The 57,671-nt window shown below is 46.0% G+C and carries 52 protein-coding genes, 1 tRNA gene and 1 riboswitch (2 of these 54 cut by a window edge); of the genes, 21 read left to right on the top strand and 32 right to left on the bottom strand.

The genetic code is table 11. The features are described 5' to 3' along the window. Both phrB and K5X84_RS05700 read right to left on the bottom strand, forming a co-directional pair. Window positions 1–687 carry the 5' end (the start) of a deoxyribodipyrimidine photo-lyase gene (gene phrB / locus K5X84_RS05705; protein ID WP_222236909.1) on the bottom strand. The gene continues 720 nt to the left of window position 1, outside the view, so the window shows 687 of its 1,407 coding nt (coding positions 1–687); its start codon is at window positions 685–687; its stop codon lies off the left edge, out of view. Window positions 688–689: 2 nt separating this feature from the next. Then, window positions 690–1,625, bottom strand: a complete 936-nt coding sequence (locus tag K5X84_RS05700; RefSeq protein WP_222236996.1) for a YbgA family protein — start codon at window positions 1,623–1,625, stop codon at window positions 690–692. Window positions 1,626–1,770: 145 nt separating this feature from the next. Between K5X84_RS05700 and K5X84_RS05695 the strand changes: the two genes are divergently transcribed. The 3 genes from K5X84_RS05695 (at window position 1,771) to K5X84_RS05685 (ending at window position 3,725) form a co-directional block, all read left to right on the top strand. Next, window positions 1,771–2,349, top strand: a complete 579-nt coding sequence (locus K5X84_RS05695; protein WP_054487571.1) for an LON peptidase substrate-binding domain-containing protein — start codon at window positions 1,771–1,773, stop codon at window positions 2,347–2,349. Between the two features lie 88 nt (window positions 2,350–2,437). Next, a complete protein-coding gene (locus K5X84_RS05690) occupies window positions 2,438–3,058 on the top strand; it encodes a sigma-70 family RNA polymerase sigma factor (protein WP_054487569.1) in 621 nt (206 codons plus the stop codon). After that, complete coding sequence (locus K5X84_RS05685; protein WP_222236908.1) at window positions 3,048–3,725, top strand: ChrR family anti-sigma-E factor; 678 nt, start codon at window positions 3,048–3,050, stop codon at window positions 3,723–3,725. The genes K5X84_RS05690 and K5X84_RS05685 overlap by 11 nt, the downstream gene beginning before the upstream one ends. Before the next feature lie 45 nt (window positions 3,726–3,770). On the opposite strand, the gene K5X84_RS05680 is transcribed toward K5X84_RS05685, so the two are convergent. The 7 genes from K5X84_RS05680 to thrS form a co-directional block, all read right to left on the bottom strand. Next, on the bottom strand, window positions 3,771–4,067 hold the full coding sequence (locus tag K5X84_RS05680; protein WP_054487565.1) for an integration host factor subunit alpha: 297 nt from the start codon (window positions 4,065–4,067) through the stop codon (window positions 3,771–3,773). A gap of 3 nt (window positions 4,068–4,070) precedes the next feature. Next, window positions 4,071–6,458 (bottom strand): phenylalanine--tRNA ligase subunit beta, encoded by a 2,388-nt coding sequence (gene pheT, locus K5X84_RS05675; RefSeq protein ID WP_222236907.1) that lies wholly within the window; start codon window positions 6,456–6,458, stop codon window positions 4,071–4,073. A gap of 13 nt (window positions 6,459–6,471) precedes the next feature. After that, a complete protein-coding gene (gene pheS / locus K5X84_RS05670; RefSeq protein WP_011234641.1) occupies window positions 6,472–7,452 on the bottom strand; it encodes a phenylalanine--tRNA ligase subunit alpha in 981 nt (326 codons plus the stop codon). A gap of 123 nt (window positions 7,453–7,575) precedes the next feature. Then, window positions 7,576–7,929 carry a 50S ribosomal protein L20 gene (rplT, locus tag K5X84_RS05665; protein WP_011234642.1) on the bottom strand — a complete coding sequence of 118 codons (354 nt, stop codon included), beginning with the start codon at window positions 7,927–7,929 and terminating at the stop codon, window positions 7,576–7,578. Between the two features lie 13 nt (window positions 7,930–7,942). Next, the gene (rpmI, locus tag K5X84_RS05660) at window positions 7,943–8,140 is read right to left on the bottom strand and encodes a 50S ribosomal protein L35 (protein ID WP_054487561.1); all 198 of its coding nucleotides are present in this window, start codon (window positions 8,138–8,140) and stop codon (window positions 7,943–7,945) included. A 73-nt stretch (window positions 8,141–8,213) separates the two neighbouring features. Beyond that, a complete protein-coding gene (infC, locus tag K5X84_RS05655; protein WP_011234644.1) occupies window positions 8,214–8,759 on the bottom strand; it encodes a translation initiation factor IF-3 in 546 nt (181 codons plus the stop codon). A 19-nt stretch (window positions 8,760–8,778) separates the two neighbouring features. Next, the gene (thrS, locus tag K5X84_RS05650) at window positions 8,779–10,695 is read right to left on the bottom strand and encodes a threonine--tRNA ligase (protein ID WP_054487558.1); all 1,917 of its coding nucleotides are present in this window, start codon (window positions 10,693–10,695) and stop codon (window positions 8,779–8,781) included. Window positions 10,696–10,863: 168 nt separating this feature from the next. On the opposite strand from thrS, the gene K5X84_RS05645 reads away from it, so the two are divergent. Beyond that, entirely contained in the window at window positions 10,864–11,757 is an 894-nt protein-coding gene (locus K5X84_RS05645; protein ID WP_222236906.1) for a DMT family transporter, read from the top strand. Window positions 11,758–11,826: 69 nt separating this feature from the next. Then, entirely contained in the window at window positions 11,827–12,036 is a 210-nt protein-coding gene (locus tag K5X84_RS05640; RefSeq protein ID WP_054487553.1) for a CPXCG motif-containing cysteine-rich protein, read from the top strand. Here K5X84_RS05640 and K5X84_RS05635 read toward each other — a convergent pair. After that, window positions 12,030–12,638, bottom strand: a complete 609-nt coding sequence (locus K5X84_RS05635; RefSeq protein ID WP_054487552.1) for a riboflavin synthase — start codon at window positions 12,636–12,638, stop codon at window positions 12,030–12,032. The two genes, K5X84_RS05640 and K5X84_RS05635, sit on opposite strands and share 7 nt — an antisense overlap. Before the next feature lie 30 nt (window positions 12,639–12,668). On the opposite strand from K5X84_RS05635, the gene K5X84_RS05630 reads away from it, so the two are divergent. Further along, on the top strand, window positions 12,669–13,703 hold the full coding sequence (locus K5X84_RS05630) for a DUF3080 domain-containing protein (RefSeq protein ID WP_222236905.1): 1,035 nt from the start codon (window positions 12,669–12,671) through the stop codon (window positions 13,701–13,703). A gap of 37 nt (window positions 13,704–13,740) precedes the next feature. On the opposite strand, the gene K5X84_RS05625 is transcribed toward K5X84_RS05630, so the two are convergent. Then, entirely contained in the window at window positions 13,741–14,004 is a 264-nt protein-coding gene (locus tag K5X84_RS05625; protein WP_054487548.1) for a hypothetical protein, read from the bottom strand. Between the two features lie 212 nt (window positions 14,005–14,216). Between K5X84_RS05625 and K5X84_RS05620 the strand changes: the two genes are divergently transcribed. The 3 genes from K5X84_RS05620 to dbpA all read left to right on the top strand — a co-directional run bounded on the left by K5X84_RS05620 (window position 14,217) and on the right by dbpA (window position 16,728). Continuing rightward, window positions 14,217–14,293 (top strand) — tRNA-Val (locus tag K5X84_RS05620). 77 nt (window positions 14,294–14,370) lie between these two features. Next, complete coding sequence (locus K5X84_RS05615; RefSeq protein WP_222236904.1) at window positions 14,371–15,252, top strand: DMT family transporter; 882 nt, start codon at window positions 14,371–14,373, stop codon at window positions 15,250–15,252. A gap of 75 nt (window positions 15,253–15,327) precedes the next feature. Next, complete coding sequence (gene dbpA, locus K5X84_RS05610) at window positions 15,328–16,728, top strand: ATP-dependent RNA helicase DbpA (RefSeq protein WP_222236903.1); 1,401 nt, start codon at window positions 15,328–15,330, stop codon at window positions 16,726–16,728. 78 nt (window positions 16,729–16,806) lie between these two features. Here dbpA and katG read toward each other — a convergent pair whose 3' ends face one another. Further along, window positions 16,807–19,062, bottom strand: a complete 2,256-nt coding sequence (gene katG, locus K5X84_RS05605) for a catalase/peroxidase HPI (RefSeq protein WP_222236902.1) — start codon at window positions 19,060–19,062, stop codon at window positions 16,807–16,809. A gap of 292 nt (window positions 19,063–19,354) precedes the next feature. Between katG and K5X84_RS05600 the strand changes: the two genes are divergently transcribed. The 5 genes from K5X84_RS05600 (at window position 19,355) to K5X84_RS05580 (ending at window position 25,798) form a co-directional block, all read left to right on the top strand. Beyond that, window positions 19,355–20,524, top strand: a complete 1,170-nt coding sequence (locus tag K5X84_RS05600) for a M14 family metallopeptidase (RefSeq protein WP_222236901.1) — start codon at window positions 19,355–19,357, stop codon at window positions 20,522–20,524. A 105-nt stretch (window positions 20,525–20,629) separates the two neighbouring features. Further along, window positions 20,630–21,238, top strand: a complete 609-nt coding sequence (locus K5X84_RS05595) for an outer membrane protein (RefSeq protein WP_054487537.1) — start codon at window positions 20,630–20,632, stop codon at window positions 21,236–21,238. Between the two features lie 218 nt (window positions 21,239–21,456). Continuing rightward, window positions 21,457–23,151, top strand: a complete 1,695-nt coding sequence (locus tag K5X84_RS05590; protein ID WP_222236900.1) for a BCCT family transporter — start codon at window positions 21,457–21,459, stop codon at window positions 23,149–23,151. A gap of 50 nt (window positions 23,152–23,201) precedes the next feature. Next, window positions 23,202–25,058, top strand: coding sequence for a DUF294 nucleotidyltransferase-like domain-containing protein (locus tag K5X84_RS05585; protein WP_222236899.1), 1,857 nt, complete (start codon window positions 23,202–23,204; stop codon window positions 25,056–25,058). A gap of 2 nt (window positions 25,059–25,060) precedes the next feature. Next, the gene (locus K5X84_RS05580) at window positions 25,061–25,798 is read left to right on the top strand and encodes a 3'-5' exonuclease (protein ID WP_222236898.1); all 738 of its coding nucleotides are present in this window, start codon (window positions 25,061–25,063) and stop codon (window positions 25,796–25,798) included. Here K5X84_RS05580 and K5X84_RS05575 read toward each other — a convergent pair. Next, complete coding sequence (locus K5X84_RS05575) at window positions 25,795–26,739, bottom strand: sensor domain-containing diguanylate cyclase (protein ID WP_222236897.1); 945 nt, start codon at window positions 26,737–26,739, stop codon at window positions 25,795–25,797. The genes K5X84_RS05580 and K5X84_RS05575 overlap by 4 nt on opposite strands. Before the next feature lie 56 nt (window positions 26,740–26,795). Here K5X84_RS05575 and K5X84_RS05570 point away from each other — a divergent pair, with 56 nt between their 5' ends. Further along, window positions 26,796–27,404, top strand: a complete 609-nt coding sequence (locus tag K5X84_RS05570; RefSeq protein ID WP_222236896.1) for a hypothetical protein — start codon at window positions 26,796–26,798, stop codon at window positions 27,402–27,404. Here the strand turns inward: K5X84_RS05570 and K5X84_RS05565 are convergent. From K5X84_RS05565 to K5X84_RS05540, 6 genes are all read right to left on the bottom strand, one after another. Continuing rightward, window positions 27,401–27,661 carry a hypothetical protein gene (locus K5X84_RS05565; protein ID WP_222236895.1) on the bottom strand — a complete coding sequence of 87 codons (261 nt, stop codon included), beginning with the start codon at window positions 27,659–27,661 and terminating at the stop codon, window positions 27,401–27,403. The genes K5X84_RS05570 and K5X84_RS05565 overlap by 4 nt on opposite strands. After that, window positions 27,662–28,837, bottom strand: coding sequence for a 2-methylaconitate cis-trans isomerase PrpF (prpF, locus tag K5X84_RS05560; RefSeq protein WP_222236894.1), 1,176 nt, complete (start codon window positions 28,835–28,837; stop codon window positions 27,662–27,664). 14 nt (window positions 28,838–28,851) lie between these two features. Beyond that, window positions 28,852–31,446, bottom strand: a complete 2,595-nt coding sequence (gene acnD / locus K5X84_RS05555; RefSeq protein ID WP_222236893.1) for a Fe/S-dependent 2-methylisocitrate dehydratase AcnD — start codon at window positions 31,444–31,446, stop codon at window positions 28,852–28,854. An 81-nt stretch (window positions 31,447–31,527) separates the two neighbouring features. Next, window positions 31,528–32,652 carry a bifunctional 2-methylcitrate synthase/citrate synthase gene (gene prpC / locus K5X84_RS05550; protein ID WP_054487520.1) on the bottom strand — a complete coding sequence of 375 codons (1,125 nt, stop codon included), beginning with the start codon at window positions 32,650–32,652 and terminating at the stop codon, window positions 31,528–31,530. Window positions 32,653–32,730: 78 nt separating this feature from the next. Beyond that, window positions 32,731–33,609 carry a methylisocitrate lyase gene (gene prpB, locus K5X84_RS05545; RefSeq protein ID WP_199494667.1) on the bottom strand — a complete coding sequence of 293 codons (879 nt, stop codon included), beginning with the start codon at window positions 33,607–33,609 and terminating at the stop codon, window positions 32,731–32,733. Further along, entirely contained in the window at window positions 33,606–34,295 is a 690-nt protein-coding gene (locus tag K5X84_RS05540; protein ID WP_199494685.1) for a GntR family transcriptional regulator, read from the bottom strand. Before K5X84_RS05540 ends, prpB begins: the two co-directional genes overlap by 4 nt. 307 nt (window positions 34,296–34,602) lie before the next feature. On the opposite strand from K5X84_RS05540, the gene K5X84_RS05535 reads away from it, so the two are divergent. Beyond that, window positions 34,603–36,156, top strand: a complete 1,554-nt coding sequence (locus tag K5X84_RS05535) for a peptide MFS transporter (RefSeq protein WP_222236892.1) — start codon at window positions 34,603–34,605, stop codon at window positions 36,154–36,156. 67 nt (window positions 36,157–36,223) lie between these two features. Next, window positions 36,224–37,540 (top strand): M24 family metallopeptidase, encoded by a 1,317-nt coding sequence (locus K5X84_RS05530; protein ID WP_222236891.1) that lies wholly within the window; start codon window positions 36,224–36,226, stop codon window positions 37,538–37,540. On the opposite strand, the gene K5X84_RS05525 is transcribed toward K5X84_RS05530, so the two are convergent. From K5X84_RS05525 to K5X84_RS05515, 3 genes are all read right to left on the bottom strand, one after another. Beyond that, window positions 37,530–38,006: a hotdog fold domain-containing protein gene (locus tag K5X84_RS05525; RefSeq protein WP_222236890.1), complete on the bottom strand. Its 477-nt coding sequence runs from the start codon at window positions 38,004–38,006 to the stop codon at window positions 37,530–37,532. The two genes, K5X84_RS05530 and K5X84_RS05525, sit on opposite strands and share 11 nt — an antisense overlap. Window positions 38,007–38,098: 92 nt before the next feature. Beyond that, the gene (locus tag K5X84_RS05520) at window positions 38,099–40,324 is read right to left on the bottom strand and encodes an NADP-dependent isocitrate dehydrogenase (protein ID WP_222236889.1); all 2,226 of its coding nucleotides are present in this window, start codon (window positions 40,322–40,324) and stop codon (window positions 38,099–38,101) included. An 89-nt stretch (window positions 40,325–40,413) separates the two neighbouring features. Continuing rightward, window positions 40,414–40,854 (bottom strand): VOC family protein, encoded by a 441-nt coding sequence (locus tag K5X84_RS05515; RefSeq protein WP_222236888.1) that lies wholly within the window; start codon window positions 40,852–40,854, stop codon window positions 40,414–40,416. A 202-nt stretch (window positions 40,855–41,056) separates the two neighbouring features. On the opposite strand from K5X84_RS05515, the gene K5X84_RS05510 reads away from it, so the two are divergent. Beyond that, window positions 41,057–41,278, top strand: a complete 222-nt coding sequence (locus K5X84_RS05510) for a hypothetical protein (RefSeq protein WP_054487507.1) — start codon at window positions 41,057–41,059, stop codon at window positions 41,276–41,278. Here K5X84_RS05510 and K5X84_RS05505 read toward each other — a convergent pair. From K5X84_RS05505 to K5X84_RS05480, 6 genes are all read right to left on the bottom strand, one after another. Continuing rightward, the gene (locus tag K5X84_RS05505) at window positions 41,271–41,987 is read right to left on the bottom strand and encodes a M48 family metallopeptidase (RefSeq protein ID WP_222236887.1); all 717 of its coding nucleotides are present in this window, start codon (window positions 41,985–41,987) and stop codon (window positions 41,271–41,273) included. The two genes, K5X84_RS05510 and K5X84_RS05505, sit on opposite strands and share 8 nt — an antisense overlap. Beyond that, window positions 41,971–42,798 (bottom strand): ion transporter, encoded by an 828-nt coding sequence (locus tag K5X84_RS05500; RefSeq protein WP_054487503.1) that lies wholly within the window; start codon window positions 42,796–42,798, stop codon window positions 41,971–41,973. Before K5X84_RS05500 ends, K5X84_RS05505 begins: the two co-directional genes overlap by 17 nt. An 11-nt stretch (window positions 42,799–42,809) precedes the next feature. Beyond that, window positions 42,810–43,607 (bottom strand): undecaprenyl-diphosphate phosphatase, encoded by a 798-nt coding sequence (locus K5X84_RS05495; RefSeq protein ID WP_222236886.1) that lies wholly within the window; start codon window positions 43,605–43,607, stop codon window positions 42,810–42,812. Window positions 43,608–43,692: 85 nt separating this feature from the next. Then, on the bottom strand, window positions 43,693–44,073 hold the full coding sequence (locus K5X84_RS05490; protein ID WP_054487499.1) for an HvfA family oxazolone/thioamide-modified RiPP metallophore: 381 nt from the start codon (window positions 44,071–44,073) through the stop codon (window positions 43,693–43,695). An 81-nt stretch (window positions 44,074–44,154) separates the two neighbouring features. Next, window positions 44,155–45,495: a lysine-sensitive aspartokinase 3 gene (gene lysC, locus K5X84_RS05485; RefSeq protein ID WP_222236885.1), complete on the bottom strand. Its 1,341-nt coding sequence runs from the start codon at window positions 45,493–45,495 to the stop codon at window positions 44,155–44,157. A 97-nt stretch (window positions 45,496–45,592) separates the two neighbouring features. Next, a riboswitch (Lysine riboswitch) is annotated at window positions 45,593–45,769 on the bottom strand. A 44-nt stretch (window positions 45,770–45,813) separates the two neighbouring features. Continuing rightward, window positions 45,814–46,863, bottom strand: coding sequence for an NAD(P)-dependent alcohol dehydrogenase (locus tag K5X84_RS05480; protein ID WP_222236884.1), 1,050 nt, complete (start codon window positions 46,861–46,863; stop codon window positions 45,814–45,816). 136 nt (window positions 46,864–46,999) lie between these two features. On the opposite strand from K5X84_RS05480, the gene K5X84_RS05475 reads away from it, so the two are divergent. The 3 genes from K5X84_RS05475 to K5X84_RS05465 are packed head-to-tail and all read left to right on the top strand — an operon-like array spanning window position 47,000 to window position 52,618. After that, window positions 47,000–49,912: a ligand-binding sensor domain-containing diguanylate cyclase gene (locus tag K5X84_RS05475; RefSeq protein WP_222236883.1), complete on the top strand. Its 2,913-nt coding sequence runs from the start codon at window positions 47,000–47,002 to the stop codon at window positions 49,910–49,912. Beyond that, window positions 49,909–50,784, top strand: coding sequence for an MBL fold metallo-hydrolase (locus tag K5X84_RS05470; protein WP_222236882.1), 876 nt, complete (start codon window positions 49,909–49,911; stop codon window positions 50,782–50,784). The genes K5X84_RS05475 and K5X84_RS05470 overlap by 4 nt, the downstream gene beginning before the upstream one ends. A 19-nt stretch (window positions 50,785–50,803) precedes the next feature. Further along, entirely contained in the window at window positions 50,804–52,618 is a 1,815-nt protein-coding gene (locus tag K5X84_RS05465) for a DUF885 domain-containing protein (protein WP_222236881.1), read from the top strand. Window position 52,619: 1 nt separating this feature from the next. Here K5X84_RS05465 and K5X84_RS05460 read toward each other — a convergent pair whose 3' ends face one another. From K5X84_RS05460 to K5X84_RS05445, 4 genes are all read right to left on the bottom strand, one after another. Continuing rightward, window positions 52,620–54,014, bottom strand: a complete 1,395-nt coding sequence (locus tag K5X84_RS05460) for a phospholipase D family protein (RefSeq protein WP_222236880.1) — start codon at window positions 54,012–54,014, stop codon at window positions 52,620–52,622. Then, window positions 54,011–55,180 (bottom strand): vWA domain-containing protein, encoded by a 1,170-nt coding sequence (locus K5X84_RS05455; protein WP_222236879.1) that lies wholly within the window; start codon window positions 55,178–55,180, stop codon window positions 54,011–54,013. Before K5X84_RS05455 ends, K5X84_RS05460 begins: the two co-directional genes overlap by 4 nt. An 8-nt stretch (window positions 55,181–55,188) precedes the next feature. Continuing rightward, complete coding sequence (locus tag K5X84_RS05450) at window positions 55,189–56,025, bottom strand: AAA family ATPase (protein ID WP_222236878.1); 837 nt, start codon at window positions 56,023–56,025, stop codon at window positions 55,189–55,191. Window positions 56,026–56,090: 65 nt separating this feature from the next. Next, on the bottom strand, window positions 56,091–57,671 hold the 3' portion of the coding sequence (locus tag K5X84_RS05445) for a PAS domain-containing hybrid sensor histidine kinase/response regulator (RefSeq protein ID WP_222236877.1). The gene runs 351 nt beyond the window's last position; the window shows 1,581 of its 1,932 coding nt (coding positions 352–1,932); the start codon falls outside the window, past its right edge; the stop codon is at window positions 56,091–56,093.

Genomic DNA, 57,671 nt, shown 5'->3' with positions numbered 1-57,671 from the left:
ACTTTCCGCCGGTATGTCTCTGGCGCTTTTATACTGCGATACACTATGGCCAACAAACTGCCCTAACTTACCCAAAGCTTCTTGCTCTCCTGCACTCCAGTCAGACGAATCCTTACTTTTAAAAGGAAGCTCCGGAAGCCCTTTGGCCTTTACCATGGTGTAGGGGGTAATTTTTGAGGGGTCATTTTGCCCTAGCTCGCTGATAACTTGTCGCCAACGTCGGTTAAAAGGAGTGAACTTCTTATAATAATCACCCTGCTGCGTCCTGACTTGTCCGGGGGCAACCAGTAAGTTTCCATGGTAAGTTATAAGTTCGATATCATCGTTGCTGAGTACAGCTTCTACCGCTGCGTCCCGACGTTTTTCATCGAGCGCATACTCTGCGTTAATATGAACCCGCTTAACTTCATGTTCACGGCAAAACTGCCTAAGCGCCCCCGGAACCTGGCTGAATTTTGGAACCAACCTGACTTCAAGCTCAATTCCGTTATCTGCTAAATCTTGTTGTAGACTCTTCAGGTTACGCCAAAGAAAATCGACTTTTATTGGCGCCCAGTTATGGTTATCCCAGGTTTCATAACAGGCAAAAAATACAGCAACCGGCGCTTCATCACTTTTACAGGCATGAAGTAACGCCGGGTTATCTAACATTCTCAAGTCACTACGGAACCAAATTGCGTCACGCATTTCTATAGCCCATAACGTAATTTTAAATCTTCAGGGTACGGTTTCAGGTACCACTGACCTTCCAGATACTCTTTTGGAAACTCTCTGAGATAATGTCGTATTAGTGTGAGTGGGGACATAAGCGGTAAAATACCGTCATGATACTGAAGAATTATGTCGCTCAGTTCTTCCCTGCGTCGCTGTTCAAGATCGGCTTTAAAATAGCCCTGAATATGTTGAAGTACGTTGGTATGGTTTTTACGCGACGCCGGTTTAGCTAAAGCGTCCATAACGTCGATAATGTATTGTTGAGCAAATACGTCGTCAATAACATCCTGCTCGCCCAGACGTTTGCCCAGTTCACGGTAAGCCTGCTGGTTGTGAGCCAGCAACAGCAACTTGCAACTTTGGTGAAACTGCAAAAGCCGATGTTTTGAAAGGTTATTCCTAACTTCTTTCCACTGATTAAAAACATAGACGCGCATAACGAAGTTTTCGCGCAAGTGAGGGTCATTCAACCGCCCGTCTTCTTCTAAAGGTAAAGCCGGATTATTCTCCTTAAGCCGGGCTGCAAAAATACCCATTCCCGCTTTTTGCGCATGGCCGGTTTCGGGATCATACAACTTAACACGCTCCATACCGCAACTGGGCGACTTAGCACAAAGAATATAGCCACTCAGCTCATCAACTTTAACCTGAACCTTGTCAGCAAAAGTCGCTAAGTCTTTTGTTACATTTTGCCCCGTCTTAGGCACCACCGCTTGAACAGTATCGTGCTGTTCAAGTCTAATGGTTGGTCTGGGCACCGGCATTCCTATTCCAACCTCCGGACAAAAACGTACAAGCTGAATGTGTCGGCTTAGCTCATCGACACAGAAAGAAGATTTTTTATGTCCCCCATCAAACCTGACTTCGTCACCCATCAAACAGGAACTGATACCAACCTTTAGTTTCACAATGTTATCCTTATTCACGTTTCCTGATGATAACCTACGGTATATCGCTAAAAATAGTTTGTCATTTACAAGATAAAAAAGATCCAACAAGACCCGCGCCGACGTAATGTTTGTTAAATGTTCAAAGTCGCTAACCAAATGAGGTTATATGCAGCAGTATCAGCAGTTACCGCTATTCCCGCTCACAGCGCATATAATGCCGGGCGGGCGCATGAAACTAAAAGTGTTCGAGCCTCGCTATACTCGGTTAGTTAAAGAGTGTCTGCAGAACGACAGCGAATTTGTTGTAGCCATGTTCAATAATGAACATGCCGCGACATCTGCTGACTATTTGCTGCCTTATGCAACCACAGTGAAAATCATTGACTTTGAACCGCGAGATGACGGCTTATTAGGTATTACCGTTGAAGGCAAAAACCGGGTTCGAATCGATGAACACTGGTCGGAAAATGACAAGCTCAGGTTCGGCAAAATTGAATACCTTGAGAACTGGCCGGAACTTGCGCTTGATGCAACCTCAAATAAGTTAAAGACCCGGCTTCAAGAAGCTTTTGAAACCTACCCGGAACTTTCTGAACTGCTGCCTGACCTGGGCTACGAAAATCTTGATTGGATCTGTTCTCGTTGGCTTGAAATACTGCCATTGGATGTTTACACCAAACAAGAACTTATTCGATGCGAAAATTGTCTTAAAGCAAAGGAATATCTGCTAGACTTAATTCGTTAATTGAATAAATATTCTGCCATCCGGGTGATCTTTTTTTTTAGCACCCCGTAATAGTTAGAACTAGTGAACAAAAGTAGCAGGTCTAATTATGCAAATGATGTCAGAAAGAACATCGACTCGGGGGTCTATGACTACCACCCAGACAGACGCTGCAGATAGAGCAGCGGAACTGCTGGCAAAGATCGCAGAAAATAGAAGTCGTGCTGCCTTTAGTGAACTTTTCAGGCAATTTGCACCAAAACTGCAATCCTACGCTACAAGACAATTTGGTAATGAACAAACCGCTATGGACTTAGTCCAGGAAACCATGACAAACGTCTGGCATAAAGCGCATTTGTTCAAGCCTGACCGTGGTTCACCTTCTACATGGATATTTACCATAGCGCGTAATATTCGTTTTGACTTACTCCGTAAGAACAAAAAACGTAAAGACGATATTAGTGCCGATGAACTATGGCCTATCCTCTCTGAACAAAACGACAGTCTCGATGACGGTTATGCGTTAGATCATGATGTGTTAATGCAGGAAATTTCGTTTTATTACGCACAACTGCCTGACGCACAACGCGTTGTTATAGAAAAGATTTATATTGAAGGCAAGTCCCAGCAAGAAGTATCCGATGCATTGGGAGTTCCTTTGGGGACAATTAAGTCCCGTACTCGTCTAGCATTAAAAAAATTGAAAGAGTTGATAGTCGATGATAATTAAATCACATCCAGGCGAAGGCCTTTTATACCAGTACGCTGCAGGTGACTTAAGTGCAGCGATGACCCTTGTCGTTGGGACACACATCGATATGTGTAAAGCATGTCGTCAAACAGTGTGTGAAATTGAACAAAAGCTGTGTGAAGAAAACCTGGATACTCTTGTTAGTGTCGCCAGCACTACCATGAGCAAGTCTCAGTGCGATCAAATGCTTGAAGCTATCTTTGCGTCTTCAGCATGTAACAAGCAGACTCGTCAGCCAAATGAGATACTTTCTCTGGAAGGTCGTCGATTCACTCTGCCCCGCACTTTAGCTCACAATAGCCATCGTATTGGTGAATGGTCTAAGCTGGTCGGAAAACTCTGGAGAGCACCTTTGACGTTGGATAACGGTAACCAAACTAACCTTATCTATATGGCGCCCGGTGCAAAAGTGCCTGAGCATACGCACAAAGGTCAGGAAGCGACATTGGTCATTGATGGCGTTTTTAACGATGAGAAAAATGAATACAGAGATGGTGATTTTATTTTGTTGGATCCAAGCAGAACGCATACACCGGAGACACAGGATGAAGATTGCTTAACTCTGGCAACATTAGATGCACCACTGCATTTTACTTCTGGCATCAGTCGTTTATTAAACCCCTTTAGCCAGTTGTTCTTTCGCTAATTCAAGTAATAAAATTTAGTACCTAAATACGAAAAGAGCCTGAAGTTAACCTTCAGGCTCTGCGTTTTCTACACGGCTTTTAAATTTTTGCCCGGGTTTAAAAGTAACCACGCGACGCGCCGAAATTGGAATTTCTTCACCCGTTTTAGGATTACGGCCAGGGCGCTGATTTTTGGTTCGCAGTTCAAAGTTGCCAAAACCTGACAACTTCACTTGCTCCCCTTTTTCCAAAGCAACTCTGATTTCTTCAAAAAAATCTTCAACCAACACTTTGGCATCTTGTTTACTAATACCGTATTTGTCGAACAGTACTTCCGCCAATTCTGCTTTGGTCAGCGCCATAGTTTAATCCCTCAATGTTGCATTAAACTCACTCTTTAATGTCTCAATAAATTTCGTCATAAGCTCAGTGACTTCGGCTTCTTCAAGCGTCTTGTCGCTGTCTTGTAATGTCACAGACAGTGCCAAGCTCTGCTTACCTTCTGGTACACCATCGCCGACATAAACATCAAACAAGTTTAGGTCAACTAACTGTTTTACGCCAACATTTTCCATCGCAGCTATCAGCTCACCCGCCGCAATCTGCTTATCAACGACGACAGCAAGGTCCCTGCGAATGGATGGATAGCGAGAGACGGGCTTTGCCAACGGTAAAGGTCGTTGAGTCACGGCTGATAACGACAACTCGAAAACAAAGGTGCGTTGATTAAGACCGAGAGCCTTATCAAACTTCGGATGTAAAGCACCGATGTCACCAACTTTTTCAGAGCCATGGTAAATAGCCGCCGACTGCCCCGGATGCAAAGCCGGGTTTTGCGACGCAACAAACCGAAATTCAGCTGAATTACCCGTTTGAGCTAACAGGGCTTCGACATCCCCTTTCACGTCATAAAAGTCAACGCTACGATCACCTTCAGACCAATGCTCTGAATGCGCTTTACCAGACCGTATACCGCTGATTACCGCTTCCTGACGAACGCCATTTTCTGCCGACTCATCGGGGATAAAACGTAATCCCGTTTCAACAAAAGCTAAAACAGCCTGTTGACGCTTCTGGTTATGAGCAACCGCGCCGACTAAGCCCGGCCACAAGCTCACACGCATAGAAGACATATCCACTGAAATTGGGTGTGGCAAGGTCAGTGCTGCAGTTTCATCAAACATTAACGCCTGGTGTTTAGGATCAACAAAGCTGTAAGTTATTGCTTCCTGATAACCACGGCAGACCATAGCATCAATCAGTTTGTGAGTACTAAGCTCGCCTTCTTTACGCTCTGTCATGCGCAGTTGAGCTGCAGGAGGCGCTGCCTGAATTGAGTTGTAACCGTAGATACGGGCAACTTCTTCAATCAAGTCTTCTTCTATACTCAAGTCAAAGCGGTATGAAGGAATACCGACTTGCCATTGCTGGCCGTCAAATGAAACATCAAAGCCTAAACGCTCTAAAATTTCGGTAACGCTGTCGTCAGCAATGCTAACGCCTAACACTTTTGCTAAGCGGCTAATTCTTAGTGTGATATCCGAGCGTTGTGGTAAAAACTCTTCTGACACCGCTTCGGTTACCGGCCCCGCTTCACCACCGCAAATTGCCAACAATAATTCTGTGGCTCTCTCCATAGCAGCGCGCTGCAACTGAGGGTCTACGCCGCGCTCGTAACGATGCGAAGCGTCGGTATGCAAACCATAACGGCGGGCTTTTCCTAAAATAGCATCCGGTGCGAAGAACGCACTTTCCAGAAAGATGTTCTGGCTGTTTTCAGTAACACCGCTGTTCTTACCACCGTAAACACCAGCCATTGCTAATGCTTTGTTATCATCGGCAATAACCAAGGTATCCTCATCCAACTCAACTTCTTGATCATCAAGCAAAGTAAGCTGTTCTTTAGGCTGGGCTAAACGAACCGTTATGTCGCCCTCTAACGCATCTAAGTCGAACGCATGCATTGGGTGGCCCAGCTCTAGCAACACGTAGTTAGTGATATCAACGACCGGATCAATGCTGCGAATACCACTACGTCTTAATTTCTCTGTCATCCAGACAGGCGTTGGACGCGTTAAATCCACACCCTTAACAACCCGGCCTAAATAACGCGGACATTGCTCTGCAGCCGACAAAGTAATACTTAGTACGTCATCAATAGTTGCTTTCACTTCGCTGCTTTGTGGTGCTGACACATCCATACGATTCAACACACCCACCTCACGCGCTATACCTCTAATACTCAGGCAGTCACCACGATTAGGTGTTAAGTCAATATCGATGCTGTTGTCATCAAGCTGCAGGTACTTACGATAATCTTCGCCTACCGGAGCATCTGTTGGTAACTCGATAATGCCTTCATGTTCATCAATCAGACCTAACTCTTTAAATGAGCACAGCATTCCGTTTGATGGCTGACCACGCAGTTTTGCTTTTTTGATTTTGAAGTCGCCGGGTAAAACTGCACCGACTTTAGCGACAGCAACTTTAATGCCCTGGCGGCAGTTCGGCGCACCACAAACAATATCAACAGGCTCGCTTTCGCCAACGTTAACTTTGGTAATTTGTAGTTTATCTGCGTCCGGGTGAGGACCACATTCAATCACTTCACCAACGACGACAGTATGGAATTCATCGGCAACCGGCTCAACAGCATCTACTTCAAGACCTGCCATGCTGAGCTGTTCACTCAATTCATGACTGCTGATGTCGGGGTTAACCCATTCCCTTAACCATTGTTCACTGAATTTCATTGCTTACTGCCCGTTAGTTGAATTGTTTGAGGAAACGCAGATCGTTCTCGAAGAACGCACGTAAGTCATTCACGCCGTAGCGCAACATGGTAAGACGCTCAACGCCCATACCAAACGCAAAGCCGGTGTACTTTTCCGAATCAATGCCTACCGCCTTCAATACGTTTGGGTGCACCATGCCGCAACCTAAAACTTCTAGCCATTTACCGTCTTTACCCATTACATCAACTTCTGCTGAAGGTTCGGTAAACGGGAAGTACGAAGGTCTGAAACGCACCGTCAGCGACTCTTCGAAAAAGTGATTCAGGAAGTCTTCTAAAATTCCTTTTAATTGCGTAAAGCTGACATCGGTATCAACCATTAACCCTTCGACCTGGTGAAACATTGGCGTGTGGGTCTGATCGTAATCGTTCCGGTACACACGGCCCGGAGAAATGATACGCAATGGAGGTTTTTCATTCTCCATAGTACGAATTTGCACACCAGAGGTTTGTGTACGCAGCATTGTTGAGGGAGTGAAATAAAACGTATCGTGATCAGCTCGAGCCGGATGATTCGCTGGAATATTCAGCGCATCGAAGTTATGAAAACCGTCTTCTACTTCCGGACCTTCTTTTACGCTAAAACCTAAGTCACCGAAAAACTGTTCAATACGACGAATAGTCTGAGTAACCGGATGCACACCACCTACTGCTGAATGCCGTCCGGGCAGAGTAACGTCTATCCGCTCCGCTTCCAGCTTTTGTGCTAACTCAGCCGCTTTCAATAGTTCTTTACGAGCATTGATACTCGTCTGAACTTGCTGTTTGGCTTCGTTAATTTTCTGTCCGGCTTCCCGACGTTCAGACGGATCCAGCTTACCCAAGCCTTTTAAAAGCTCGGTAAGCTGTCCTTTTTTGCCCATATACTCGACGCGGACTTCGTCTAACGCAGTCGGTGAATCTGCGGCCGCAATGGCCGATTCAGCCTGCTCAACAATTTGCTCTAGCTGCATCGTATCCCTCAACAACACAAGATAAATAATAAAGGCGCTATAATAGCGAATTTTCAATGAAAAAGGGAGCCAATTGGCTCCCTTCTGAATCTGTTTATTCTAACCAATAAAGGTCTTGAATAATTACAGTGCGCCTTTTGCTTTCTCAACCAAAGCGGCAAAACCGTTTTGATCATGAACAGCGATATCGGCTAAGATTTTACGATCGATTTCAATAGATGCTTTTTTCAGACCATTGATAAAGCGGCTGTAAGACAGACCGTTTTGACGAGCCGCAGCATTGATACGAACAATCCATAATTGACGGAATTGACGTTTCTTGTTGCGACGGTCACGGTATGCGTATTGACCTGCTTTAGTTACTGCCTGGACCGCTACGCGATAAACGCGACTACGGGCACCATAATAACCTTTCGCCTGCTTCAGGACTTTTTTGTGACGCGCTCTCGCGATTACACCACGTTTTACTCGTGCCATTTGCTATCTCCCCTTATGCGTACGGTAACATGCGAGCGACTAATTGAACGTCGGCCTCATGGACCATGTTCTTCGCGCGAAGCTGACGCTTACGCTTAGGGCTCTTCTTAGTCAGAATGTGACGCAAGTGAGATTGCTTGCACTTAAAACCACCAGAAGCAGTCTTCTTAAAGCGCTTGGAAGCGCCTTTGTTCGATTTCATTTTTGGCATGAAATTAAACTCCGCATTGTTGATAAAAGTGTGAAAGGGTGAGCCTGACAATCAGACTACTTGTAAACCACGATCACTTCTTGTTGGGTGCCAAGACCATAATCATCTGGCGCCCTTCGGCACGTCTTGGGAACGACTCAACAATTGAGATTTCTTCTAAATCGTTTTTAACGCGATTCAGCAATTCAATGCCCAACTCTTGGTGTGCCATTTCCCGGCCACGGAAACGGATAGTGACTTTGGTTTTGTCACCTCCCTCGAGGAAACGACGCAGGTTGCGCAGTTTTACCTGGTAGTCGCCCTCATCAGTACCAGGTCGGAACTTAACTTCCTTAACCTGAATCTGTTTCTGTTTTTTCTTCTGCTCTTTCTGTTCTTTACTCTTTTCAAAGAGGAACTTGCCGTAATCCATCAGGCGGCAGACTGGTGGTTCTGCGTTAGGGCTCATCTCCACCAAATCAACACCAGCTTCTGCTGCTGCATCAAGAGCCTCGTTAATACTGACGACACCAGCTTGTTCACCATCGGTTCCGATTAAGCGAACTTCATCAACGCCTGTAATTTGTTCGTTGATACGGTTTTTATCTGCAGCTTTCTGAGTTCTTTTTCCGCCTTTAATGGTTTATTCCTCCAAACAATTAATCAATTTTGCGAGTACGGACTTCGTCCTCTACACGAGTAATGAAGTCTTCTAACGGGAATTTGCCCAAGTCTTCACCACCACGTGTACGTACCGCAACCTCACCAGCTTCGACTTCTTTGTCGCCGACAACCAGTAAATATGGAACACGTTTTAATGTGTGTTCACGGATTTTAAAGCCTATCTTCTCATTTCTCAAGTCGGCTGATGCACGAATTCCCTTTTCGTTCAGGGTTTTGACAACTTTTCGCACATAATCGCTTTGATTATCCGTGATATTCATTAATACAACTTGCGTTGGCGACAACCACAACGGGAAGTGCCCTGCGTACTCTTCAATAAGAATACCCATAAAGCGTTCAAGTGAGCCCAAAATAGCGCGGTGAATCATAACTGGCGTATGTCGCTCGTTATCTTCGCCCACGTAAGTAGCGCCTAAACGCCCTGGCAACGCAAAATCGAGCTGTATTGTACCACATTGCCAGGCTCTGCCCAGACAATCGAACAAAGTAAATTCTATTTTCGGACCATAAAAGGCCCCTTCACCCGGTAAATAAGAGAAATCGATGTCATTATTCTTCAGAGCCTGAGCCAATGCTGTTTCAGAACGATCCCAGGTAGCATCGTCGCCTAAGCGTTTTTCAGGGCGCGTTGAAAGCTTCACATCAATGTTCTCGAAACCAAAGGTTTTGTAGGTTTCATAAACCATTCTGATGCAACCCGCGACTTCTTCCTGAACCTGCTCTTCAGTACAGAAAATGTGCGCATCATCTTGTGTAAAACCACGAACACGCATCAGACCGTGCAAAGCACCTGAAGGTTCATTACGGTGACAGCTACCAAACTCAGCCATGCGTAACGGCAAATCACGGTAAGATTTCAAGCCCTGATTAAAGATTTGAACATGGCCCGGGCAGTTCATTGGCTTAACGGCGTATTCGCGGTTTTCCGATGAAGTGGTGAACATCAGTTCTGAGAATTTCTCCCAGTGACCCGATTTTTCCCACAATACCCGGTCCATCATCATAGGACCTTTGACTTCCTGATAGTCATACTCGCGCATCTTCTCGCGAATGTAAGTTTCCAGCTCACGGAAAATTGTCCAGCCGTTGTGGTGCCAGAAAACCATACCCGGCGCTTCTTCCTGCCAGTGGAATAAATCCTGAGCTTTAGCAATTTTACGGTGGTCGCGCTTTTCTGCTTCTTCTAAACGCTGTAAATAGGCTTTTAACTGTTTTTTATCTGCCCAGGCCGTACCGTATATACGCTGCAGCATTTTGTTGTCAGAGTCACCGCGCCAGTATGCGCCGGCCATTTTCATAATTTTAAAATGTTGGCAAAATTTCATGTTTGGCACATGAGGGCCACGACACATGTCGACGTATTCTTCGTGATGATAAAGCCCCGGGTTGGCATCGGTTGGGATGTCTTCGTCCAGGATCTCTATTTTATAAGGTTCATGGCGTTCTACGAAAGTTTCACGGGCTTCTTTCCAACTGACCTTTTTCTTAATAACGGCATATTCCGTCTTAGCCAGTTCTTTCATCCGCTTTTCAAGCTTTTCCAGGTCTTCCTGAGTGAAAGTGTGATCAACGTCGATGTCGTAGTAAAAGCCATTATCGATGACCGGACCAATAGCCATTTTCGCATCTGGCCACAGCTGTTTTACCGCGTGCCCCATTAAGTGAGCACAAGAGTGACGAATAATGTGTACGCCGTCGTCATCTTTTGGTGTCACAATTTCAATGCGAGCGTCGTGCTCGATGACTTCACAGGCATCAACCAGCTCACCGTCAATACGGCCAGCGACCGTTGCTTTAGCAAGGCCAGCGCCAATATCGGCAGCCACTTCCATAATGCTTACGGGTTTATCGAATTCGCGTTGACTTCCGTCAGGGAGAGTAATTACAGGCATGAAACTTCCTTTCCAACCAGTGGTGACACCTACCAAGTGCCACGTGCTCTATTTTTGGTTTTAACTGTTCTATAGAAAAAACCTACGAAATTTTTTGCGTTCGGTACCATCGAACGCGAGACGCTACTATAATCGACCGCTTACATTTGAGCAACCGCCGAGCCTGTTTTGACATCAGACATTGCCGGAGAATTGACCGGGCAACTTGCCGCTTTATTAGCCGCCAGTTTTTGGGCTGTCGCCACGCTGCTGTATCACCGCGCCGGTAGTCATTTCTCGCCCTTACAAATGAATTTGGTTAAAGGCGTTATTGCAACTCCCCTGCTTTTGATTGTGAGCCTGTTACTAGGTAACTCGCTGGAACTCAATTCCGGCCTTTGGTTACTTACCCTAAGCGGTATTATAGGTATTACCATTGGCGACAGTTGTCATTTTGCCGCTCTGCGCCGTTTAGGCCCCTGGCACGCTATGTTACTGGAGTACCTGGCACCGCCACTGGCTGCATTCATGGCCTGGTTATTCTTGAATGACGGTCTATCCACCATTGAAATTACCGGTGCAGTCATAACCTTAAGCGGCGTTCTGTGGGTCGTTACAGAAAAAGCCCCTGACAAACAACCTGCGCTTTCTTTATCTGGTATCTTTTTCGGTTGCGGCGCGGCGCTCTGTCAGGCCACCGGGTTAGTCATGGCTTTTGCGGTACTAATGCAGTCGAATGTTAACGCTATTGATGCGGCATTTGTGCGTCTTGCCGCAGGGTCTTTGTTGCTTGCCATAATTGTCGGGCTTTCAAAGCGAGGCGCGTACAACGCAATCATAAAACAAGTTCGCTCTATCAATCCGTTGCCACTGCTCGGCGCCATTGTATTCGGTACATTTCTGGCTATTTGGTTACAGCAAATTTCAATCGCCAATATCAACCCGGGTCTTACCCAAACCTTGCTATCCACCGCACCACTCTTTTTAATACCGATATCTTTACTGAAAAAACAACGAATTACCCCACGTTCTATAGCCGGAGCCCTAATCTCATTGGGCGGAATCAGTATTTTATTTCTATAGTAAGACGTAGAACCTTATTTCGTTGAGGATGCGAGGATAAACACTGACATCCCGGCAAAGGAGTTACCAATGAACGAAGAAAACTTACAAAGTGTGTCGGTGAAATGCCCGCACTGTGGTCACAATACTTTTTTGGATATTGACGCATCGGAGGGAAATCAGGACTATCAGGAAGAGTGTTCCGCCTGCGGTGACCTCATTCATGTTCAGTTACAGGTTGATGAAGTTAACCAACAGGCGCGCGTTAAAGTAGACGGCAACGACGAACAGTTTTACTGACGTTTAGCCAGCACCCGCTCAACGGTTTCAACAATAGTGATGGTTTGCTGATCAAGTTCAATGTTCAAACTGTCACCCACCTGCGTTGATTCTAAGTTGGTTAAGCGCAACGTTTCAGGAATTAAGTGCAGACTAAAGTAATTTGCGTCTACCTGACCTACCGTCAAACTCGCTCCATTAACTGCAATAAACCCTTTGGCAAACAAATACGGCGTGTATTGCTCCGGGAGTTCTACCCACATAGCGACATTATTGCCGGACGTATCAATTTTAGTCACTTTGCCCTGACAATGAATATGACCGGAAACCGCGTGCCCGCCAATTTCATCACCCACTTTAAGCGACCGCTCCAGGTTCACCGTATCCCCCTCGCTTAACAACCCCAGGTTCGTTAACCGCAAGGTTTCATCAATAACGTCAAAGTGCACCTGGGTATCGTTAAACTCAACCACAGTTAAACAGCAACCATTTATCGCAATACTTGCACCAATGGCCAAGTTTTGTAGAAATTGAGGTTCAGTTTTAATGACCAAGTGTCGAAAAGATCCTTGGTCAGAGACTGAAAATATCGTAGCTTGGGTTTGGACAATACCGGTAAACATCGATAAAACCTTGTTGCAAGGAATAAAATAATGAAGCGAAGTGTACTGATTTTCAGGCCTTTTGGCTATGTGTTAGTGGTCTTAGGATTATCTGCCTGCTCAGATGATCCAGGACTAACAGAGTACGCCGATAAGCTGAATAACCAAGTTCACAGTACACTCAACCTGCCTACTCAAACGATACAGGCGCCTAAGCCTCAACTGCAGTACCCTGCTAAACGCGATTTAACGCTTAATATTGAGCGAACCAGCATGGGGTTACTGGACAGTCTGCAGCTTAATCATTGCCAATTAGGTCAGTTGATTGCCGAAAACAACAGCTCGCTGGGCAGGCTAAAAAATGGATTCAGCCGCTACCATGCTGATCTGGCAATGATTCAGGCACTCAATGAATGCATTGAACACCCTGATTCAACCGGCGTTAAAGACAAATTAAAAGAAGCTCTGGCGCATAAAGAGTCACAGCTTAAGAACAGCCTGGCGAACGCCTTTGCCCGCGACGACGGGCTCAGAAAAGCTTTGTCAGTAGGAAATAATTCGTTACCCAAAATACACGTTACCGAATACAACTACGCGGTAAATGCACTGGAACGTTTCACCCGCATACTGGAACGCTGGAGCTACACAAAAAAAGCGGATGACCCGGCAGAACTCATAAAAATGCTTGGCCGTTTAGAGCGTAGTAATTACCTTCCCGACCTTTACCGCACTATGCTGGACTACTCCTATAAATTGGAGAAAATGACTGAGCTTCTGCCTGAGATTCCTCAATCAGTTTACTGCCAGAATGACCAAGTACCCGATAAAGCTCTGGAGCTGAAAAAAGCTTTTAACGCCATTTATATTGAAGAAATGCAAGGCGACATAGCGGAAATTATCGAACAGCATCAGCGTTTACTGATGACTCTTGAAAGTCTCGAAGGAATAGCACCTCAGCCCGAGTTAAAGACCTACATTGCAGAGTTGGGTACGCTCAGTAAAAAGCTCACCGATGCATCAGTGCATTTTGTTCGCCCGTGGCAGAGGTTTTACAGTGCCTGTGACTTTACGCCGGGCCTGGATTAAACGTAGCTGACTCAATTTACTGGCGCCGACTTTACGCTTACAGATGCCATATTTTAGTCAGACTGGGGTGTGGCTTACCTTGCTCTTTTTCATGAATTTCATTGATAACGTAGCGTAAACCAAGAAATACCCAGAGCCAGAAAGCCGCAAACAGTGTACCAACCATAATAACGATGACCGATGAACGCATCAAAATATCCACATGCAGAATATTAAACCCAAGCTGCGCGATGATACCCGCTATTCCGGCAAGAAAAAGAAGCCCGGCAAACGCCCGTATTACTCGTAAAAAATTTAACATGAAACCTCCTGAGTCTTTGCCGATTTCCCCCTATCCCCTTTTATTGAAGCCGAAAAAGAAAATTTGAGCAAATTCAACGGGACTTAAGCGCAACACCTCTGGCTCTGTATTGAATAGAATTTCGACAAACAAATGGGTTTCATAAAAAATCACTTGCACCTGTTAGCGCAAATCACTAATATACCGCCCGTCTTAACGACACTTCTAAATGTGCGTCCGTAGCTCAGTTGGTTAGAGCGCTGCCTTGACATGGCAGAGGTCGGTAGTTCGAGTCTACTCGGACGCACCATTTGAAAATCCCTCTCAAGTCTTCTAAATTCAATACTTTCAGCACGTTAAACTTTTCACATAGAAGTTGACTCATGCATGACTAATTCGGGCATCATACTGGTAGCGTCAGCGGCGCTTTTCTGGGGTTTGTCGGGCGGAATTGCCGGTATTCTCATTAACAACGACTGGGATGCCCTGTTAATCTCTTTCTACCGCGGCGCAATTGGATTAGTATTTGTGCTTATTTGGCTGGCACTGAGGCCTCGATACAGCGGTCTGGCCAATAGTCGGTTATGGCTATGGGCCGTCATTGCAGGGCTGGGTGTAGCCGGTAACTTCGGTTTTTACTTCTTTAGTATTTCCGAAAGCAACGTTGCGGTTGCTGCAACCCTTATGTATTGCGCGCCAATATTTGTTTACCTCATTTCTTTTGCGCTCAAGCTGGAAAGCCCTACGCTCGCAAAATGGGCAGCAATTGCGTTAGTTATGGTGGGTGTTGTGCTGCTGACCCGTGTTTATCAAATGGAAGGGAACAGCATTACCCTGCTGGGTGTGGCAACGGGGTTACTCTCAGGACTGTCCTTGGCTCTTTTTATCTTCGGCTTTAAATACGCCACTCAGCACGGCAGCCCGCAGGCCATTCTTAGCATTGCTTTTTTAACCCTTGTTGTGGTGCTGGGTGTTCTGATAGATCCGGCAGAAGCAGCTCAGGTGCCAGGTTCGGTCGACTGGCCCCTATTTGCCATTATTGGGGTGCTTGGCGGCGGTGCATCCTTTATTCTGTATCTTATTGGCTTACGAAGAACACCACCGGCCTTAGCCTCTATTGTGGCCACAATAGAGCCCGTCACGGCTTCGCTTTTCGGCGTAATTGTTTTAGGTGAAATACTGGCTTACTCACAAGTATTAGGCATGCTGCTTATTCTTGTCACTGTCACTGCTTTGGGTGTTTATTCCGGTAAAGAGTCTTCTGATTAAACGGATTATCGCACTACCTTTTGTCCAAAGCCTGTTACAATACACCAAGAAACTTAAACCGAAAGTAGCCTCTTAATGCCTGACCAGACTCCAGCAAACACAGCCGAAATTACTCAATTTAATCAGCTAAAATTAGCGCCAGCCTTAATCTCCAGACTGAATGAAATTGGTTATGAACAAATGACACCCGTTCAGTCATTAAGCTTACCAGTTATTCTGGATAATGCGGATGCGGTTGTACGGGCCAATACCGGTTCAGGAAAAACAACGGCTTTTGCGCTGGCTCTGCTGTCCAAGTTAAATACTAAAAGCTTTGCCCCACAAGCGTTAGTGCTTTGCCCTACACGCGAATTAGCTCATCAAGTTGCCGAAGAAGTTCGTAACTTAGCTAAATCTATGACGAACATAAAAGTATTAACCCTATGTGGTGGAGAGCCAAGCCGCATCCAGACCAGTTCCCTTGAGCATGGCGCTCATGTACTGGTTGGGACTCCCGGGCGTGTACTTGACCACCTTGAGCAACGAAATGTTGATTTGTCCGCGCTGAACACCTTTGTTCTGGACGAGGCTGACCGTATGCTCGAGATGGGGTTTCAGGAGAGCCTGAGCGCTATTGTTAAGCACATTCCTAAAGCGCGACAAACCCTGTTATTTAGTGCGACTTATCCAAAGAATATCGCGGCTTTGGCTGAGCAGGTAACAACCAAAGCGACCAATATTAATGCGATTCAGGAAGCAGCAAGACCCAGAATTAAACAACACTTTTATGCAATGAACAACGAAGACAGCGCACAACTGGTTATGAGCGTGTTAACGGAGCACCAGCCAGAAAACTGTCTTGTTTTTTGCAACACAAAGAACGAAGTTAAGGACATACTCAGTACGCTGCAGGCAAACAAATTCAGCGTGTTAGCTTTGCACGGAGAGCTTGAACAAAAAGACCGTGATCAGGCAATTATACAATTCAGTAACGGCAGTGTGCGGGTACTTGTAGCAACCGATGTCGCCTCTCGCGGGTTAGATATTGCTGAGCTCGACTTGGTTGTTAATGTTCATATGGCTCACGATTTAGATACCCATACCCACCGTATAGGCCGTACCGGCCGTGCCGGAAAAGAAGGTATGGCTATAACCTTAGTTTCCGCACAGGACGACTATAAAATGCGACTGCTTGAAGACACTTTCGCCGAGCCCATTCAGGTACAACCTGCACCAAACTTACCTGGCATTAAACCTCTGAAAGCGACTATGACAACGCTGCAAATAAGCGGCGGAAAGAAAGATAAATTAAGACCAGGTGACATTGTCGGAGCACTAACCAGAGACGATGTTCTGAGTGCAGACGATATTGGAAAAATAAAGCTGGAAAATACGTTTGGTTTTGTTGCCGTACATTCTCGTTTGGCAAAACACGCTTTAGGTCTTATTGGTAACAATAAGATAAAGGGTAAGAAGTTTCGCGCAAAACTGCTTTAAATAGTTCAGAGAATAAATAAAAAAAACGGTGGCATTTTACCGCCACCGTTTTCACTTCTAGTTTCCTGAGCTCAGCTTTTATTTCAGATCAAAACGATCTAACTGCATGACTTTCGTCCATGCCTGAACAAAGTCACCGACAAACTTCTGGTCTGCATCGCTCATTGCATAAACTTCAGCAACAGCACGCAATTCAGAGTTCGAACCAAAAATCAGGTCAACCGGCGTTGCTGTATATTTCTGTTCTCCGGTTTTACGGTCGTAACCTTCGTAGATAGCTTCATTGTCCGATGACTGCTTCCATTCGTTATCCATGCTTAGCAGGTTAACGAAAAAGTCATTACTTAATGTACCCGGCTTGTCAGTAAACACACCATGGTCACTGCCATCATAGTTAGCATCTAAAGTACGCAAACCACCGACTAATACAGTCATTTCCGGTACGGTTAAGGTTAACTGGTCAGCTTTATCGACCATGTGCTGAGCTGGCGGCACTCGGTTACCTTCAGCATAATAGTTGCGGAAGGCATCGGCTTTAGGTTCAAGGAAAGAAAACGAATTAACGTCGGTCATTTCCTGAGACGCGTCAGTGCGGCCCGGCTCAAACGGAACGGTCACATCATAGCCAGCGTCTTTCGCTGCTTTTTCAATAGCCGCTGCACCACCAAGAACAATAACGTCAGCTAACGACACTTGCTTGTCGCCTGATAACTCATCATTAAAGTCTTCCTGAACACCCTTCAATGTATTTAGCGCTTTCTTAAGTTCAGTTGGGTTATTCGCTTCCCAACTCACCTGAGGCTCTAATGCAATACGAGCGCCATTAGCACCACCACGCATGTCAGTACCGCGGAAGCTTGATGCCGATGCCCAGGCTGTGCGCACTAACTGAGGGACAGAAAGACCAGACTTCAGAATTACCGCTTTAAGCTGCTCAATTTCACCATCGTTAATCAGCTCAAAGTCCACTTCAGGGATAGGATCTTGCCATAGAAGATCTTCCTGCGGAGCCATATCGCCAAGATAACGCTGCTTAGGACCCATATCACGGTGCGTCAGCTTGAACCAGGCTTTGGCAAAGGCCAATTCAAACTCTTTAGGGTCTTCGTGGAAGCGCTTAGCGATTTTACGATACTCAGGGTCCTCTTTTAGCGAAAGGTCCGTCGTAAACATAATAGGTGCATGACGTTTGCCTTCAACGTGCGCGTCCGGCACCAGTGCTGACGCCTGACCGTCAACAGGGATCCACTGAATAGCGCCTGCAGGACTCTTTGTCTGTTCCCACTCAAAACCAAACAAGTTATCCAGGTACTGAGTTGTCCATGCGGTTGGATTCACTGACCACGCACCTTCTAAACCACTGGTGATGGTGTCTTCAGCATTGCCCTTGCCACATTTGTTTTTCCAGCCCAGCCCCTGCTCTTCTACACCCGCAGCTGCTGGTTCTGCACCTAAGCAGTCTTCTGGCTTGTGCGCGCCGTGCGCCTTACCAAAGGTATGTCCGCCGGCAATTAAGGCGACCGTTTCTTCGTCGTTCATTGCCATACGGCCAAAGGTGTCGCGTATATCTTTTGCTGCCAATAACGGGTCAGGTTTACCGTTTGGTCCTTCAGGGTTAACGTAAATTAAGCCCATCTGAACAGCTGCCAGAGGGTTTTCAAGTTCACGATCACCTGAGTAACGTTCGCCACCGCCTAACCATTCTTTTTCAGGCCCCCAGTAAACAATGTCGGGTTCCCATGCATCTTCGCGTCCACCGGCAAAACCGAAGGTTTCAAAGCCCATCGATTCAAGCGCAACGTTACCGGTTAACACCATTAAATCAGCCCAGGAAATATTCTTTCCATACTTCTGCTTAACCGGCCACAATAGGCGGCGCGCTTTATCCAGACTGACGTTATCCGGCCAGCTGTTCAAAGGTTCAAAACGTTGCTGAGCGCCTGCGGCACCACCACGGCCGTCCTGAACCCGATAAGTTCCGGCTCCGTGCCAGGCCATACGAATAAAGAAAGGACCATAATGCCCATAATCGGCCGGCCACCAGTCCTGATCCGATGTCATTAATTCTTCAATGTCTTTTTTGACTTGCTCTAGATCAAGCTGACTGAAAGCCTCAGCGTAATCAAAATCATCGCCATAAGGGTCTGACTCCGGGCTGTGTTGACGTAGAGGCTCTAAATTGAGCTTATTTGGCCACCAAAACTCGTTCGACTTAGGCTCAGGAGAGTTCATCTCGTAAGATGAGTTTTCCTGGGCATTGGCAACACCTGATCCCACGGAAAGCGATATCGCAATCGCTACAGTAGAAAGTAAAGGTACTGTTTTATTAAACATGATTAATTACCCTTTTTGTTAGACACAGTAAGTGCGCTATTAATATAGACTAAACGCGGTGTTTTGGGGGGCTCAGATAGATTCGAAAAATAGATTGAGCTAATCGGATAGTCAGTATTTATTAAAAATAGAAGAGAAATGTTAGTAATAAAATTTTTTAACTTACCTGCTATACCTGAATACTTTCTCGTCTTAACTGGGATTTACAGAACTAGAGTAAAAAACTCAGAGTCAACTATATTAATGACTCTATTTAAAAAATATTACAACTCAGCCTTAATCTGGAGAATAGATGCTTTCACTGACCAGTGTCGCGTTATTTAGTCAGTTATCGCTTCAACAACCTGAGGAAGTGAACAAAGGGCCGGAAGACTGCTCTTTTGAGAAAGTCGACTTTACAACCAACTTCGCTGTTGGTCGTTTGCACCATTGTGAGAAAACTGGTGACAATCAATACAGTCTGTACCTTGAACCAGAAAGAGAAAAAATCAATCCGAGCCCTTGGTATGCCTTTGCCGTAGAGAACCTTACTGAAGAGAGTCAAACCATTGATATCACACTGGTCGCCAGTGAAGGGGTATCTCGTTATAAGCCTAAACGCAGCGCAGGAGACGATATGTGGCACCCCATTCCCTTTTCGGAAGGTGATGGCTGGCTTCAGTTTGAACTGACACTATCGGCGCAAACAAAAGAACTTATCGCCGGGCAGGAGATCATCGATAACGTCCATTACATTGAGTGGCTTAGTAGCTTAATTAAAGAGCCACAACAATCGGAAGTTATTTCTCTGGGGGTTTCTAGTGAAGGCCGCAACTTAGCGGCCTTAGAACACAAAGTGAAATCCAGCGACAAGTGGATAATACTTATTGGCCGACAACACCCGCCAGAGGTTACTGGTGCACTTGCCCTGCTCCATTTTGGCGAGCTTTTATTCAGCGACGAAGCTTACGTGGTTAAGTTTCGTCAAAAGTACAATATATTACTGGTTCCTAACATGAACCCGGACGGCGTCTATCATGGCAACTGGCGGTTAACGGCAGCTGGCATCGATATGAACCGCGACTGGAACAACCAAACGCTTCCGGAAACCCAAGCCTTAACCAACTACCTTGAAAAGCTCGTAGAAAACGGTGGTCAAATAGAGTTTGCGATAGACTTTCACTCCACTCACCGTAATGTCTTTTACACTATGCCTAAAGACTATGAGTCACCAAGTGGCGTCCCTTTAAGAAACCCACAGCGAGTTTATGACTGGATTGAAGAAATAGCCGAAATGGTCGATTCAGTGGAACTCGAATATCAACCGGGTGACCACCCCGAAAGCGGTGTTTTTAAACAATTTATCGCTGATGAGTTCGCCGCTCACGCCGTCACCTATGAAGTCAGTGACAGCGAAGACCGAAATAACATTAAAAGAGTTGCGGAAGCCGCTCTCATTTCTCTGGTGAACCGCCTAGATTAAAGGTTTCGTAAAGTTCATTGCTGCCTGTCGTTGGTGTCGCTATTTTTTAACGCAGGATAGCCAATTGGTTATCTCTGCTTAGCGACTCTCAACAAAGGAAGTATTATGAAGAAAACATTAATTGCAATTGCATTGATTGGAACTTCAACTAGCGCATTAGCGGACTCTCCTAACTGGAATAAACTTCAGGCGTCGTACATTGACACCGATATCGAAACGCCCATTGACGAAGATATCTCAATGGACGGATATGCCGTATCGGGGTCACTATCGCTGAATGAGTCCATTTTTATCTTGGCTAACTTCGACTCTGTTGGCGATGAATCGGAGTTCGGGGATGTCGACTTAGACTCGCTTAACGCCGGCATCGGGTTCAATCATGGCATCACAGAGTCCACCGATATTTTTGCAACCGTCACCTACGAAAAGCTTGAACTTGTAGGCTCTGTTGACGACATCGGCTCTGAGTCATTTGATGAATCTGGATACGGTGCCGGACTAGGTGTTCGCTCAATGTTGACAGATTTTCTTGAGTTGTCAGTAAAAGCTGATTACCTGGACATTGATGATGAAAATGCCATTCGTTACGATGCTTCAGCGTTCTTTCATTTGACTGAAAACCTGTCTCTTGGGGTTGGCTATAAACTCTACGACCTCGATGAAATTGACCAGGACATTGATACTGTCGCGGCAACAGTCCGATACAGTTTTTAATACCAGGATTGTTCCCCTAAGCACTGACGTGCGGCTCGATGCAGCGCACGTCAGTATCCTTCCTAATTAAATTTATTTCTCTAATCTATTATTTTTACAGCGAAAAATCGATCTAACTTTGAGAAATCTGCGTAGCTCTCTATACTCTAGTAATGAATTTAGAATAAATGTTTAAATTCAAGGCGGTAAAATGCCTACTTCTATAAAGGGGAGAGCTAATGTCCAAAAAAGAAGAAGAAGTGCTCCGCGGAGATAAAGATCTCGAGCGTGAGCGTAAAGCTAACGACCCAATGATTCCTGATGGTGAAGTCAATCCAATCAATACCGATTATCAAGTAGGACAAGACAACGTTGTGATGAAATTCGGGCCTTTTGGTCTCGATTTTCATAATCGCGTATTTGCCATTTCAGGACTGGCAATTGTTGCCTTTGTCTTCATAACCTTAATGTTTCAAAATCAGGCTGAACCTGTATTTACAAGCACCAAAGACTGGCTGACAGCCAATCTTGACTGGTTCTTTATTGGAGCGGCCAATATATTTGTAATCCTGTGTTTGTTTCTCATCTTTTCTCCACTCGGTAATGTCCGTCTGGGGGGAACCGAAGCCAGCCCCGATTTTTCTTATTTAGGTTGGTTTTCAATGCTATTCGCTGCCGGTATGGGTATCGGACTCATGTTTTATGGTGTTTCCGAGCCAATAACCCACTTCAGTACCGCCCTGGCTGGTACTGAAACAAATGCCGACGGTATACGCACCGACTGGGCACCTCTTGCTGGTGCCGGTGGCGATGAAGCCGCGGCAATGAAGCTGGGCATGGCTGCTACGATTTTCCACTGGGCACTGCACCCATGGGCAATCTATGCGGTACTAGCGCTAGGGCTCGCTTTATTCTCTTTCAACAAAGGGTTACCGCTTACTATTCGCTCAATTTTCTACCCTATTTTGGGTGAGCGCGTATGGGGCTGGCCAGGTCATATCATCGATATTGTAGCCATACTGGCAACCTTGTTTGGCTTAGCAACGTCACTTGGCTTGGGTGCTTCCCAGGCAGCGTCCGGCTTTAATTTCTTGTTTGGCTGGAGTGAGGGAACCACAACACAGGTTCTGCTAGTTATCGGTATTACCGCTGTCGCACTAGTATCCGTGCTTGCAGGACTAGAGTCTGGCGTTCAGCGTTTATCGCAAATCAACATGACATTAGCCGCGATTTTAATGTTGTTCGTCATTATTGTTGGTCCGACGGTCGCGATTCTGACTGGCTTTGTCGATAACCTCTATAACTACGTTGTAAACTTACCGGCCTTGTCCAATCCAGTTGGTCGTGAAGACTTAAACTTTTCTCAAGGCTGGACGTCTTTCTACTGGGCCTGGTGGATAGCATGGTCACCATTCGTGGGGATGTTCATTGCCCGTGTTTCACGGGGGCGTACTGTACGTGAATTCTTGATCTCAGTGCTGCTAATACCGTCTATAGCCTGTGTTTTTTGGATGAGTGTATTTGGTACCGCAGCTATTGAACAGTTTTTAGCTGGGGCCGAGAAAGTCGCGGAGGTTGATTTATCATTACAGCTGTTTGTGATGTTAGATGGCTTACCATGGACAGGCATTACCTCATTCGTGGGGATTATCCTTGTTATGGTTTTCTTCATTACCTCCTCTGATTCCGGTTCACTGGTTATCGATACCATCAGTGCCGGCGGTAAAGTCGAAGCGCCAGTACCTCAGCGTATCTTCTGGTGTACCTTTGAAGGGTTAGTCGCAATTGCCCTGATACTGGGCGGTGGTTTAGTTGCACTACAAGCCATGGCCGTTTCAGCTGGCTTACCTTTCACTCTTGTTCTGCTGGCGGCGTGTGTCGCAGTCATTCAGGGCTTGCGCTCTGAACCAAGAGTTGGTAAAACCACAAAATAACCTACCACGAGCGACACCTCTGGGTGTCGCTCACTTTCTAAGGTGCTTATATGGAAGCTGAGCACGTCGAAATACTGAACTTCTTACGCAAATATTCTCCATTTAATGAGTTACCGGAAGAAGAGCTTCAATTAGCCGCTAAGAACACGTCAGTAGCATACTTCAAAGCAAAGACTCAGATATTAGAGTTTAATCAGCATATCGATTCTCTGCATGTCGTCAGAAGTGGGTCTATTGAGACCTACCACAAAGACGGTTCGCTGTTTAACCGGCTGGACGAAGGTGGTTTTTTCGGTGAAGCAGGTTTACTTCGTAAAGGCCGTGTCCGCTTTCCGGTCAGAACCATTGAAGACACATTACTTTACTACATTCCGGGCGAGCTCTTTAATCGCTTTTATGACGAATACGACTCTTTTGCCGACGCGGTGGAGGTTGAAGAACAACGCCGTGTTAGCCATGCGGTAAAAGAACACGAAAACCGCAACCGCACATTGTCAGCCCGCGTCGAAACGTTAATTACACGCGAGCCTGTGGCCATCGACAAAAACGCATCAATACGTGAAGCCGCTGGTTTAATGACCGATGAGAAAGTATCGTCATTGCTTATTTACGACGGCGAAAAACAAGACAAACCTGTTGGCATAATCACCGACAAAGACTTGCGTAAACGTGTACTCGCCGTAGACAGAGATGCTTCCAGTCCGGTCTCTGACATCATGTCTGAAAATTTGATTTTTATTCAGCATAACAACCGCGTTTTTGAAGCGTTTTTAACCATGCTACGTACCAACCTGCATCACTTACCGGTGCTACGTCAGCAGAAAGTGGTCGGCGTTATTGCTTTGTCTGACGTCGCACGACATGAATCGCAAAGTAGCTTATATGTTGTTTCCAGCATTTTTAAGCAAACCAGCATTGAAGAGCTCTCGCAGCTGGTGCCTGACGTGCATAAAAGCTTTGTGCGTATGGTGGAAGAAGACGCCAACTCACGCATTATTGGCTCGGCCATGGCTACTATTGGACGCAGCTTCAAACAGCGCCTATTAGAGTTAGCCGAAGAAAAATACGGACCGCCGCCGGTTCCTTACTGCTTTCTGGCGCTGGGCTCCATGGCTCGCGACGAACAAACCGTTGTAACAGATCAGGACAATGCCATGGTGCTGGATGACAGTTTTGATCCCAAACTACACGATGAATATTTTCTTAATATCGCGCAGTTTGTTTCCGATGGCCTGAATGCCTGCGGTTATACCTACTGCACTGGCGATATTATGGCAACAAACCCAAACTGGCGGCAGCCTCTCTCTAAATGGAAGCATTACTTTAGCGACTGGATAGATAACCCATCGCCCGAAAAGTTACTGCAGTCCTCCATATTTTTTGATCTGGACGGTGTAGGTGGTGAAACCCGTTTTGCTAAAGAGCTGAATCAACTTATTCGCAAAAAGGCACCAAAAAACAAACGATTCATAGGCTCTATGGCTCGTAATGCATTGAATCGAACACCGCCGTTAGGCTTTTTTAAAGACTTTGTGATGGAAAAAGACGGCAAGCATCGTGACAGTATTAATACGAAGCGTCGTGGCACCGGCCCGGTTGCTGACTTAATTCGGGTACATGCTCTGGCCATTGGTGCGCAACGGCAAAATTCCTTTGCGCGGTTAGAGGAAATAATTGAGGCCAACGTTCTGCCGAAAGGTCGCGGCCCTGATTTACGCGACGCGCTTGAACTCATTTCTATGGTGCGAATTCGTCACCAGGCTTTAGCATTAGAAGCCGGAGATCCCCCCGATAACAATGTCGCACCGGAAGACTTATCAGATTTTGAGCGTAAAAACCTAAAGGACGCTTTTCAAATTCTTAGCAACGCGCAGAAATACCTGCGTTATAAATATTCCGGGGGCTGATAATGTTGTATCTGCCACCAGATGCTGAGAATAAACAACAGAAAAGCACCATAGACTGGCCAAAACGTTTTCAGGAGCTGGCCAAAACAGCCAAATACCCTGCCCTGAAAAAATACTATGAGGCGGGTATAGCTAGTAGCAGCTCTCCTATTAGCCATGTCCCTATGGTCGCAGTCGACTTTGAAACCACCGGTATGAACCCCGATAAGCACGGCATTATTAGCATTGCTGTTATACCCATGACGCTTGACCGAATCCACATGAGTCAGGCAAAACAATGGATTGTTAAGCCCCGAAGGCTACTAACCAATGAGTCAATTACCATTCACGGTATAACACACAGTGCCATTGAAAGAGCTCCCGATTTTTCCGAAATTATCGAGCCCTTATTAGAAGCCGTAGCCGGAAAGGTTTGGGTGGTGCATTACAACGGTATAGAGCGCCCGTTTCTACAAGGTGCCTTTAAAGAGCGCCTAAAAGAAAGCATTCATTTCCCGGTTATCGACACAATGGAAATTGAAGCGCGCTTTCATCGCCAGAAACGCAGTTTATGGGACAAGTTAACTGGTAAAGAGCGGGTGTCTATTCGTTTAAGTGATAGCAGAGATCGCTATAACCTGCCCTTCTATGCACCGCACGATGCCATGACCGACGCCTTAGCTTGCGGTGAACTTCTGCAAGCACAAGTTGCTCATCACTTTTCAGTTGAAACGCCTATTGGGGATATTTGGCTGCCTTAAGCTACGTTAACCTGCGAACGCCCGGCAGATTTTGCTTTATACAAGGCATTGTCTGCCTCGCGCATGATATCTCTTAGTGGTGTACTCGCAGGCTGTGATGATACGCCAATACTGGTGGTACAATGTAGAAGATCGTTAAAATAGAGAGCTTTCACGTTGCTAACTGCTTTATAGACCTGGTTTGCGAAATCCAGTTTTTCCCGCTTTTCCGTTTCATGAAAAACAATAGCAAACTCTTCACCGCCCATACGCCCTATTACGGTATTACTATCAGCTAGCGAGTTGAGTTTCTGACCAATGGCTGCAAGCAACGTGTCGCCCGCTTCGTGCCCGTAGTTGTCATTGATGTCTTTAAAGTAGTCTAAGTCGAGAATCATTAAACCCAGACTGGAGGATTTAGAGAGACTTTTTCGTAACTTGTCGGCATACATAAAGAATGCTCGGCGGTTATACAATTGAGTCAAACTATCGATTTCTGCGAGAACTTTTAATTCTTTTTGGGCTTCCTGAAGCTCTACTTCTACCTGTTTGCGTTCGGTAATATCCGCCGCCACTTCTAACCGAACCTGTCGTCCGTCATGCCATTGAATTAAGCGATCACGACACTGATACCAGCAATTATTACGAGTGTTCTTAAACTCCCAAAGGTAGGTATCGCCATTTTTCGGAAGTAACGGATTGGTACAAAAGTCACAAGGATTGCTTTGCCCTTTTTGTAAAACCTCAAAGCAACGCTTACCTCTCACTTCGTCAAACTCGCTAACGCCACCAATATTCTTTAGCGCATACTTGTTCATGAATAGCAGCTCGTGAGTGTCTGTGTCAGAGACATATACAACAGCGTCGAGGTTATCGAGAATATTTTCCAGGTCGGAGACTTCAGTTACTGCGCTTGGTATCATAAGTTTACGTAAAAGTACTGGCATGTGCCTTTGATTCATGTCAGGTTTTACTTTCTCATATAATTAAAAATTAAACATTATTCAATGGTCTAAAAATGAAAAATATTCTTTTTCTTACGTCAATTGCCGTCGCAAGCTTTGCACCCTTTATCAGTTCTGCCCAGGTAGTAAAGCCTGCTCCACGCGTTAGTACTCAAGCTCAGGCTGAGTTTTTTGCGGCAATTAACGAGCACTGTGGCAACTCATACGCTGGCGAAGTAACGGTTGATACCCCTGCAAGTGAGGGCTTTGAAGGCCCGTTGATTATGCATGTGCGCAAGTGCGGTGATACTAAAATTGAAATTCCGTTTCACGTTGGGGACAACCATTCACGCACCTGGATTTTAACACAAACAGGGTCTGGTATTAGTCTTAAACATGATCATCGCAAGCAAGATGGCAACTATGATCCTTTAACCATGTACGGTGGTCATACTGTTGATAAGGGTCACCCGACAGCTCAATCTTTCCCTGCTGATGCTTACTCAAAAGAACTATTTATTGAACTGGGAGTACCACAGTCGAATACCAACATTTGGCAAATGTATATCCACGATGACACATTTACCTATCGTTTAATTCGCGAAGGCAGAGAGTTTCGGGTTGATTTTGACTTAACAGAAACCGTTGATACGCCACCAACACCCTGGGGCTATGCTGATTAATCTGAGTTTCTATCGCTCCAATGAGTATTTTCATTGTCGCGCTCTTCTTTTTCCATGAGCACTAAAGTGAGATAAATCTTAGTAGGCAGCGATAAAATAACGCCAATGGCGTTCATCGCTGCCCCTAAAATATACCCACGAAAGCCAATGTCATCATTGCCGAAGGTAACAACCAACACCACGTGACCTAATAATATTAGGCTGATGCCGGTGATCATAGCGGCTTTGAGCAGTTTGGCCTGCGTGGCGTCCTTCATTTACAGTACGTCACCAGGAATGCGAACCTTTCCTTCCATTAAGACCCGCGCGCTGCGGCTCATAATGGCTTTAATAGCAGTCCATTGACCATTCACTTGTTTACATTCAGCACCGACTTGCAAGGTACCCGACGGGTGACCAAAGTTCACCATAGTACGGTCTTTGCCACCTGCAGCTAAGTTTACGGTAGTACCAGGAATTGCCGCGGCAGTTCCGATAGCAACAGCAGCAGTTCCCATCATGGCGTGATGCAATTTTCCCATCGACATCGCCCTTACCAGCAAGTCAACGTCATCGGCTTTAATGACCTTACCACTGGATGCCGTGTAATCTTTCGGCGCTGCAACAAAAGCAACTTTTGGCGTGTGTTGGCGGTTTGCCGCTTCTGCAACATTGCCAATTAGCCCCATTTTTACCGCGCCATAGGCACGAATGGTTTCAAAGCGTTCCAGTGCTTCCGGACTGCCGTTAATGACTTCCTGCAGCTCTGTGCCGTCGTATCCAATTTCTTCTGCATTAAGGAAAATGGTCGGAATACCAGCGTTGATCATCGTTGCTTTTAATGTGCCAATGCCAGGAACCTCTAGATCATCAATAAGGTTACCGGTCGGAAACATGGACTCACCATCCGCTGATGGATCCATAAACTCCACCGGCACTTCAGCCGCCGGAAAGGTGACACCGTCCAGAATAAAGTCACCGGTTTCCTGCACTTCACCATTGACCATAGGCACTTTGTTGACAATGGTTTTACCAATATTGGCCTGCCAGATACGGACTTCGCACACACCGTTTTCAGGGATACGCTCAGCATCGACAAGACCATTAGCAATAGCAAAAGGCCCTACGGCTGACGATAAATTGCCGCAGTTACCGCTCCAGTCAACAAAAGGCTTATCAATAGACACCTGACCGAAAAGATAATCGACATCGTGCTCTGGTTGAGTACTTTTCGATACGATCACGGTTTTGCTGGTACTTGACGTTGCGCCACCCATACCGTCCGTATGCTTAGCATAAGGATCCGGACTGCCGATTACGCGCATCAATATAGCGTCACGCACAGCGCCCGGCTGTTGAGCCGGCTCGGGTAAGTCCTGCAGACGAAAGAAAACCCCTTTTGAGGTCCCGCCACGCATATAGGTGGCGGGAATTTTAATTTGTGGTTTATGCATCGTTTTAGAACCCCTTAGCTTGCTTCTGCTTCTAAAAAGTCCTGAGCAAAACGTTGTAATACACCACCGGCTTCATAAATTGATACTTCTTCTTTGGTGTCTAAGCGGCACTGTACCGGCACTTCTTCACTGTCACCATTGGCACGATGAATGACTAAAGTCAGTCTCGCACCAGCTTCCGGCGTACCTTTCACATCAAAGGTTTCAGTACCATCAATATTCAGCGTTTTACGGGTTGTGCCTTCTTCAAACTGCAGTGGCAATACACCCATACCAATTAAGTTGGTACGGTGAATGCGCTCAAAGCCTTCGGCAACAATGACTTCAACACCGGCTAAGCGCACACCTTTTGCAGCCCAGTCGCGTGACGAGCCCTGACCATAATCAGCACCAGCCACAATAATAAGCGGCTGTTTGTTCTCCATATAGTGTTCAATAGCTTCCCACATGCGCACGGTTTTACCTTCAGGTTCAATTCGTGCCAGCGAGCCCTGAATGACTTTACCGCCTTCTCCTTTCACCATTTCATTAAACAGTTTCGGGTTAGCAAAGGTCGCGCGCTGCGCTGTTAAATGGTCGCCACGGTGCGTTGCGTAAGAGTTAAAGTCCTCCTCCGGCACACCCATTTTCGCCAAATATTCACCGGCGGCACTGTCAGCCATAATAGCGTTTGACGGTGACAAGTGGTCGGTGGTGATATTATCACCCAGCACCGCTAACGGACGCATACCTTTCATGGTGCGCTCTGCAGCTAATGCGCCTTCCCAATATGGCGGACGGCGAATATAGGTAGTTTGTGGGCGCCAGTCGTACAACGGGTTGTTCTTCTCACCGTAGTCAACTGACAGGTCAAACATCGGGTCATAAACCTTACGGAATTGCTCAGGTTTAACGCTCTGTTTCACAATGGCATCAATCTCTTCATCGCTCGGCCAGATATCTTTCAGCGTTACCGGATTACCGTCCGGGTCAATGCCCAATACGTCTTTCTCAATATCAAAGCGAATAGTACCCGCTATGGCGTAAGCTACAACCAATGGCGGCGAAGCCAGGAACGCCTGCTTAGCATAAGGGTGAATACGACCGTCAAAGTTACGGTTACCAGACAATACCGCCGTAGAGAATAAGTCGCGGTCAATAATTTCCTGCTGTATTTTCGGATCCAACGAACCACTCATGCCGTTACAGGTGGTACAGGCAAAGGCTACTACGCCAAAACCTAAATCTTCCAGTTCAGGCAACAGTTCCGCTTCTTCCAGATACATTTTGACCGTCTTAGACCCTGGAGCCAGCGATGATTTTACCCATGGCTTACGGGTTAAGCCCAGCTTGTTCGCGTTACGAGCAATTAGGCCGGCAGCAATCATGTTGCGTGGGTTACTGGTATTGGTACAGCTGGTAATGGCTGCGATAATCACCGCGCCGTCAGGCATTTTGCCTTCTTCCGGGTTCTCAATGTGTTTCGCAACACCACGCTCAGATAACTCCGATGCCGGTAACAACGAATGCGGATTCGATGGCCCGGCCAAGTTACGCTTAACTTTTGACAAATCGAATTTAAGTACCCGACCATACTCCGCAGACTTTAAGCTGTCAGCCCACAACCCGGTTTCTTTGGCAAAGTGTTCAACCAATTCAACCTGGTCATCGTCACGCCCGGTCAGCTTCAGATAATCAATGGTCTGATCATCAATATAGAACATGGCTGCAGTCGCGCCGTATTCCGGTGTCATATTTGAAATGGTTGCACGGTCGCCTACCGTTAAGGCTTCTGCACCTTCACCATAAAATTCCAGATACGCACCAACAACACGCTCTTTACGCAAAAACTCGGTCATTTCCAACACTAAATCGGTACTGGTAATGCCCGGTTGCAGCTTGCCGCTAAGCTCAACGCCTACAATATCAGGCAAGCGCATGTAAGATGCTCGCCCAAGCATAACGCTTTCCGCTTCCAGACCACCAACGCCCACAGAAATAACACCTAAGGCATCAACCATTGGCGTATGGCTGTCAGTACCCACACAGGTATCAACAAAAGCGACATTGTCGCGAACCTGCACCACCGGAGACATTTTCTCCAGGTTTATCTGGTGCATAATGCCGTTGCCAGGAGGAATGACATCAACGTTTTTAAACGCTGTTTTGGTCCAGTTAATAAAGTGAAAACGATCGTCGTTACGACGGTCTTCAATCGCCCGGTTCTTCTCGAAAGCATCTTTATCAAAACCGGCGTGCTCAACAGCCAGTGAGTGGTCAACAATCAGCTGCGTAGGAACCACAGGGTTTACTTTGGCAGGGTCACCGCCCTTTTCTGCAATAGCGTCACGTAGGCCAGCTAGATCAACCAGCGCCGTCTGGCCCAGAATGTCATGGCAGACAACCCGTGCAGGAAACCAGGGAAAGTCGTGTTCTTTTTTACGGTAAATCAACTGTTCCAGTGACTGCGTCAGGATATCCTGAGGGCAGCGGCGAACTAAGTTTTCAGCTAGTACACGAGAAGTGTATGGCAGGCGCGCATAAGCGCCGGGTTCAATCGCATCCACAGCAGCTTGAGCATCAAAGTACTCGAGCGTGGTACCAGCGAGTTTTTTACGGTATGAAGTCATGAGTTACCACTTATCGTCATCGTTAAACGAAAAAAGGAGCAGTCGATAACTGCTCCTGTACAAATATCAGTTCCAATCGGATTAGCGCTCTTCTAAAGCTGGAACTTTGCGCGGCTCTGGGCCCGTATAATCAGCACTTGGGCGAATAATACGGTTGTTAGCGCGCTGCTCTTTCACATGAGCGGTCCAGCCGGTCACACGTGACATCACAAAGATTGGTGTGAACAGTTTGGTTGGAATGCCCATGTAGTGATAAGCCGATGCATGGAAGAAGTCCGCGTTCGGGAAGAGTTTCTTCTCGTCCCACATGACTTTTTCACAACGCACTGAAACGTCGTATAAGCGGCTATCACCCACTTCTTCAGACAACTTCTTAGACCAGGCTTTAATCACATCGTTACGCGGGTCAAAGTCACGGTAAATGGCGTGGCCAAAGCCCATGATTTTCTCTTTGCGTTCAAGCATGCCTTTCAGCTTCTGCTCAGCATCATCAGCATCTTTCATGCCTTCAATCAGCTCCATTGCCGCTTCGTTTGCACCGCCATGAAGTGGGCCGCGTAATGAACCAATAGCACCGGTTACACAAGAGTGAATATCTGACAAGGTTGACGCACAAACGCGAGCCGTAAAGGTTGATGCATTAAACTCGTGCTCAGCATACAGAATTAATGAGGTATTCATTACTGCCGCATGCAGCTCTGAAGGCGCTTTATCGTGTAGTAAGCGCAGGAAGTGAGCACCAATAGATTCTTCTTCAGAATCAGTATCAATACGAACACCATCGTGAGTAAAGCGGTACCAGTACAGTACAATACCCGGGAAAGTCGCGAGCATGCGTTCAATGTGATCGTCCGCTTCATCAAAGCTTTCTTCTGTTTCCAGGTTCCCCAGCATAGAACAGCCGGTACGCATAACGTCCATTGGGTGCGCTGACTTTGGAATACGCTCAAGTACGTCTTTGACTTCCTGAGGTAAGGTGCGCAGTGACTTCAAACGCTTTTTATAGTCTTCTAACTGCTGTTTATTGGGCAGCTCGCCTTTCGCTAAAAGGTAAGCCACTTCTTCAAAACTGACTTTTTCCGCCAGTTCAGAGATGTCATAACCACGGTAGGTTAAACCTGAGCCGCTTTTACCAACAGTACATAGTGCGGTTTCTCCGGCTGACTGTCCGCGCAAACCTGCGCCGCTTAGTTTCTTCTCTGCCATAATGTTGTTCCCTTCTTAATTTTACAAAGTCTTTTGTATTCGATATTTCACCTGACGTGAACGTCAGACTACGTCGTATTATTTCTTAAATAACTGGTCTAATTTTTCTTCGAAATCGTGATAGTTCAAAAAGTCATATAACTCTGAGCGAGTCTGCATGTCATCTACAACGGCTTTCTGATCACCGTTCTCTAAAATACTATTGTAGACGTTCAATGCGGCTTTGTTCATTGCCCGGAAAGCACTCAGAGGGTAAAGAACAATTTCCACCCCCACATCGGCCAATTCCTGTTTATTAAACAATGGCGTAGCACCGAATTCAGTGATATTCGCCAGAACCGGCACGTTCAACGCCTCGCTGAAAGCTTTATACTGGTCAAGTGTATGGACAGCTTCTGCAAAAATGGCATCAGCACCAGCATCCACACAGGCCTGAGCACGTTCAATAGCGGCTTCCAGCCCTTGTTGTTGTAGTGCGTCGGTGCGCGCCATAATCAAAAACTGGTCATCAATACGCGCATCAACCGCCGCTTTAACGCGGTCAACCATTTCTTCCTGAGTGACAATTTCTTTGTTTGGACGGTGTCCGCAGCGCTTCTGAGCCACCTGATCTTCAATGTGCATTCCGGCAGCACCGGCACGCGTCATTTCCTGAACGGTACGGGCAATGTTAAATGCTCCGCCCCAACCTGTGTCAGCATCAACTAACAGAGGTAGATCGGTTGCTGCAGTAATACGACGAATGTCTTCACAAACATCATTCAACGACGTCATGCCTAAGTCAGGCAAACCAAAAGACGCATTCGCCACACCGGCACCAGACAGGTAAAGCGCTTTATGCCCAACCTTCTCTGCCATCATTGCTGTGTAGGCGTTAATGGTGCCAACAATCTGTAAAGGATTTTCGTCGGCAATAGCTTGGCGCAACTTAGCGCCCGGGCTTGTCATATGAGTCATGATGTTTCCTTTTGTGTTTGTAACCGTAATTCAATATTCTTACGAGACGCGCCAATATGGCGGCGCATGAGCAGATCGGCCAATTCCCCATCGCGGTTAGCAATAGCGTTAATAATGGCTTTGTGTTCATCGAAGGCGCGCGAAACTCTTGGACCATTCATTCCCATTTGTACTCGATACATACGGACAAGATAGTAGAGTTCGTCGCAAAGCATATTAATTAAATACTGATTTTTACTGCCGAGTATAATGCGATAATGAAAATCGAGATCGCCGGCTTCCTGATAGTAACTTTCACCTTCACGAACTCGCTGAGTTTCCAGGTGCTTATCGAGTAATTGCCGTAATTCATCAATTTCGTTTTCCGGCATTTGTTCTGCCGCTAAACGACAGGCCAGACCTTCCAGCTCTTCGCGTATTTGATACAACGAAATTAAGCCTTCCGGTGACAAGGTAACCACTCTGGCACCTGCGTTCGGAATTCGTTCAATAAGATGGCAACGCTCAAGTCTCGCTAAAGCTTCACGCAATGGCGCTCGGCTAACATTAAAACGTCTAGCCAGCTCAGGTTCACTAATTTTTGAGCCCGCTGCTATATCCCCTTCCACAATAGCGCGCTGTATTTCAAACAGAACTCGGTCTGAAGAGGTAATGGCTGAACGTTCTAAAGGACTGACTATTTGCATTAATTGTCGACAGTAATTATTGATTGCTCTATTTTCCATGAAAATAACGCTATTAGCAAGCTAACATGAACTAAATTGTCGACAATATTAGTGTACTCACCTTATCCTCAAAAATATCCCTTAAGCTGTCGAACTCTGTCAGTTCCGGCGTAGAAACAGCTCAAAAACCGAGTATTTCGTCGTTTTCGGTTTTATTTATCAGTCTTCGCTAGTAAAGTAAGGCCACTTTTTCCGACTTAGACCAAAGTCGAATGAGCTACTAATAACGCTAACTATTTAATATTAAATAACAAAATGGATAACAAGAATGGATCCAACAAAAATAGTCGATAAAGATTCAAGCTTTTTCGGACAGCCAGGGGGCTTACAGACCCTGTTCTTTACCGAAATGTGGGAGCGCATGAGCTACTACGGTATGCGCGCGCTACTCGTTTTATTCATGACCGCCAGCTTGCAAGAAGGCGGTATCGCCTTAACTGTTGCCTCTGCAACCGCTATCTACGGCCTATACACCGGTGCGGTCTATTTCATGGGCTTACCCGGCGGTTGGATTGCTGACCGTTTATTAGGCGGTCAGCGCGCAACCTGGTACGGCGGCATCATTATTATGCTGGGACACATTGTCTTGGCCATACCGAGTGAGGCTGGCTTCTTCGTTGGTATGATTTTGGTGGTACTTGGCACAGGTTTATTAAAACCCAACATTACCGCCATGGTTGGTCAGTTATATAGTTCCAACGATGACCGTCGTGATGGTGGTTATACCCTTTATTACATGGGTATCAACATCGGTTCTATCATCGGTTACATCGTTACTGGTTACCTTATGGAAAATGCTGGTTACCATTGGGGCTTTGGGGCCGCAGCTGTCGGTATGGCGTTCGGCCTTATTCAGTACAAACTGACTAAACCTAAACTTGGCGATGTTGGAGCGAAACCGCCTAAACCTCTGGGTCCTAAAGCAGCAAAACGCAGCTGGGGAGTTATCTGGCTCTTATTAGCTGGTTTAGCGGTTTATACATATTTAGCATTAAATAACTACGTTACTTTGGACCCAACGCTGATTGCCGGTAATGTCGCTGTTATTTTCACTGTTATCTTTTTCGTGTATTACCTGTCCATATTCCTGTTTGGTAAGTTGACCAAAGATGAAATGAAGCGACTCGGTGCCCTATTTCTGGTTTGTATTGCCTCAACCATGTTCTGGGCAGGCTTTGAGCAGGCAGGTTCATCGTTCAACCTATTTGCTCGCGACTTAACGGATCGCATGGTCGGTGACTTTGAAATTCCTACAACCTGGTTCCAGTCGCTGAACTCGCTCTTCTTAGTCGCGTTGTCACCGTTTTTCGCTGCGCTTTGGATTAATCTCAGCAAACGCATGATCAATCCATCGTACGGTTTTAAAAGCGCGATTGGCCTTATCATTATGGCGACCGGCTTCATTGTGATGTTCTTTGCGTCGCAAGCGGCGGCTAGCGGCTTAAAAGTAGCACCTTACTGGTTGGTTGCAGTGTACTTTATTCACACCGTTGGTGAGCTTTGCTTAAGCCCGGTAGCGTTGAGTGCAGTCAGTAAACTATCGCCAAAACGTATGGCCGGACAGTTAATGGGCGTTTTCGTTCTGACTTATGCCATGGGTAATGTGATTGCGGGTCTTCTGGCAGGTGGTCTTGACCCGGAAAACCCACAGGCAATGCCTGAACTCTACTGGACCATTTTTGTGTTCGGTGTGAGCGTTGGTGCGGTTGTATTCGTATTAGCTCTGTTTACCCGTAAATGGGAAAAGCTGGCGCCGGACGATGGCGAAGACGAGCACCCGGGTGCAGTTATCGATGCCAACGAGCCCGTTGGTAAGCCTTAATTCACTTCTTTGTGAAAAGCTGATAGAAAGGGACCTTCGGGTCCCTTTTTTATTATCGGTCGCACTTATGCTAAAACAAATTATTTTACTGGTTAGTCTCACCTTTGGCGCGGTATTTTCTACCAACGTATTTGCAGATACTATAAGCCCACTCCCCCTTAAGCAGCGTGCAGAAGTTGTTGATGAGCTTCTTCAGCAGCGCGTGCAAAAACTGCTCCCGGAGCTAATGCGAAAAGCTGACATAGATATGTGGGTATTGATAAGTCGCGAGTACAACGAGGACCCGGTACTTAAAACCTTTCTGCCCAGCGACTGGTTGTCAGCCAGACGAAGAACAATTCTGCTTATCCATGACCCGGGTGAAGATAAGAATCTGGAGACTCTGGCAATAGCCCGCTACGACGTTGGCGAGGTGTTTAAAAGTGCATGGAACCCGGAACAACAGCCAGACCAATGGAAGCGTCTGGCTCAAATTATTGCAGAGCGTAACCCAGCCTCTATCGCAATTAATCAATCAAAAGATTTCGCTCAGGCCGACGGCATTACAGCCACGGATAAAGAGCTTTTTATGGCTGCTTTACCCGATAACCTAGACAGTAAAATTGTGAGTGCTGAACCGCTAGCTGTTTCCTGGCTTGAACAGCGAACAGAAGCAGAACTGCCCTATTATCGGGATGCCGTTAAGCTTGCTCACCAAATTATCGCTGAAGGGTTTTCTGACAAAGTTATTGCAGTTGGTGAAACGACCACAGAAGATCTTCAATGGTGGTTCCGTGAACGTGCGGCACAAGAGAACCTGCCGGTTTGGTTCCATCCTTCCGTGAGTGTACAACGTATCAATGACCCTCAACCAGGGCACCCGCGTTCAACAGGCGTCACCATACAACGCGGCGACTTATTGCATGTAGACTTTGGCATTACCTACCTGCGTTTAAACACCGATACTCAACAACATGCCTATGTTTTACAAGAAGACGAGTCCAACGCACCTGATACCCTAAAACAGGCATTAGCTAATGCCAATCAACTACAAGATATTTTGACAGCCCAGTTTGAAGAGACACGTTCTGGCAACGAAATATTACTTGCAGCGTTAGAGCAAGCTAACGACAAAGGCCTGGAGCCTATGATTTATACCCACCCAATTGGGTATTACGGCCATGGCTCAGGCCCTACCATTGGTATGTGGGATAAACAGCACGCTATACCAGGAGGGGGAGAATACCCATTATTCTCCAATACGGCCTATTCTATCGAGCTTAATAACAAAACCACATTCGAGGATAAAACCATCACCATCATGCTGGAAGAGGATGCATTTTTTGATGGTGACGGTGTTAGCTACTTAAACGGCAGACAGCAGTCCTTTCATCTTATCGACTAGGCTTTTCTGACACATAAATAGTAATGTGTCCGGCGGCTACAACGGTGCCGTCGCTGCGCTTAGCTTCTACCGATATTGGCTGATCGCCCGGTTGCCAGGTGGATTCTGAGCTTGTTGCTTCTATGGTCACATCACTATCGGTTTTGGCCAAATACTGCACATTCATACCTTTCGGCAGCCAACGAAGATGCTTTGGAATAGAAGCTTCAGCTAATGCTCCCATCGCCATTTCCATTCCGTTGCATACCGCAATGGCGTGCACCGTACCAATATGGTTCTGGACTGCTTTTCGTTTCTTAAACGTCAGCTGACAAAGGTTAGGCTTTAATTCAGTAATAAGCGGCTTAATCGTTTTAAAATAAGGCGCTTTTCGGGCAAACATTGCCGAAAAAACCTGACGTCCAAAAGGCATTTTTAAGCAGCGTTCGTACAAATTAATAAGGTAGTTGCTACTGGCCAAAATCATGACTCCAAATAGATTGGTAACAATTTGTCGATATAAAAAAAGCAGGCCGAAGCCTGCTTCTTACACTTATCGCCTAATTTACAGTGTGTAAATTATAAGCTGGCAAGCGTTTCATTTAATACAGAACAAGGGCGCATTGCTGCTGATACCTTATCGGTATTTGGCTGATAGTAGCCACCAATGTCTACTTTAACACCCTGAACCTTGTTCAGTTCATCGATAATGGCCTGCTCGTTACCAGACAGTTTCTCAGACAGTTTACTGAAACGCTCTTTAAGTTCAGCATCGTCGCTCTGGTTAGCCAGCGCTTCTGCCCAATACATTGCCAGGTAGAAGTGTGAGCCACGGTTATCGATTTCACCCACTTTACGTGACGGTGATTTGTTCTCTTCCAGGAACTTAGCCGTTGCGACATCCAGGCTATCTGCCAGAATTTGCGCGCGGTTGTTATCAAAGGTACGGCTTAGGTGCTCAAGAGACGCAGCTAACGCCAAAAACTCACCTAAAGAGTCCCAACGTAAGTGATTCTCTTCAACAAACTGCTGCACGTGTTTAGGCGCTGAACCGCCGGCACCAGTTTCAAACAAACCACCACCGTTCATTAACGGAACAATTGACAGCATTTTCGCTGATGTGCCCAGTTCCAGAATTGGGAACAAGTCCGTCAGGTAGTCACGCAGTACGTTACCGGTAACAGAAATGGTGTCTTTGCCTTCTTTAACACGCTGTAGCGTGTGGCGAGTCGCTTCAACCGGCGCCATGATCTGAATGTCCAGACCATCGGTGTCGTGCTCTTTCAGGTACTCTTCCACTTTCTTAATTAACTGAGCGTCGTGAGCGCGGTTGCTGTCTAACCAAAATACTGCAGGCATGCCGCTTAAGCGTGAACGGTTAACCGCCAGCTTAACCCAGTCACGAATCGGTGCGTCTTTTACCTGACACATGCGCCAGATATCACCTTCTTCAACGTGGTGCTCGAACACAACATCACCGGCTTTGTTAAATACTTTTACTGTACCCTTTGCCGGAATTTCAAAGGTCTTGTCGTGAGAACCATACTCTTCAGCTTTTTGCGCCATTAGGCCAACGTTAGGTACGGTACCCATAGTTGCCGGATCAAAGGCGCCATTTTCTCTACAGAAATTAATGGTTTCCTGGTAAACGCCTGCGTAGCTACGATCCGGGATCATTGCTTTAGCATCTTGTCGGCTGTCGTTCTTATCCCACATTTTTCCAGAATCACGAATCATTGCCGGCATTGATGCGTCAATGATGATGTCACTTGGTACGTGTAGGTTTGTAATGCCCTTATGCGAGTTAACCATTGCCAGTTCCGGCTGTTTTGAATAAACCGCTTCCAGGTCTGATTCAATTTCAGCACGCTTGCCTGAACCAATTTTTTCCAGTTTGTTGTAAAGGTCGCCAATACCGTTACTTGCGTCAAACTCAATTTCTTTCATAACGTCAGCGTGTTTTTCCAATACGTCTTTATAGAAAACACGTACCGCATGACCAAACATAATTGGATCAGAGACTTTCATCATGGTGGCTTTTAAGTGCAGTGACAATAATACGCCCTGCTCTTTAGCAGCTGCAGTTTCTTTCTCAAAGAACGCCTGCAATTGCTTTTTACTCATCGTTGCAGCGTCAACTACTTCACCTGCCAGTACGGGTACCGATTCTTTCAGTACTTTTTGCTCACCGTTGCTCTCAAAAACAATTTTAAATGTATCATCGCCCGAGGAGGTTACCGATTTCTCACTGCTGTAGAAATCGCCGTCGTTCATGTGTGCAACGTGCGATTTAGAATCCTTAGACCACTCGCCCATGCTATGTGGGTGCTTCTTCGCGTAATTTTTTACAGCACTTGGTGCTCGACGATCAGAGTTACCTTCACGTAATACCGGGTTAACCGCACTGCCCTTCACTTTGTCATAACGAGCACGAACGTCTTTTTCTTCATCCGTTTGTGGGTCAAACGGAAAGTCAGGCAGCTTATAACCTTGTTCCTGAAGCTCTTTGATGCAAGCTGTCATCTGCGGGATAGATGCACTGATGTTTGGCAGCTTAATAATGTTTGCTTCCGCTGTCTTCGCCATTTCACCCAGTTCAGCTAAAGCATCTGACTGACGTTGTTCTTCGCTCAGGTATTCCGGAAACTGCGAAATAATACGACCAGCTAAAGAAATATCACGAGTTTCAACTGAAACACCAGCTGCCTTAGTAAATGCTTCAATAAAAGGCAGAAACGAATAGGTAGCAAGGCGCGGCGCCTCGTCCGTTTCAGTATAAATAATCTTTGCTTTATCAGTCGACATAGTCATTCCTATTTATTGGACCAAAGTAAAAATCTATTAGCTTACTTATGTAATTTTGTGGCGCAGATTATAGAGGATCTGGCTCTAAATTACCATTCACCCGTGTTTTCCATAGAGGCCCACGGCTCTTGTGGCGGCAAGTTATCACCTTTTTGCAGCAGCTCTATTGAGATATTATCCGGCGAGCGTACAAAGGCCATGTGCCCGTCTCTCGGAGGCCGGTTAATAATGACGCCGTTATCCATCAGTTTTTGGCACAACTCATAAATATTCTCGACTCGAAACGCTAAATGGCCAAAGTTACGGCCGCCGCTATAAGTTTCCGGGTCCCAGTTGTAGGTCAACTCCATCATCGGCGCCTGTTCTTTTTTAGCGCGCTCAACGTCATCCGGTGCAGCTAAAAAGACTAAAGTGAAACGGCCTTTTTCTACCTCCTTCCTTCTAACTTCCTGCAATCCCAATAAATCACAATAGAAATTCAAAGATTGTTCTAAGTCGTGCACCCGCACCATGGTGTGTAAATATTGCACTTTCTAATCTCCTTCCTGCTCAATAAGGGCTTCAGAACTTCGTTCAATAAGGTCTAAACGGTGTCCAAACCCTTTCTGTCTTCAAAATACGGCTCTGACACCGGCAATGGTTCATCACTGTTCTCTATTTTCTTACCTTTCCTTGATTTAAGTTAAAGATACATTTAATATGCATTTATTAGATGCATTAGGAATGTCTCTTATGAAACCACGTAAACTATTGCAAACCTCTAACACTTCTATGGTGGTGTTTTTATTACTTTCAATCGTTGTTTTTTATCTGGCCTGGTTCCAGGAAGAAAACTTACCTTTGATGCTGTTAGTTTTCTTGCATTTGTCACAGGTAATCTTAGCCGGTTTGTTCAAAGTGGCTTATGTATTTAGATTGATAGCGCAGAATCAATTAGGGGAAGAACTCAGATAAACTCGTTGGTCAGTTTTTTTCGCTCACGCCAGTCAGGAAGAAACTCATCCATGAGTGCGTAAAAGCGCGCGTTATGATAACGCTCAAACAGGTGTGTTAGTTCATGAACCACTACGTACTCAAGGCACTCGACCGGTTTTTTAACCAGTTCCAGATTCAGCCATATCTTTTTGCTGCGTATATTGCAGGTACCCCAGCGGGTTTTCATCGCCCTGATACCGAAACCGCTGCTGTAAACTCCCATTCGCGGTTGCCAGATACCCAGTAAGGCTTCAACTTCGCGGGTAATTTGTTCCCGGTACCAACGATCCAGAACCTGTTTACGCTGAACTGCATCGTAATGTGGCAAAGAAACCAGCTGCAGTTTATTATCGTTCAAGCTAACCGAGGCACCACGCTTTTTAAGTGCAATAGCCAGTGTGTACACTTTTCCCCAGAACTTATGCTCTTCACCTGATACAAACTGAAGTTCTGGCTGTACCGGTTGCATCGCAATTCTTTCCCGTTGCTTTATCAACCAGTCATGACGCTCAAACAACCAGCTTTCAATCTCATTCAACGAGCACTGCTTAGGAGCCGAAACTTCAACATCACCCGAGGGCGCACGCACCCTTAAGTACATATTCTTAATCCGCTTACTCTTAACCGTAACGGGAATATCGTTAATGAGCAGCTTTGCGCTGTATAAATTTTTACCTTCTTTCGGCATCTTGCTGAGCCACTATCAGTTGCTTTAATTCCCGAATTTCCTGCTGTAAATCAGTTATAGAAGGTTCTTTATCTCCGAGCTCTTGAGCCTCATTTTCCTGGCCAAGCTCAACCTTACGACCCTCTTTATCCATGACGTTAATCACAATACCGATAACCATGTTTAAAAACGCAAAAGCAGTCAGGAAAATAAAAGTCATATAGTAAATCCAGCTCCAACCATAAACTTCCATGGTTTCATACTGAATATCCGTCCAGTCTTCAAAGGTCATCACCCTGAACAGCGTAAGCATTGAAGTGGCAATGTTATCCCATAAGAACGGGTTGATGTCGGCGAACAAGTAGCTACCAACTGCCGCATAAATATAGAAGATAATAAACATCAGCAGTACAACGTAACCCATCTGGGGAAGCGCTTTTAGCAAGGAGTTTATTAAGGTTCTAAGCTCAGGAATAATGGATATCATCCTAAGTACTCGGAAAATCCGGACCAAGCGCGCCAGCAAGGCAAGTTCAGAGTCATTGATTGGAATAAGACTGACCAATACGACCAGGGTATCAAACACATTCCAGCCATCTTTAAAAAAGGCTTTTTTATTGTCTTCGGCAATAAAACGAATGGTAATTTCAATTAGAAAAAACAGCGTTATAAAAAGGTCTAAACCATACGTCAGGCTATTAGCAAAAGCGGGTAACTCGTAGGTTTTAGCGCCAATTTCCAAAGCCGAAATAATGATAACGGCAACCACCAGCGCTTCAAAAATCTTGTTACTTTTAAGCTGAAACAACTGCTTTTTAATGTTTTCGTACATAAATTAACGACTCAGAAGAATAATAAGTACAAGACAACCGCCAGGACTAAACGGTAGATAACGTAGGGCCACATACCGAACGCGTTAAGCCACTTCAGGAAAAAGTGAATAGCGGTAATGGCCGTTAAAAACGACACAACGCCACCAACCAAAAAACCTAACCAATCTACGGCAATGGACTCTGAGGCTATGGTTAATAGCTTGATCAACGCAGCAGCAGCGGTAATTGGAATGGCCATAAAAAATGAAAACTTTGAAGCTGACTCTCGGTTTAACCCTAAAAACAAACCCGCGGTTATGGTAGCGCCTGAACGCGAAGTGCCCGGAATCAGTGCTAAAGCTTGGGCAAGTCCAACAATAATCGCATCTTTAAAGCCAATGTCCTGCAAGGTTCTGCTGCCGCGGGCGAAGCGATCGGCAACAGCCAAAAGTACAGCGAAAACAACCGTGGTCGTGATGATAACCCCCACAGCTCTTAGCGCAGTGTCTATGTAATCCAGTAGCAGTATACCCGCAATACAAGCAGGTATAGTTCCAACAACAACAGCCCAGCCTAAGCGGCTTTGTCCGACATGTTGGCGAGCAGCTATAGAACGAAGGCCATCGACAAAGAGTTCAGTGACATCTTTGCGAAAATAGAGAATGACAGCAAGCAAAGTACCGACATGAACGGCGAGATCAAAGCCTACACCTTGATCTTCCCAGCCAGTAAGTATTGGCATCAAAATTAAATGAGCAGAACTGGATATTGGAAGAAACTCGGTTATCCCCTGGATAATGCCAAGGATGATCGATTGTAAGAAATCCATTAAAAATGCTCGCCTTCATTCTGCTCAAATAGAAAGCGAGCATTATAGTCAGTTTCGTCGCTAGAACGAAAGTAAGATTAAGTGATTAAGCGCCACATTTACCTTCGCCGCACTTACCTTCACCACATTTCCCTTCTTCCGACTTTTCTGATTTTTCACCTTTTCTCTCGGCCTTTTCTTTCTTCATTTCTTCGCCGCACTTACCTTCACCGCATTTTCCTTCACCACACTTGCCTTCTTTGGCCTTTTCCTTTCTCTCTTTCATTTCTTCTTTGGATTTTTCTTTCATTTTCTCTTCGCCACATTTTCCTTCACCGCATTTCATTTCTTGTGGTTGAGAAACCTCATAGCCCGAAGAAAGCTCCGTTGCTTCAAAAGGGTTTGCCTGAGCAGCGCCCATGCTCATTGCTGAAGCTACAGATAAGGCCGAAGTAATAGCCAGAGTTTTTGATGTCAGTTGTTTCATAATAATTACCTGAATTTGTTTGTTGGGGTCTCTTTAACTGTAGTTTATTTTTACAATAAATAGACAGTTATTTACATATTATTAACTCAATATTCTATCATGCAAGGTTCGGATCACATTCTCACCCTCACTGTCTTCTACCAGAAAGCAAAGATTATGCTCGCTCGCTCCCTGGCAAATTAAACGCACAGCATAGTCATTCACTGTATTAAAAGTGAGTTGGCTTATATGAGCATCTCGTCCAATGCCGTTTCCAATAATAGCCACCAGCGATAACCCCGTTTCAATTTCTACGCGGCAAAACTGCTCAAGCTCCTCTAAAGCAGCAGCCGGTAATAACGCTTGTCCATTTGCAATGCTTCCGCCTTCATCCAAAGTCAGCGCAATGCTCACTTCTGAGGTTGTGACCAAATCCACACTGACATTATAGCGCGCCAATATTTCAAAAAGTCGCGCCAGGAAACCGCTCGCATGCAACATGCTCAAACTATGAACGGTTACTAAAGTCTGATTCCGGCGAAGTGCAACCGCTCGTACGTCAGGCCGTGTTGTAGGATTTGCGGATATATACGTACCACCGGCGGCTGCATTCTGACTACTGCCAATGAAAACCCGAATTGAGTTTTTTATAGCTGGTGCCAGACTGGATGGGTGCAGAATCTTAGCTCCAAAAGTTGCTAACTCTGCCGCTTCTGAGAAACTCATTTCGGCTATAGCCCGGGCGCTGGAACAGATTCTTGGGTCTGTTGTGTAAATTCCCGCAACGTCCGTCCAAATTTGTAAATCCGTTGCGTTAAAACCTGCTGCTAGCAAGGCGGCACTATAGTCGCTTCCCCCGCGACCTAAAGTCGTTGTCTGAGTTTTATCATCTGAGCCAATAAACCCCTGAGTTACCCACACACACCCGGAGTCCAACTTCTGCTTCTGCTCAAGACAATGTGACTTAGTTGAAACTTCATCCGGTTGCGCCCGGCCAAAAGCGCTGTTTGTTTTCAGCAGTTGCCGCGCATCCAACGTATCCGATAACAAGCCTTGTTCATTTAGAACGCAAGAAAACAAAAGACTCGAGCAACGCTCACCAAAGCTTAATAACTCATCCCGCCAGGCGGCCCAGTTTGCTATTGCTTTTTGACAGTGAGACTCCAGTTCATCATGTAACTGAGACAAGGATAGTTCCAGAGCACCGGAGCTCTTCAGTTTTTGCTGAATAGAGGCATGAATAGTATAAATTTCATTTCGCAGAGATTCTGTTTGCTTACCCTGTTTATCAGCTATTTCTGCCAGCCGATTCGTGACTCCGGCGCAGGCACTAACAACGACCAGACGAATAGAGGGGTTATTCTTAACAATTTGGGCACAGCGTAGCATTGAAGGATAATCGGCAACGCTCGTACCTCCGAACTTAGCAACAGTAAAAGACACAGTTTTTCTCCTGAACATAACAACATAAGTGTTCGGAGAACTCAGGTTTTGCAGAGATAAGTGGCGAGATTAACTTAATAGCCAATAGGCAAATGCAAACACCAGAAGCTCTCCACCCTGAAGGTGACAGTTGTGGGTGTTCAAACCCTGCAACCGGCAACATTGCCGCCAAATGACTATGCTACCTCGGCGTAATACCCCTCCCCTTCGACTCAAACCCGGCTTTGGCAACCTAAGTTCGAAAGTTCCTGGTGTACGCACCTCTTCTTTGTGCAAATTAGACCACGCCCGACAAAGCGTGGTCAATTTATTTACTCACTAAGACTGCTTTAGCGAGTCCATATCAATTACAAATCGATACTTCACATCACCTTTTTTCATCCGTACAAAGGCATCGTTGATGTTCTGGATATCCAGCATTTCAACATCGCAATGAATAGAGTGTTCGGCACAGAAGTCGAGCATTTCCTGTGTTTCAGGAATGCCACCAATTAAGGAGCCAGCAAGTACCCGGCGTTTCATCACCAGCGCTCCGGCTTGTAATGCAGGGTCAACAGGCTCTAACAGACCCACTAGAATGTGCGTACCATCGACTTTCAAACAGTTAATGTACGGATTGAGATCATGCTGTACCGGCACGGTATCCAGTAAAAAATCGAAGGTCTCTGCTGCCGCTTCCATTTGTTTATCATCAGTTGAGATAATCACATGATCTGCGCCTTGCTTTTTAGCTTCGGACACTTTGCTTTCTGAGCGCGTAAAAATAGTGACTTCAGCTCCCATGGCTTTAGCAAATTTAACGCCCATATGCCCTAAGCCACCCATGCCGATGACACCTACCTTGTGCCCTTTTTGCACACCAAAGTGGCGCAATGGTGAATAGGTTGTAATACCGGCACACAGGAGTGGCGCTGCTTTTGCCGGATCCAATTTCTCTGACACCCTAACCACGAAGCGATCACTGACGACTATCTTCTCGGAGTAACCACCATAAGTAATGCTTTTATCGTGTAAATCTTCTCCGTTATAGGTTGGTACCATCCCATTAAGGCAATATTGTTCCAGACCTTTTTCACAAGAAGAGCACTCGCGACACGAGTCAACCATACAGCCAACACCAACTGTGTCTCCCACATTGAAGTCCTTAACATTATCGCCTACTGCCGTGACTTTACCGATTATCTCATGGCCGGGCACAACCGGGTATATGGTGCCTCCCCAGTCATTCTCTGCATAGTGAATGTCAGTATGGCAAACGCCACAATAGGTTATGTCGATAGCAACATCGTCGTTACGTAACTCACGACGTTCTATAGCATGAGGTGCCAACTTAGAATTTTCTGATTGTGCTGCATAGGCTTTCGTCATTTATCGCTCCTTTGAATTATTGTCTCTCACTAATGTACTCATTAACTGATTTTTTAGATTGTAGACTCTAGAGTTATTGCAACCCACTCGGCGACAACATACCATCCAATAATACTGTTTAATAAATAGATGACTTATGAAGTACACACTATTTTCGCTGTTAGCTGTATTTTTCTGCATTAGCTCTCCGGGAAGCTCAGCCGCAGTCTATGAAAAAGAGGCTACTGGTGAACAACGGCCGCTCAACGACTACTTAGTTCGACACTGGGAAACGCGTGATGGATTACCCCACAACTCAGTCAATGAACTTATTCAAGATAACAAAGGGTATCTTTGGCTGGCGACCTGGCAAGGGCCCGCACGCTTTAATGGCCGACGGTTTGATATCTATGACAACTTACGCGAGACCGGCTTACCTGATATAGGAATGTATACTGCCGCCTACAGTGATTGTGATAGCAGCATTTATGTTGCAGGCAGCCGGGGAGGAATAGCCCGTTTCTATGATGGGCACTGGGAAGCACTTGAGTCCGCCCCACCTTTTGTGAACCACTTATTTACTGATGATAACTGTAACCTTTGGGTCTCAACTTCAGAGCTTGGTCTGCTCGTTTATAAAAACAATCAACGCACCGCACAATTTACGACTAACCATGGTCTAAATTCCATGTTTGTCTATGAGTCGCTGGTCGATAGCCAAGGCAACTTGTGGGCAGCCACCAATAAAGGGCTTCAGGTAAAAAAGGTCGGGAAGGCTCGCTTTGAAACTATTACAGCCATTCCTGAGCGGTTAGTCACCGCCCTACTTGAACTGCAAAACGGTACTTTACTGGTAGGCACGGAAAATGGGTTGTATCAGCAAAAGGTAAATACCGAGTTCGAGCGTACACTTCCCGAAATTGACAGAAGAATCAGTACCCTGTTTCAGTCGCCTGACAAACAACTTTGGCTGGGAACCTATCGGGACGGGCTCATTCGCATTAGCGATAAATACGGTATAGAAATTTTCGATACCAGCGAAGGTCTGCCTAATAATCATGTATTGGATATTATTCAAGACAGAGAAGGCAGCTTTTGGGTCTCAACTCACGGTGGACTGGTTCAGTTCAGAGATGCACTTTTTTCGACTTTTACAAAAAAAGACGGGCTTACAGGTAACTATATCAGAGCCTTAGCAGAAAGTGACAAAAGTGAAATCATCGTTGGTTCCAGCAATGGTGTTTCAGTTATCGACGAAACGGGGGTTTCTGCCCTGGCTCCTGACACCTCACTCAACGAGCAGTCCGTATTATCACTGGCTTATGATGATAAACAACAGCTCCACATCGGAACATACACTGACGGCCTTTATATTTGGGACGGAGAGAGAATTGTCCGGCACTTTGACACTAATAACTTATTAAAAGCGGACGAAGTTCGTCAAATTGAGCTTGACCCTAAACTGGGGAAATTCCTGGCTACACCTTTGGGCATTACGCATTTGTACCAAAACTCCGAAGGGCAATGGGTATCCCAACATATTTCTCAAGAAGATGGTTTAACCAATAATTATACGACCTCGTTACATCTCGATAAAACAGGCAGGCTTTGGGCTGGTTCAGCGCGTGGTGTGGTTAGTATTAATATCGTCGCTAAAAATGATGCATTCGATTACCAAATCACTCCTGTTGACTTAACCGAACTGAACAATGCCGAACTGGCTTTTCATATTACCGAGCATTCTGGTTACCTATGGATGGCAACCGATCGCGGACTTATTGCTCATAACCTTAGTAAGAACACTTGGAACATTTTCAACCGTGACCAAGGCTTGCCCTTTGATAACTTTATGTCCGTGGCTTTCGACGGCAATGGCAATCTCTGGCTGGGTTCAAACCGTGGCCCAGTGATGATTGAACATGATTCTTTTACTAAAGTCTTAGCAGGACAGGCAGACAAACTTAATGTTCAGCGCTTCAGTGAAGTCGACGGTCTTGAGAGCGCTCAAATAAACAGTGGTGGTCCATCCATGCTCCAGGCCCGCGATGGCAGTATTTGGCTAGCAACCAGCAATGGGGTTTCAGAGGTTGATCCGAAAACGATTACGGAAATTGGCAACCTTCCTCCTGAGGTTAATATTGAGTCAGTAAAAGCCGACGGTGAAACAGTCATCTTCGGAGAGAAGCTGAGTGCTGAAACGGACCGAATCGTGTTCGAATTTGTTGCTCCCGGTTATCTTATGGCCGAACAAATTGACTATCAGGTACGCCTGGTTGGCTTTGACGAAAATTGGGTGAATAAAAACTCTCTTAACTCTGCAGAGTACACGACCTTGCCGGCCAACGATTATATCTTTCAGGTTCGGGCCAGGTATCCCGGTGGCCAATGGAGTCAACCCGACTATTTTGCTTTCCGGCAGTCGGCTCATATCTGGATGCAGGCATGGTTTTGGATTGTTGCCTCTTTAGCTGTTGCGCTTTTAGCATTGGTTGGCGTAAAAGCACGCCTTAACCAGCATAACCAGACACGGCTGCGACTGGAAAAAATGGTTAAAGAGAAAACAGCTGACTTAGAGACCATGGCACGGCAGGATCCATTAACGAATCTAGGGAACCGCCGCGCCTTTGATGAACGCCTGCAACATGAGCTGAGTCGCTGCAGACGCGACGGAACCTATTTAAGTCTGGCTATCCTCGATGTCGACTACTTTAAGGATGTCAACGACCACTACTTACATACTGTCGGCGATAAGGTGTTGGTAAGAATCGCGGATGTCCTGCGTGATGAGATCAGAGACATTGATTATGTCGCTCGTTGGGGCGGTGAAGAGTTTGCCGTATTAATTACGAACTCAGAGCTTGAAGTCGCTAAGGAAGCCAGTGAACGAATGCGTGAGCGGATAGCTGCAACACCATTCGACGATCTTGTTGAAGACATGAAGATTACCGTTAGTATTGGTGTTGCCAGTAGTTTTCACTATGCTGATCATGCTGGTTTACTCGTTGCAGCTGATCAGGCTCTTTACCAGGCAAAAAGTGCCGGTCGCAACCGAATGGAGTCAAAACCATGAACAAGCATAACTCAATAAACGTTGAAGCTTTTCTTGATAACGACAGTGAAACCTTCAGTTATGTTGTCTTTGATTCGGATGAAAAAGATGCCGTTATTATCGACCCCGTGCTCGACTTTGATTACCCCTCGGGTAAAACTTGTACTAACGGCGCACAACGCATTTTAGACTTTGTTCACACAAACAGTCTAAATGTTGCCTGGATACTGGAAACGCATGCGCACGCTGACCACTTAAGTGCCGCTCCTTTTTTAAAAAAGCAACTCAATGCGCCTATCGCCATCGGCGAACATATTACGGATGTGCAAAAAATATTTAAGCAAATCTATAATCTTGAAAAAGAGTTTCTGCCTAATGGGGAGCACTTCGATAAACTGTTAAGTGACGGAGAGACCTTTCAGGTAGGGTCAATGAATTTCCGTGTAATACATACACCAGGTCACACACCTGCTGATATTGCTTACGTTGTGAATGAAAACAAGGTTTTTGTGGGTGATACATTATTTAACCCAGACGTCGGAACTGCTCGCTGTGACTTCCCCGGAGGCAGTGCCAATACTTTGTATCAATCTATTCAAAAGCTTTTCCAACTGGACGGTACAACGGACGTTTACATTTGCCACGACTACCCTCCCGAGGGGCGCGAGCATCAATGTAAAACCACGATACAAGAACAAAAACAAAACAACATCCATGTCGGCGGACAAGCCAGCGAAGAACAGTTTGTAAAATGGAGGGAAGAGCGCGATGCAACACTGGATATGCCGCGACTTATCATTCCTTCCATTCAAGTTAATATTCGTGCGGGTCAAATGCCCCCGGCAGAAAGCAATGGTACTGTTTACCTAAAAGTCCCTTTGAACCGTTTATAACTGCAAGCAGGTACTTAAAATGATGAACAAAACCACTCTCGCTATTTCACTATCACTATTGTTAGCTGGTTGTGGCCAGCCACAGCAAACAGAAACAGCATCAGACAGTCAAACAAGCTCAGTTAAACAAACGTCTCAAACCGAAGAACTGCAAGAGATCTATAAGAATTACTTTGACGAACAACTGAAACTAAACCCGTTATTAGCGACTTATATTGGTGACAATCAATATAATGATGAATTGCCGAACTTCTATTCAGAAGAGCATCTTGAAGAATTACTCGCTTTAGAAAAAAGCTACTTAGAGAAAATTAAAGGCATCAATGCCGAGCAGCTCCCCCGCTCAGAGCGGATCAGTTATGAAATCTTCAAGCGAAACAGGGAACTGGCCATTGAGGGCGCGCAATATCCTGAGCATTTGTTACCTATCAACCAGTTTTATAATATCGCCGGTCGTCTGGCAATGCTGGGCTCTGGCACATCGGCTCAACCATTCAATACAGTAGAAGACTACCGTGCATGGGCCAGTCGCATGAAACAAATCCCCCGACTTTTCCAGCAAGCTATTGAGAACATGAAAGTTGGCGTTAAACAAGACATTGTTCAGCCGCGCGTTTTAATTGAGAAAGCCATTCCCCAAATTGATGCACAAATTACCGAAGACGTTACGCAAAGCATCTTTTGGCGTCCGGTAAAAAATTTACCTGAGGACATCGCAAATACAGACGCCAAAGCAATTCGTGAAGAATACCGCGATGTTGTCGCCAATACCGTCATGCCTGCTTATCAAAAACTCAGTGATTACCTCAGTAATGAGTATTTACCGGAGACTCGTACAGACAGTTTCGGCTTAGGTCAGTTGCCCGGCGGTACTGAGTGGTACAAGTATAAAATTAAGGCTAACACTTCAACTGAGTTAAGCGCTGATCGTATTCACAATATTGGTTTAGATGAAGTAGCCCGTATTCACGGTGAAATGCGCGAAATCATGGATGAAACCAACTTTGAAGGCGACTTACAGGCCTTTTTTGACTTCATGACGAACGACGAACAATTCATTTACGATAGCAGAGACGAAATGGTCGAAGACTACCGGTCCTTGCGAGGTACTGTTGATGAAGTCGTTGGCGAGCTGTTCGATATCTTTCCTCAGGCTGAGTACGAAGTGCGTAAAGTTGAGGAATTTCGTGAGCAGTCGGCAAGTTCAGGTTCTTACCAAGCCGCACCTACTGATAACTCGCGACCCGCAATTTTCTACCTGAACACTTACGACTTACCATCGCGCCCCAGTTGGGCAAAAACGGCGCTATTCCTGCACGAGGCAGCACCGGGTCATCATTTCCAGATATCCATCCAGCAAGAATTGGAAGACTTACCCCGGTTCCGGAAGTTTGGCCGGGAAACGGCCTACACTGAAGGCTGGGGGTTATACTCAGAGGCGCTAGGCTACGATATGGGGCTCTACGATGACCCTTACCAGCGTTTCGGACAGCTGGCTGCAGAGTTGTGGCGCTCTATACGCTTGGTCGTTGATACAGGAATTCACGCTAAAGGCTGGAGTCGTCAACAAGTACTAGACTACATGTATGACAACGCCCCGGTTGCAGAAGCTCGTGCGGTATCAGAGGCAGAGCGCTTTATGGCGTTACCCGGTCAGGCTCTGGCCTACAAAATTGGTCAGCTAAAAATTAGCGAGCTGCGCCGCGATGCTGAGAGGAAGCTGGGTAATAACTTTGATATCAAAGCTTTCCACCGTGTGGTTCTTGAGGACGGTGCTGTTCCACTGACCGTACTGGAGCGCAAGGTGAAACGTTGGGTTGCTCAGCAACTGTAGTTTAAAGCAAGTGATCAACCGGCAAACGGGCGGTTAACCAAACCGCCAAGCGCCGCCAAATACCGGCCCCCGGCTCTTTATAAAGCCTCAGCGCCGGTATTTTACTTTTATCCAGCCAATACAGCTTATAAAAACGATTAAGCCTCGCTTCGTAAGTGCGCAGCGGTAATTCATGCTCAAACATTGCGTTAATTCGTTCTGCCATCTCTACCGACTCTATTAACAAGCCTGACTCTGTATTGATCTGAGCTGATCTCGGATCAAAATTGAACGAACCGACAAACACTCTCTTAGCGTCAACGGTGACTGTTTTCGCATGCAGGCTTGAGGCAGAGCGTCTAAAATATGGCCTGACATCTTTACGCAGACGCTTCTCTTCTGTTCGGCGCAACTCAAATAGCTGTACCCCTGACAGTAATAAGCGTCGGCGATGACGCTGGTAACCAGCATGTACTGCCGGCACATCGGTTACTGCTAACGAATTAGTCAGGACCCGAACCTTAACCCCCTGCTCCGACAAATTTTCAAGCTCTTTAACACCAGCGGGTGTCGGAACAAAGTAAGGAGAAACCATCACAATTGAATGCTGCGCCGAGCCTAATGTCTTTGCTAGTTGTTGCGTAACCAGCCGTTGCGGCTTGCTATTTAACTGAGCCTTTAAAGGGTCATCACTGACCACAATGGCAGGCGCTTCATACCAACGCTCGGAGTCTTTGTCCGGAAAATTATTCAAATGTTCGTCCGACAGAACAAACTGCTTTAAATCCTGCAGTTCAGGATGCTTTTGGAATCCGGACCAAATATCCTCGAATAGTCGTTTCTGGTTGCCCGACTTTATTGAACTGACCGGCACCGACAAAAGACAATTCCAGTAGTGTTGCCAGTCCTCAAGAAGCTTATTAACAACCTCACCTTTGGCAATAACATCAAGATCGGAAAAGAGTTGACCGGCATGGGTGCCAAAATACTCATTACCAACGTTGCGGCCACCTACAATGCCAACTTTTCCATCGACCAGTAAGGCTTTATTGTGCATCCGTCGATTCATTCGCTTAAAGTCGGTAAGCCAGTTAAGCCAGCGCCAACGACGATGCGTAAAAGGGTTAAACAGTTTAATATTAAAATTGGTTCGGGAAGATAAGTCTCGTAATAACGGCTCTAACGGTTTGCTGTGTAAATCATCCAACAACAAATCAATGCGCACGCCCCTCTCGGCAGCGTCTAGCAACTCCTTTAGCAGCGTCAGGCCGCTACTATCCGGGCGCCACAAATAGTATTGCAAAGCAATATGGTATTTTGCCTCACGTATTAAACGGACCCTGGCAATAAGCGAACGATGAGCATCGCTTAAAAACTGAAACTTATTATCGGCAGAGGCCGCAAGTAAAGGAGTCATTTTATGCCACTTATTGCCCGTTCCAGACCGTCAAGAGTCAGCGGGTACATTCTGCCTCCGACTAAATCATTTATCATGCGCACCGACATGTAATACCGCCAATGTTCTTCAGGTTGAGGGTTAAGCCAGGCCACTTTTTCGAAGTGCTGAGTTAAACGGTTCATCCAGGCTTCGCCGGGCTCTTCATTCCAATGTTCAACACTGCCTCCGGGGTAGGCAATTTCATACGGCCCCATGGTTGCATCACCGACAAATAGCAATTTGTAATCCTCACCATATGTCTGAATCAACTGCTCGGTCGGAATTTGCTCCTGCCGACGTCTGGAGTTCTCTCGCCAGACACCTTCATAAACGCAGTTATGAAAATAAAACAACTCCAAATGCTTGAACTCATTTTTTAACGCTGTGAACAATTGCTCACATTGATAAACATAATCATCCATTGACCCACCAACATCCAGCAACAAAATAATTTTAACCGCATTATGTCGCTCAGACTGCCACTTCAGATCAAGTAAACCACCTTTTTTTGACGTAGCTTCAATGGTGCTTTTTAAGTCAAGTTCGCTAGCCGCACCCGTGCGCGCAAATTGCCTTAGCTTTCTAAGAGCCATCTGAAAGCCGCGTTGCTCCAGTCTGGCATTATCATCAAGGTCACGAAACTCGCGTTTATCCCACACTTTGGCCGCACTTCGATTACGATTGCCATCCTGGCCTATTCGAATACCTCCGGGATGGTAACCATAAGCTCCAAAGGGCGATGTTCCTCCGGTACCAATCCATTTCGAGCCTCCCTGGTGACGCTTCTGTTGTTCCTTTAAGCGTTCGTGAAAGGTTTTCATTAACTCATCCAGACTACCGAGTTGCTGTACCTTTTTCCTTTCTTCTTCGCTTAAGTTTCGTTTCAGTGCGTTTTCCAGCCAGTCCTTAGGTATCTTATCGGTCACATCGACATTAGCGACCTTATCCACATATTCGCTGAACGCACGATCAAACTTATCGTACTGAGACTCATCCTTGACCAGAATAAGCCGGGACAAATAATAAAACTGCTCGACGTCAGCAAAAGCCAGGTTAGCCTTCATTGCGCTGAGCAAATCCAGCCATTCGGTAATGCTGGTTTTAAGCCCATGCCGGCGCAGAGTTTGAAAAAAATCAATAAACATAACGCGGTTTAGCGCCGTTGGATGCGAGCGTATTCAGCTAAGCGCTCGACATCCTGTTCATGCTTGAGTAAAGCGCCTGACAGAGGCAATAAACCGCCTTGCTCACGGCTTTTTCGTAGTGAATTCGCGTCAATATCTTCCACAAGCAAAAGTCGCAGCCAATCCAGCAGTTCCGACGTTGAGGGCTTCTTTTTCAATCCGGGAACGTCTCTTAACTCAAAGAAAAGTGCCAATGCAGTATCAAGTAAATTCTTATGCAAGTTCGGAAAGTGAACATCAACAATGGCTTTTAACGTGTCACTGTCAGGAAACTGAATGTAATGAAAAAAGCACCGACGTAAAAACGCATCCGGCAGGGCTTTTTCATTATTCGATGTTATAAGCACAATAGGACGTTGCTGCGCTTTTATCTGTTCACCTGTTTCGTAAACATGAAAGGCCATTTGATCCAGTTCGTGCAGTAAGTCATTAGGAAACTCAACATCGGCTTTATCAATTTCATCAATAAGCAGAACCGGACGCTTTTCTGCTGTAAATGCCTGCCAAAGCTTACCAGGACGAATATAATTACTGATATCGTGGACTTTATCGCTACCCAGCTGGCTATCACGTAACCGCGATACAGCGTCGTATTCATACAAGCCTTGCTGTGCTTTTGTGGTTGATTTAATAGACCATTGCAGCAGCTCGGTATCTAATGCGCTCGCTAACTCTTCAGCCAGGCGCGTCTTCCCGGTGCCAGGCTCACCTTTTAATAATAACGGCTTTTCTAACGTCACCGCGGCATTGACGGCTGTTGCCAGTTCCTGCGAAACGACATACTGAGAACTGCTACTAAACTCCATTCTTGGATCCCTTAATTCAGTGAAAACTGCGCCTATGGTACAACAGGCATCAAGGGTTGTGCCAATCAGCGAGCCTTTCTGCTCTGCAGCTCAGTAAATCTTTGAAGAACCTTTGCAATATCTGCCTTAACAAATGGTTTGGTGACATAATCATTCATTCCGGCACGCAACGCCTGAGTCCGGGTCTCAGGGTAAGCATCGGCAGTTAAAGCAATAACATAGGGCTGATGGATGTCCATTTCGCGCAGCACCCGAGTTGCTTCCATACCGTCCATATGCGGCATATGAAGGTCCATAAACAATACATCGTAGTTTCTTGCCTGCATCATCTTCAGCGCATTTTGTGCGTCGCTCACCAGCTCAACATTCTGATTCAGAGACAACAGCATCTCCTTTATTATCAGCTGATTTATTTTATTATCATCGACAACCAAAACTTGCACTTTGGGTAAAGGTGGCATCTTCTCAGTCTTTGGTTCATTCGCTCCTGCGATCTGAACCGTCATGGGCAGACAAAGGGTGAAACAAGAACCGTGATCAGGTTTGCTATCAACCTGAATGGTACCACTCAATAATTGTACAATATTGCGAACAATAGCCAGTCCAAGTCCACTTCCACCTTCCGGCCGGTTAAAGCCATCCTGCTCTTGCTCAAACAGTTGCCATATCCGCTGGGTATCATGGATCCCCTTCCCTGTATCCTGGACTTTTACAACCAGTTCCCCTTCGTTTTTCTTGTTTTCGTAGCCTTGCCAGCTTGCGCTGACAGAAATGGAGCCATTTGTAGTGAACTTTAATGCGTTACTGACCAGGTTACTGACAACCTGCGCCACCCGAGCCTGATCCATTAACACGCTTTCCGGAATGTCTTCGCTAACATCCACAATAAAGTCTAACTCTTTGTCCTTTATCGGTTGCTCAAACAAACGAATAACATGGTGTAATACCCTGACTGGAGAGTGCACTCCTAAAGTCACCTTCAGCTGCCCCTCTTCTGCCCGGGTTAAATCAAGTACGTCGTTCAGTGTGGTCAACAAGTAGTCACCGCTGTTCTTAATAGTGGCAAGCAACTGCTGTTGGTGAGAGTTGAGGTTCGTCGATTCTAACACTGAAGCTATACCCAGTATGCCATGCAATGGGGTTCTAATTTCATGAGACATATTGGCCAGGAATACATTTTTCGCATGTGCCGCCCTGCGGGCATCGAGTTCCGCTTTTTTCTGTTCAGTCACATCGGTAACGGTACCCGTGTAACGAATCGCCCGGCCTTCACTATCGCGCTCTATAATCTTTCCCCGATCCAGAACATAAACCCAATGCCCTTCTCTATGTCTTATCCGATGCGTACTCTCGTAAAAGGGGGTAATACCGTCCAGGTGGTCTTTAATGGCTCGCCAAACGCCGTCGTAATCTTCCGGATGCAAACGACTTGACCAGCTTTCTACATTTGCCTCCAGTTCGTTCACCTCCCAACCAAACATATTGGCCCAGCGCTTATTAAAAATTGTGACTCCCGTTTGCGGATTCCATTCCCAGGTGCCCAGCCGCGTTGCGTCTAAAATGAGTTGTAACCGGTTACGTTCCATTTCCAAGGCTATTTGCAACTGTTTACGCTCAGTAATATCGATTAAATAACCATACAGATG

It is taken from the genome of Idiomarina abyssalis (assembly GCF_019797805.1).
Classification (GTDB): Bacteria; Pseudomonadota; Gammaproteobacteria; order Enterobacterales; family Alteromonadaceae; genus Idiomarina; species Idiomarina abyssalis.
This window is presented reverse-complemented; position numbering and strand designations above follow the sequence as displayed.

Coding starts and splice junctions, on each gene's coding strand:
- K5X84_RS05695 (WP_054487571.1), top strand. CDS start 1,771: ATGCAGCAGTATCAGCAGTTACCGCTATTCCCGCTCACAGCGCATATA.
- K5X84_RS05690 (WP_054487569.1), top strand. CDS start 2,438: ATGCAAATGATGTCAGAAAGAACATCGACTCGGGGGTCTATGACTACC.
- K5X84_RS05685 (WP_222236908.1), top strand. CDS start 3,048: ATGATAATTAAATCACATCCAGGCGAAGGCCTTTTATACCAGTACGCT.
- K5X84_RS05680 (WP_054487565.1), bottom strand. CDS start 4,067: ATGGCGCTGACCAAAGCAGAATTGGCGGAAGTACTGTTCGACAAATAC.
- pheT (WP_222236907.1), bottom strand. CDS start 6,458: ATGAAATTCAGTGAACAATGGTTAAGGGAATGGGTTAACCCCGACATC.
- pheS (WP_011234641.1), bottom strand. CDS start 7,452: ATGCAGCTAGAGCAAATTGTTGAGCAGGCTGAATCGGCCATTGCGGCC.
- rplT (WP_011234642.1), bottom strand. CDS start 7,929: ATGGCACGAGTAAAACGTGGTGTAATCGCGAGAGCGCGTCACAAAAAA.
- rpmI (WP_054487561.1), bottom strand. CDS start 8,140: ATGCCAAAAATGAAATCGAACAAAGGCGCTTCCAAGCGCTTTAAGAAG.
- thrS (WP_054487558.1), bottom strand. CDS start 10,695: ATGCCTGTAATTACTCTCCCTGACGGAAGTCAACGCGAATTCGATAAA.
- K5X84_RS05640 (WP_054487553.1), top strand. CDS start 11,827: ATGAACGAAGAAAACTTACAAAGTGTGTCGGTGAAATGCCCGCACTGT.
- K5X84_RS05635 (WP_054487552.1), bottom strand. CDS start 12,638: ATGTTTACCGGTATTGTCCAAACCCAAGCTACGATATTTTCAGTCTCT.
- K5X84_RS05630 (WP_222236905.1), top strand. CDS start 12,669: ATGAAGCGAAGTGTACTGATTTTCAGGCCTTTTGGCTATGTGTTAGTG.
- K5X84_RS05625 (WP_054487548.1), bottom strand. CDS start 14,004: ATGTTAAATTTTTTACGAGTAATACGGGCGTTTGCCGGGCTTCTTTTT.
- K5X84_RS05615 (WP_222236904.1), top strand. CDS start 14,371: ATGACTAATTCGGGCATCATACTGGTAGCGTCAGCGGCGCTTTTCTGG.
- dbpA (WP_222236903.1), top strand. CDS start 15,328: ATGCCTGACCAGACTCCAGCAAACACAGCCGAAATTACTCAATTTAAT.
- katG (WP_222236902.1), bottom strand. CDS start 19,062: ATGTTTAATAAAACAGTACCTTTACTTTCTACTGTAGCGATTGCGATA.
- K5X84_RS05600 (WP_222236901.1), top strand. CDS start 19,355: ATGCTTTCACTGACCAGTGTCGCGTTATTTAGTCAGTTATCGCTTCAA.
- K5X84_RS05595 (WP_054487537.1), top strand. CDS start 20,630: ATGAAGAAAACATTAATTGCAATTGCATTGATTGGAACTTCAACTAGC.
- K5X84_RS05590 (WP_222236900.1), top strand. CDS start 21,457: ATGTCCAAAAAAGAAGAAGAAGTGCTCCGCGGAGATAAAGATCTCGAG.
- K5X84_RS05585 (WP_222236899.1), top strand. CDS start 23,202: ATGGAAGCTGAGCACGTCGAAATACTGAACTTCTTACGCAAATATTCT.
- K5X84_RS05580 (WP_222236898.1), top strand. CDS start 25,061: ATGTTGTATCTGCCACCAGATGCTGAGAATAAACAACAGAAAAGCACC.
- K5X84_RS05575 (WP_222236897.1), bottom strand. CDS start 26,739: ATGAATCAAAGGCACATGCCAGTACTTTTACGTAAACTTATGATACCA.
- K5X84_RS05570 (WP_222236896.1), top strand. CDS start 26,796: ATGAAAAATATTCTTTTTCTTACGTCAATTGCCGTCGCAAGCTTTGCA.
- K5X84_RS05565 (WP_222236895.1), bottom strand. CDS start 27,661: ATGAAGGACGCCACGCAGGCCAAACTGCTCAAAGCCGCTATGATCACC.
- prpF (WP_222236894.1), bottom strand. CDS start 28,837: ATGCATAAACCACAAATTAAAATTCCCGCCACCTATATGCGTGGCGGG.
- acnD (WP_222236893.1), bottom strand. CDS start 31,446: ATGACTTCATACCGTAAAAAACTCGCTGGTACCACGCTCGAGTACTTT.
- prpC (WP_054487520.1), bottom strand. CDS start 32,652: ATGGCAGAGAAGAAACTAAGCGGCGCAGGTTTGCGCGGACAGTCAGCC.
- prpB (WP_199494667.1), bottom strand. CDS start 33,609: ATGACTCATATGACAAGCCCGGGCGCTAAGTTGCGCCAAGCTATTGCC.
- K5X84_RS05540 (WP_199494685.1), bottom strand. CDS start 34,295: ATGCAAATAGTCAGTCCTTTAGAACGTTCAGCCATTACCTCTTCAGAC.
- K5X84_RS05535 (WP_222236892.1), top strand. CDS start 34,603: ATGGATCCAACAAAAATAGTCGATAAAGATTCAAGCTTTTTCGGACAG.
- K5X84_RS05530 (WP_222236891.1), top strand. CDS start 36,224: ATGCTAAAACAAATTATTTTACTGGTTAGTCTCACCTTTGGCGCGGTA.
- K5X84_RS05525 (WP_222236890.1), bottom strand. CDS start 38,006: ATGATTTTGGCCAGTAGCAACTACCTTATTAATTTGTACGAACGCTGC.
- K5X84_RS05520 (WP_222236889.1), bottom strand. CDS start 40,324: ATGTCGACTGATAAAGCAAAGATTATTTATACTGAAACGGACGAGGCG.
- K5X84_RS05510 (WP_054487507.1), top strand. CDS start 41,057: ATGAAACCACGTAAACTATTGCAAACCTCTAACACTTCTATGGTGGTG.
- K5X84_RS05505 (WP_222236887.1), bottom strand. CDS start 41,987: ATGCCGAAAGAAGGTAAAAATTTATACAGCGCAAAGCTGCTCATTAAC.
- K5X84_RS05500 (WP_054487503.1), bottom strand. CDS start 42,798: ATGTACGAAAACATTAAAAAGCAGTTGTTTCAGCTTAAAAGTAACAAG.
- K5X84_RS05495 (WP_222236886.1), bottom strand. CDS start 43,607: ATGGATTTCTTACAATCGATCATCCTTGGCATTATCCAGGGGATAACC.
- K5X84_RS05490 (WP_054487499.1), bottom strand. CDS start 44,073: ATGAAACAACTGACATCAAAAACTCTGGCTATTACTTCGGCCTTATCT.
- K5X84_RS05480 (WP_222236884.1), bottom strand. CDS start 46,863: ATGACGAAAGCCTATGCAGCACAATCAGAAAATTCTAAGTTGGCACCT.
- K5X84_RS05475 (WP_222236883.1), top strand. CDS start 47,000: ATGAAGTACACACTATTTTCGCTGTTAGCTGTATTTTTCTGCATTAGC.
- K5X84_RS05470 (WP_222236882.1), top strand. CDS start 49,909: ATGAACAAGCATAACTCAATAAACGTTGAAGCTTTTCTTGATAACGAC.
- K5X84_RS05465 (WP_222236881.1), top strand. CDS start 50,804: ATGATGAACAAAACCACTCTCGCTATTTCACTATCACTATTGTTAGCT.
- K5X84_RS05460 (WP_222236880.1), bottom strand. CDS start 54,014: ATGACTCCTTTACTTGCGGCCTCTGCCGATAATAAGTTTCAGTTTTTA.
- K5X84_RS05455 (WP_222236879.1), bottom strand. CDS start 55,180: ATGTTTATTGATTTTTTTCAAACTCTGCGCCGGCATGGGCTTAAAACC.
- K5X84_RS05450 (WP_222236878.1), bottom strand. CDS start 56,025: ATGGAGTTTAGTAGCAGTTCTCAGTATGTCGTTTCGCAGGAACTGGCA.